We start from the raw sequence: 57,671 nt of genomic DNA on the forward strand, positions 1-57,671 counted from the left end.
GATGATAACTACTTAAAAGGAATGGAAACCATTTATAATTTCCCTGGTGAATTTATGAACAAAACGATTGAGTTTGATGGTTTTTCGTTTAAAGGAGAATCCGTGAATGATCATCAACTCTTTGTACTGCGCTTTGGTGTTATTCATTGCGTAGCAGATTCAGGAGCCTTTGGCATGTTAGTAGAATTTCCAGAAGAAATGGATCTTCAGGATGACGAATGGATTCATGTAAAAGGGAAATTATCCTCCGTTTATTATCAGCCTTTCAAAGCGACAATTCCGTTTCTCTTAGTGGAGGAGTGGAATACGATTGAAGAGCCTGAAGATCCTTATACCTATCGGATGTCCTAGATTTGTGATAGCTATAGAAATCAAAAAATATAAAAAGTGCGGTCCAAAAGTTACGGTGTCAGTCCCAGAACGGGAAATCGAAGAAAGCACTCACTGCTGGGGAATGAATGAAACCGCGAGTTCAACAATCAGCTGATCGACGAGACGTTAACGACGTTTAATATCGATCGTTCGACTGGTATTCGCAGGAATCCCCCTCTTCAACGACGTAAGGAGGGGGAGTTCAAAATAGCCAAACAGTAAGTATCGCGCGCAAGATATTGTCGCCTTATGTGCATGGTGTCCAGGTTCTGCTCAAAGCATTCCAATACGGTTGCCTGCCAATTGAAAAATAGTCGATCTTGTATTCCGATATCTTGTCTAAAGAGTAACAATTTCGGCCATCAAATATAACCGGTCTATTCATCAACTTTTCATATTGATCGAGAGAGAATGTTTTAATCTCGTCCCAATCAGTATTGATAAATACCATATCTGTATCAGTCAGTGTTTCTTCAATAGATGATGCATACTGAATTTTTTCTCCAATCATTTTTTTTGTATTTTCCATTGCTTTTGGATCATAAGCCACAACGGATACACCATTTGCTATTAATTCGTTTATGATCATGATGGACGGTGATTCACGAATATCATCTGTATGGGGCTTAAATGCCAGGCCTAATACAGATGCTCTTTTTCCTTTTAAGCTTCCAAAGTAATTCTTTGCTTTTTCCACTAATACATAGTGTTGACGGCTATTCACTTTCATCACGGCCTTTAAAATGTCCGGTTTCTCTCCTGCTTCTTCACTCATTTTCAGCATTGCATGGGTATCTTTCGGGAAGCAAGAACCTCCGTATCCAATTCCGGCCTTCAGGAATTCACTGCCAATCCGGGAATCAAGCCCCATTCCAACAGCAACCTCTTCAATATCAGCTCCCACTTTTTCACATAAATTAGCGAGTTCATTTATAAAGCTGATTTTCATGGCCAAAAAAGCATTAGAACTGTATTTAATCATTTCTGCGCTATGAAGATCTGTTTTAAAAATAGGTACGTTAAATGGTTTATTTATTTCTTCAATAATGGCTGCAGCTTCCGAACAATCTGAACCGAGAATGATTCGGTCTGCGCAAAAAACATCTCGAATCGCGGAACCTTCTCTTAAAAACTCAGGGTTTGACACCATGGTGATGTTTCGTGTTTTTTGTGCATTTCTTTGTATGGCTTGTTTGATATTCGTATTTGTTCCCACAGGAACAGTGCTTTTCGTTACAACGATTACGTTATTTTTGGTCGTATATTCACCGATCATGGCAGCCGCATTGTTAATATAGGTAAGGTCGATGTCGTCATTTAGCTGTTTTGGTGTCCCTACTGCAATATAAATGATGTCCGCGTCTGATAAGGCTTCTTCGGGGCTGTCTGTAAAAAATAAACGCCGGTTGTTCACATTCTTTTTCAATAACTCATCCAGTCCAGGTTCATAAAAAGGGGAGAGGCCTGTATTTAATTGGTCCATTTTTTCTTTATCAAGATCGTAGCATATAACTTGGTGGCCTATATCTGATAAACAGACACCCGTTACCAGACCCACATGCCCTACGCCTATGATTGTAATGTTGTTCATAATAATTCCTCTCAATGCATAATAGTGCAACGTAGCTGCCTTCTTATTTTATACAAAAAACAATGTACTAAAAATAAGAAATGTTACGTTAATAAATTCCATATGTCAAATGAAAAGGTATAGTTAATCATAAAATTGTATTGACAATGAAAATCAATCTCTTTATAATTCGAAATGTAAATGAAAACGATTATCAAAATACATAAATTAAAAAAAGAAAGATAGGAGACGATTTTATGAAAAAAAGAGAATTAAAAAGAATTTTCGCGAAATTCTTAGTGGTAGGTGCCAGCGCAACGCTTTTAACTGCTTGTAACAGCGGTGGAGACACAAAGGAACCTACAGAAACTACTGAGGAAACAGCGGCAACAGAAGAAGCAGCAGATGATGCAGAAAAAGAAGAAGTAAACTACGCTCAAGTTTTTGAAGAAGCAAAGACTGAACTGGATAAAGCAAAAGAAGGAAAAGAAGTAGATTTCGATAAAGTGACGGATTTATATACTAATAATTTGCAAAGCTTAGTTCAAGAACGGGATGCAGAACTTGAAAGCAAGCACGATGAGCAAATTACAGCAGCACTGCAGGCTGGAAAAGATGGCTCAATGGACAAAGTCGTCGTAAAGCAAATTTTTGATAAATTGATGCAAAAAGTGTTCTATACAACGATGAAGCAGGAATTTAAGGAAGTAGAAGAAAACTGGAAAGATAAAGAAGCAGTCAAAGCGGAAGTTGAAGAAGCAAAAGAATTTTATGCGATCCTTAAATCAACAGTTGAAAAGCGCGATGCTGCGAATGGAACAACAATGGTGGATGTGATTGCCGGTGGATTTGATGAAATCGATAAAGCAGTTGAAGCCGATGATCTGCTCGCATTCCAGCTTGGCAAACAAGTAGTTGATAAAACGTTCATGAAAACGTTCTACTTGGCAACGGGTGCGATTCCAAACGGCTATGCAACAAAAGTGGCAGAAGAAGCGAAAAAAGATGAACAGCTGGCAAAAGTGGAACAAGCAGAAGGATGGGCTTTTTATCAGTCACTTTCAAAATACTTAACAAATCATGCGCCAGAAGATGCTGCTTTTATTGAAAAACAATTTGATTTGCAGACAGATGTCAAAACATTGGATGCCGCTCAAGTAAACAAAGCATTTGTACGCGGATTTGCTCAAACGGCGATTGACGAGTACACAGAAAGCCTTGAATTGTGGGGAGAAGACAAATCGGTTATTACCGCTTTGGAAGGTGCCCTATTTATTGATGTAATCGGACAAGATATTAAAACATCGCTGGGCGAGGAAGCTTACACAAAATTAACAGAAAAAGCACAGCAGTATCTTGAAGCAGCAAAAGCAAAAGATAAAGCAGCAGGCGAACCTATATTGAAAGAAATGGAAGCGACATTGCAAACAGTTATTGAAAAAGCAAAGTAAATCGTCTTTTGCTTGAAAAAACCTTGTTTAGTACACAAGGTTTTTTCCTTTTTTCCTAAAGGATTGATAAGATGGTGAAGAAGCTTTTAATTGAATAAATGACTGAGGTGTTACGCTTGAAAATTATTGTAACAGGCGGGGCTGGATTTATCGGTAGCCATCTGGCCAAAAACCTAATACAAGAAGGCCATGAAGTATACATAATAGATTGTCTTCATCCTTATTACTCTATTGAAAGAAAAAGAAAACATTTAACCAATATTGAATCACATGGTGCTTTTCATTATAGTGACCTTAATTTATTGAATCAGGACGAAACAATGGCTGAATTTATCCGAATCCGGCCGGATGCAATCGTTCATTTAGCTGCCTTGCCCGGAGTGGCTTATTCCATTGAAAAACCGCTTGAGTATGTTGACTTTGATATTAAAGCGACGATCAATGTGTTAGAAGCCGCAGGAAAAGCTGGTGCTTCAAAGATTGTGTTTGCTTCTTCTTCTTCCGTATACGGAAATCAAGAGGGGCCTTTTACAGAGGAAATGGCGGTTGGAAAAGTCATTTCACCTTACGCGGCTTCCAAATTTTCAGCGGAATCTTTTTGCCATGTGTATGAAGATTTGTACGGTTTTCAAATGAATATTTTACGGTTTTTCACGGTTTACGGTCCATGGGGCCGCCCCGATATGGCGATCGGCAAGTTTATTAAGCAGTTAATACGAGGGGAAGAAATCACCGTGTTTGGTGAGGGAAGAGCCCGTGATTTTACCTATATAGAGGATATCATCCATGGTATTTATCTGACTTTGACTGTCCAAACGAATAGTGACATTTTAAATATTGGCTCCGGAAGGCCGATTACGATGGATACGTTATTGCAGGAATTAAAACAGCATTTCCCTGATATGAAAATAAACAAGGAAACGTCTCGCACCGGAGATGTATTAAAAACATGGGCGGATATTAGTAAAGCTAAGCGGCAGCTTGGCTATGAGCCAAAGGTGGATTTTAAAAAGGGGCTCGATGAAACAGTAAAATGGGCAAAAGAGAATGAAGTATTCCTTTAAAACGGTCCTCTCGATTTTAACACTCGCTGGTTTTGCATTTTTAACGATTCATTCCTTCGATGCAAACTATTTAGGAAACAGTATAAAAAAAATCTTTCAGCATCCTGTCCTGCTCGCAGCCGTTCTGATGGTTTATTTTCTTTCCTTTTGCTTAAAAGCAGCGGCATGGAAACTTTATTTAAATGGGAAAGCCCACTTTTCAACCTGTCTAATCGGCATTTTATACAGCTTATTGATCAATCATCTGCTTCCTATCAAAGTCGGAGACCTTGTGAGGGCGAAAATAGCCAGCACAAGAGAGCCCATGCTGAAAGATGATGAAGCCTTTCATTCTGTTGTTGTATTGAGATTGCTGGATATGTTTTGCTTGGTTGGCATAGCGATGATTGGTTTATGGGCTTTGAAGGTTCAATTCCGCTTTCCACTGTGGCTCCTTATGATTAGCAGTTTTATTAGTCTGCTTGTTTTATTCACAGTTCATCATTATGCGCCCATTTTTTTGAACAAGCATATTCAATTGTTCAAAAAAGCGTTCTCTGGGAAAAAGGGGCTTTTCATTATTGCCTGCACCTTTTTAAGCTGGCTGCTCGAAGCCGGAATTCTGTATGGGACAGTGATGATGCTGCAAGGAGATTTGTCTTTTTTGGCATCGGTATTTGCCAATAGTGTAACGATTGCAGGGCAGGTTCTTCAAATCACGCCGGGCGGCATCGGCAATTATGAAAGCTTTCTTGTGTTTGCCTTAACTTTATTTGGTTTTCCGGTCAAGGAAGGCTATACGATCGCTGTTGTAACCCATGCGTTGAAATTTGTGGTTTCTTATATAGCCGGAGCCGTTGTGCTTCTGCTATATCCGATCTCGTTCAACACAATGAAAGAATGGATCAAGGTAAGGAGAGTGAGAGAAAAATGAAAAGTGCATCTAAATTTGAGAAAGTGGCTGCACGCTGTTGGAATTTGTTAAATGAAGGGAAACCCTTTACACCGATTTTTGTTGTTGGAACAATGTTGCTGTATCATCTGATGACTCTCGGATCGATGGACGAAGCGCTGGATCTTTTCAGCGCGTTTATCTACGTGGTTCCTTTGTTAATCTTTTTTTATTTGTTTGATTTTCCACTGTTTTTAAGAAATTATTTATGGGCACCGTTTATCGTTTATTTAATTGTATGGAACAAAGTAGAGGTTGAGCTTCTGTTTTTTGCTGTCGGCCTTTATTTCTTTTTTACCGTGTTTTTTTGGGGGACTTTTTATTATCACCTGCGAATTGGAACTTCATGGTTGAATTTTACCCGCTTTTGGAAGCTTGTCATGAAAAATAGTGATTCGACGAGTGGAAATGCACAGGAACAGCTACCAAAGTTTTTGTTGGTTTTATCAATTTGGGAATGGGTTTTTGATGAAAATCGGATCGGCGGAGAAATTGATATCATGAACTTGGGTTTGTTTTATGGATTTGTTTTACTATTTGCTTACATCCTTCACCGCAATCTTTTTGACTGGAAACCGGTCATGTATGAACGTTACACGAAAGAAGAGTTTCCAGAACCGACGAAAAGCCTTTCTGAAAAAGTGGTGGTGATTGTCATTGATGGAATGAGAAAAGAACGCTTTTATGAAGCCCATACACCGTTTTTGGATTCTTTAAAAGAAAATGGCACGGAATACATGAATATGGAAACCGTCTATCCTGCCAGAACGGTCGTCTGCTTTTCATCGATGTTCACCGGCACATATCCGATGGAACATGGCATTAAGTCCAATATGGTTTGGAAGCTCGGGATCAAGGTTGAAAGTATTTTTGATGCCTTGCGAAAAGTAGGCAAAAAAGGCAGGTTGCTCGGAATTGCCCATTTGGTGGATTCCATGGGAAGTGATGTGGAAACAGTGACTGCTGTGATGCATAACGACAAAGCAGATCCAAACATCATGGAAAGAGCGAAAAAAATTATGAAAGAACAGGACCCGGACTTATTTATCGTCCAGATGATCGCGACGGACCAAACAGGCCACAGCAGAGGCGTATTATATGATGAATATATACAAAAAATACAAGAAGCCGATGCGTTAGTAGAAGACTTTGTTTCCTGGCTGAAGCAGGAAGGCAAAATGAATGATACAACGCTTTTCATTTGTGCGGATCACGGACAGGCAGATGGAATCGGTGGGCATGGCCATTTAGATGAAGGCGAGCGCTTCGTTCCATTCTTTGTACACGGTCCAAATATTGCTAAAGGGAAAAAAGTGGAAGAAAAACAAAGTCTCGTTTCATTAGCGCCAACCTTATCTTATTTATTGGGAGCTCCTTATCCAAGCCATAGCCGTGGAAAAGTATTAATGGACGCCATCGTGCAGAAAGAAGAGAAGAAACCATGAAAAAACAGCAGGTGATTGTTTTTCTGCCAGCGTATAATGAAGAACAGTCAATCAGAGAAGTCATTCAGAGTATTCCGAGACATTTTCACCATCAGGTGGAAGTAAAAGTGCTGGTTATTGATGATGGGTCAAAAGACAACACAGTTAACGTAGCCAAATCAGCAGGAGCCGATTTCATCGTTAGCTTTGAAAAAAACCGCGGTTTAGGGGCAGCGGTGCGGGCGGGGTTACAGGAATGCTTTGACAGAGGAGCGGATATCGGGGTCATGATTGATGCAGACGGCGAATACCCGGCCAGTCAAATTCCGGACCTGTTGCAGCCAATTCTTGCAGGAGAAGCTGATTATACGATGGGTTCCCGTTTTTTAGGGACGATTAAAGGCATGAAGGTTCATCGCCGCCTTGGAAATTATGGATTTACCCTTCTCCAAAGCCTTGTATTGAAAAAGTGGATTTTTGACGGACAATCAGGGATGAGAGCATTCACGCGTCAAGCACTTAAGCATGGAGAAATCATCCATGATTACAATTATGCACAAGTCTTGACTTTTAACCTTGTCAGACAAGGCTTTCGAGTAAAGGAAGTCCCAATTCAATACCGGGTGCGTACAACAGGAGAATCCTTTATTACGTTTAGAGGGTACTTGTTTTCCGTTATACCTGCAATCTGGAAAGAATTAAGGCGACCTGTTCAAAAAGTGAAAATAGATGCCAGCGCCCATAAGGTAGATCTTAAAGGCAGCCGTACATTAAAAGCTCAAAAGCAAAAAACGCATATAATAAATCTAAAATAAAAATTGACTTTTTCAATGATAATCATTATCATTTGTATAGGGGGATTTAATATGAAAAAATGGTTGCTTTCTTGTCTTTTATTCGTCTTTGTTTTGAGTAATTTGAATGTATTATCTGTGGGTGCTTATACATATGGGGACCCCAATGAAGAAGCATTAGCAGAAGCATACAAAGCAATGATGCTTGAATTAAATAAAAATCCAGCTGATTATGCTACGGCAAAAAAGCATTTTGAGACAGTAAAAGAAGAAGTGGATATGCATATGGGGCCGGAACCTGCAAAAATCATTCTTCAAAATCTTGAAGATGAAGATAAAGAACGAGTGATTGAGAATATGGATCAACTACTTGTTTTAAATATGGCTAGACGATTGGAAAACATAGAAAAAAACTTCACAGAATATGATACGAGTAAGCGATTGCTGGCAAAAGCTCATGCAACGTATGAAGCGCTGTCTCCTAAAGTTGAATCACGCAATCCAGAACTGGATAAAGAAGTAAAAGCAGAATTTGATCAAGCTTTAAAGGCTCTAGGAAACCCAGGACTTTTTGGTGTTGGGAAACAAGAAGCGGATTTAGATCAGTTTAATGCGAGCAAGGAAAAGATTTTGACTTCATTACAAAAAGAGTTCGACTTGAAAAGTTTGGAAATTGGACATTTTTCAGAAAGTGCGACAGAAAAAGAGAACGGAAAAAATGAATGGACGGATGTTTCAAATATACGAAATTGGATTCCGCTTTTACTGATTGTTGGACTTCTCATTGCCGTTATTGTTGTGGCAAGACGTAAAAGGAAAAAATGATCGTAGACGTTCATCCTTCATATTTCCTATGTGAGGAGAGGAAAAGGTTTTGGAAGTACAAGCGTTATTAATCATGTTCCGTGAGGTCTTGGAAGCCTTATTGATTGTCGGCATCATCACCACGTATTTAAAACGAATGGACAACAAACAATATACAAAGTACGTATGGCTGGGAGCAGGGCTTGCTGTACTGGCAAGTGCTGGCGTCGCTATGCTGTTCCAAGTTGTTTTTACCGGCTTTACGTCAATGGGCAGCGAAATGTATTTAAAGATCGGCATTATGCTGGTCTCGGCTCTCTTGCTAACCCAGATGGTGTTTTGGATGGCAAGCCATAGCAAAGACTTAAAAGGGGATATGGAAGGGAAAATGAACCGTTTTATCTCAACGGGCAACATCGTTGGCATGGTCATTCATTCCTTTTTAGTCGTCTTACGTGAAGGGGTAGAAACGGTCTTTTTCTTTGCTGCGATTACAGGGGGCAACATCGGTGCTGGGATACAGGGCTGGGGAGCTATAACAGGGGTTATCATTGCGTTTATTGTTTCCTACTTCTTCTTTAAAGGCACGATGAAAGTCACGCTTAAAACGTTCTTTAAAATTACCAGTGCATTTATTATTTTGATTGCCGCTGGTCTTTTGGTGCAAGCCATTTCAATGATGCAAGATTTAAGTATTATCGGAAGTGTTATTCCGCATCTATATGATCTTACTTGGTTCCTTCCAGAGCACTCCATTGATTATGATCACTATTTACGGGATCATGGCGTTGCTCCTATCTTATCAGGAGATATCGGCATTTTTCTGAAGGCGTTATTCGGATATTCCTCTATGCCGTCCATTGAAGAAGTCATCGCTTACATTGGCTATTTTGTAGGGATTTATTTGTTAACGTCAAATAAAGGGATTGAGAAGAAAGAAATATCAAACCAGATCAGCGATATAAAATCCCAAGCATAATAGAAATTCATTTTCTACAAGGAGTACAAGGCATCTGCCTTGTACTTTTTCCTTGTGAAAAAGGTTTTCTTAAGCTCTAACATAAGAAAGGGGTGGCGACATGGCGAAGAAAGAACGTTTTGTTAAACAACTGCACGTGTCAAACAGCGTCGTTATGATGATAAGCATTCTATCTATAGCTTTTTTATTGTGGACCCAGTTAAAGTACATTAATTCTTTTGCTGCTACTTGGGATCAAGTTGATTTTTCGTTGGCTTTGGATCGATATGATTTAATGGCCATGCAGCCACATTTTCCTGGATATCCTTATTTCATCTTAGGGGGGAAATTGGTTCATTCATGGGTAGAAAATCAAACAGCCGCATTAACGGTTTTTAATATTTTGTTTTACTTTAGTGCTTTATTTCCGATGTATCAACTGGCAAGAGAGTACCTTACCCGGTCATCTAGCTTGCTTATGGTCTCTCTGCTGTACTCTTCTAGCTATATGCTGGTTATTGTCAACCAGCCAATGTCGGAAGGGGCTGCAATAGCTTGCTTATGGTGGTATTTTTGGAGCATCGAAAAAGCACTCAAGGAAAACAATCGTACGGCTAAGATTTTACCACTGTTTTTGTTTAGTGTATTGCTTGGGATTCGATTGTCTTACTTGCCATTCGCTGTCGGCCTGCTTTATCTAATTTATAAAAAATGGGCAATGAAAAAGTACACAATGAAACAAATTGTTTTTCATTTAGGTGTAGCCATGCTATTTCAATTCTTCTGGGTAGGGGCTCTTATTTTCTCTGAAGGCAGTTTAAAAGGATTTCTAAAACTTTCCCTTGCCTTTACAAGTGGCCATTTCAATAGTTGGGGCAATACAGCGGTAGCAAGCAGCATACCCTTTTGGGAAAGGGCAAAAACACTTGTGATGGATAACGTAATATGGACCGGGGTCTCTTCTCAATCGCTCTTTTTATTTGTACTATATGTTTTATTGATTGGCTTATATTTCTATCGTTTTAGATGGAGTATTCTAAAACAACATTCCGTCGAGCAGTTAGCTGTCATAATGAGTATTTCTTATTTCTTCTGGGCTCTTTTTGCTCAAAATATTGATAAACCAAGACACATTCTCCCTATAGCCATGTTCCTTCTTTTTTTGTTGTTATTAAACGTGTTAAACAAGTTTAGCCATTCAATTATTTTGATTCTTTTTATGATGCTCTTAATTGGACAATCATTTAACTCCTTTCTCCTACTAAAAGAACAAGCCACTAGGGAGCCAGCCACTTATCAGCTAGCCAGCTACTTAAAAAAGCTTGATGAGCCTGCAGTGGTCTATGCGTGGGAAGAAACCAGGGTATTAGAGTACTTGAATGTTCCTGTCTCCTACAATAAGGTTGAAACGTATCCTATTTTTCTTCATGATCAATCTTATTATACAAACAGCAAAATCTTATTAACCGATAAAGTGTTGAAAGGCTTTGAAACTCAGGAACAAAATCTTACGAACAGAGTTGAAAAAGTAAAAGAATTTAAATCTAATGCGCTTTTTGATCCCGTTTATGATCGCATCATATTGTATGAATGGAAGTAGCTAGGAAAGGAAACTGAACAAATCCGCTTCGTATATTGAAGCGGATTTGTTATTTCTTACCGAATTTAATAAACGTCATTTCATCTTCAATTAATCCGCAGGCCGCACACTGGATTCTCCGTTTTGGCCTGTTGTAAACAGTATGGAAAGGACCTTGTTCATTCGGACCTTCAAGATGATGTCCATTATGATATCCAGAAGCATTCCTTATTATTAATACAATGAAAGTGTGATCAGATTAGACGAATTAAAAGAACGAAAAGTATTTTGGAGGGATATGAGTATTATTATCTCTGTGTTTGTTTTATTTGCTTCAATACAGGGTTTCTACACTACTTTTTCGCTTGATCAAAAAGCCGTTTTTCAGAACGTGACTGGGTATGCCCATTTGGGAGGTGAAGTCACGCATGAAAAGATATAAAAATTATATTGACAACGTTCAAAAAATATAATTTAATAAGCTTAACAAATTAACTAAAACGTTTAAGTTGTTTTAAAGTTAAGGAGGGACACGAATTGTTTCTTGGTATAGATATAGGATCAGGCGGTACAAAGGTTATCTTGCTTAATAAAGAAGGACAACCGGTTGGGTCATCTGAAGTTTCGTATTCATTCGATGTTCCAAAAGAAGGTTGGACTGAACATGATCCAAATGAATGGTGGACAGCGACATTGAAAGCGCTAACCAAACTATTTGAATACAACGATCCCGCCAAAGTGGAAGCTATTGGAGTCACTGGCCAAATGCATAGCAGTGTACTACTGGATTCACAAGGTGCTATTATTCGAAAAGCTATTTTGTGGAACGATCAAAGAACTGAAGTAGAATGCAAAGAAGTTTTAAAACGTATTGGGGAAGATAAATATCGATCATTAACGATGAATACACTTTTTCCAGGGTTTACACTTCCAAAAATCATGTGGCTAAAAAAGAATGAGCCAGAACATTACGAGCGAATATCAACGATTTTCATGCCTAAAGATTTTATCAATTATAAATTAACAGGTGTTGTGGCAACTGATGTTACAGATGCTAGCGGGACAGGAATCTTCGACGTTTATAATCGAAAGTGGAATTCAAGTATAATCGACGAACTTGAACTCAATCCGGAATGGTTTCCTCCCCTATACGAAAGTATAGAGGTGATTGGGGAAGTCAAAAGTGCTGTTGCAAAAGCGACTGGTTTAAAAGAAGGAATACCTGTTATTGCTGGAGCTGCAGACAATGCTGCAGCAGCAATTGGAAACGGCGTCTTTAAGGAAGACAAAGGATTGATTAGTGTAGGTACCTCGGGAGTTGTACTAGTACCTATAAAAAACAGACCTGACAAGGAATTTTTAACAAAAATAAATTCTTCTCTTCATATTTTTTGTCATGCCCTGCCAAATACGTGGTATGCCATGGGTGTTACACTAACTGCCGGTGAATCGCTTAAATGGTTTCGGGATGCATTCGAAATCGAGGACGACTTCCAAAGCTTAATAATGAAAGCAAAGGCAGTAGACCCGGGATCGAGAGGACTCATCTTCACTCCTTACTTATCAGGAGAACGTACCCCACATAATGATTCGAATGCTAGAGGTGTTTTCTACGGCATGAATTTGACCCATCGTAAAGGAGATTTTATCCGTTCAGTGATGGAAGGGGTTTCATTCAGCTTAAAAGATTGTCATGAGCTGATTAAAAACATTGCTACTGTAGATTCCTTTGTAATAACTGGCGGTGCTGTAAAGAGTGATTTGTGGAGTCAGATTTTAGCAGATGTATTAGGAGTGTCGCTAAAAAAATCTGCTCAGTTTGAAGGACCTGCAATAGGCGCAGCAATCTTAGCAGGTATTGGTGTTGATCACTGGAAAACCCCAGATGAAGCAAACAGGAAAGTAGTGAACGAAGACTTGATTAACCCGAACGAAGAGCATTATTATTTATATAAGGAAAGCTTTGCAAAGTATCAAGACTTATACAAAAAGCTATCGACTGAATAATGTGGTCTACAAGTAAAGGGAGTTAGAAAATGGTAAAGAAAAAGAGACCAACGTTATATGATGTGGCAAAAGAGGCTAACGTTTCAATAGCAACTGTATCAAATGTTTTAAATAATAAGGACGAAGCAAGTGAAGAAACAGTTAAGAGGGTCAATGAGGCCATAAAATATCTTGGATATTCTAGAAATGAATCGGCCAGAAGTTTAAAGAGTGGAGATAGTAAGCTAATTGGTTTAATCGTCCCCGATAACAACCCATTCTTTACCGAAATACTGGACGGAATTCATGAAGAATGTGAATATTACGACTGGCAAGTCGTAGTGGCGACTTCTGAGGAAAGCGAAAAAAGACAAAATCAGTTAATAGATTTACTCTCAGCCCAGCAAGTAAGCGGAATCATTCTTGCTCCTGTTTCAAAAACACTTAACTCGGCAAAAATAGCCGGAAAAGCACCTATAGTATTGATAGATCGTGATGTAGAAGATGTTGAGCTGCCTATTATAAAAGCAGATAATATTGATGGAAGTTTTAAAGCAACAAAGACGTTGCTGAAAAACGGTCATAAAAGAATTGGTCTTATACTAGCTTCACCAGGAATTAGTACTACCGTAGAGAGAAGACAAGGCTACATAGACGCATTAAACAGCCAAAATATAAAAGTAGATGATGAACTCATTCAATTTGGCGGCAACTATACAGGGACGAAGGCTCAAATGAATGGGGGCTATCAAGCTGTTATGAATATGATGAAATTACCTTCACCGCCGACCGCTATTTTTGCTACTAACCATCTGTTAATGATGGGAGCGGTGAAAGCGATAAAGGAACTACAGTTTAATATCCCTAGAGATATTAGCTTTATCGGTTTTGATGACCATCCTTGGCAGGAAATAAGCGATCCTCCTTTTACGATCGTCGCTCAACCCGCTTTTGAAATGGGAAGACAGGCTGTTCATGCTTTACACAAATTAAAATCAAGTGAAGAAGTGATCTCAACTTCTTTGCCGCTGCAGCTAATTATTCGCGAATCATGTGGAACGGTAAAATAAGGGTCCACATGATTTTTATCGACTTGAACTTAAACGTTTAAGAAGGGAGAGATGTTAGATGACTGTTCAACCGTTTTTATTAGAAATGAAAGGGATTTCAAAGTTTTTCAATGGAATTAAAGCCATCAGCAATGTCAATTTAAACATCCGTAAAGGAACGGTTCATGCATTAATGGGTGAAAATGGAGCGGGAAAATCAACAACGATGAAGATTTTATCTGGAATCTATAAACCAACTGAAGGAACCATTCTCATGGAGGGGAAAGAAATTTTTCCGAATACACCTAAAGTGGCGTTAGACTATGGAATTGCGATGATTCATCAAGAATTGAGTCCCATTTTTGAAATGACAGTAGCTGAAAATATATTTCTAGGCAGAGAGCCTCTATATTCGAAAGTCCATTTAGTAAACTATCCAAAAATGTATAAAGACACGAAAAAAATGTTTGAAAATCTTGATTTATCGATTAACCCAAAAAAGAAGATGAAAGAATTAAGTGTTTCAGAGATTCAAATGGTCGAAATCGTGAAAGCGGTCTCTTACGATTCGAAAGTGATTATTATGGATGAACCTACATCCTCTCTTGCTGATAAAGAAGTAGAACAACTATTTAGCATTATTAATCGATTGAAAAAAGACGGGAAAGGAATTATTTATATCTCACATAAAATGGATGAAATTTTCCGGATTTCTGATGACATCACCGTTTTTAGAGATGGAGAATACATATCCACAAATCTAGCAAAAGACCTTGATCAAGAAACGTTAATTAAACAAATGGTCGGTCGAGAGCTTACCGATGTCTTTCCTGAGAGAAACCGCTCTGTTAAAGAGGAAATAGCCCTTAGTGTAGAAGGGATTTCCGCACCAGGTTATTTTGAAAATGTCAGTTTTCAAGTGAAGAAAGGAGAGATTTTAGGACTAACTGGTTTAATGGGGGCAGGGCGAACAGAAGTTGCAAAAGCGATATTTGGCATGATTCCTATTGAAAGTGGCTCTATTAAACTTAAAGGTGAACCAATAAACATTAAGGAACCGAAAGATGCGATTAAACATGGAATTGCTTTAGTAACAGAAGATCGAAAAGAAGAAGGACTAGTGCTCCCTATGTCCGTTAAGCAAAACATTACTCTTTCATCATTAAAGAGCGTCTCATCAGGTCCTATGATGAAAAAGAATACTGAAAAGCAAGTAGCAGACGATATGATTAAGAGCCTCAAGATTAAAACGCACCATAGAAATCAGCTTGTAGAAACGCTGAGTGGGGGAAATCAGCAGAAAATTGTCTTAGCTAAATGGCTTTTAACAAATCCAACGATCTTAATTTTAGATGAGCCGACGAGAGGCATCGATATTGGCGCTAAAACAGAGATTTATAAGCTGATGGATCACCTTACGAAAGAAGGATACTCTATTATCATGATTTCATCGGAAATGCCTGAAGTTTTGGGAATGAGCGATCGGATCATTGTACTGAGTGAAGGAAAAGTGATGGGAACACTAAGTCCAAAAGAAGCTACACAAGAAAAAATATTAAGTTTGGCTACAGCCAACAAGGTGGAGGTCTAAAATGAATAGCCAATTATCTACAAACTCCTATAAAGAAACAAAAGAAAATTCCAATGCCAAGTTTAAACACTTGTTATCAGAATATGGAATTCTGCTTGCTTTATTAGGTATGGCGGTCGCATTAACGATTTTAAGCCCTAACTTTTTAACGTCAGCTAATATGTTGAACCTCTTTAAACAAGTATCAATTAACGCCGTTTTAGCTATTGGCATGACTTTTGTTATTTTAACAAAAGGAATCGATTTGTCTGTTGGTTCCATCTTAGCTTTCTCAGGTATTATTACAGCATCTTTAGTTGTAGGAAATGACACAAATCTATTGCTTGGAATTGTTGCCGGTCTTGGAGCAGGATTATTTCTCGGTGCAGTTAATGGCATCATCATTGCCAAATGGAAAGTAACACCTTTTATTGCCACATTAGGAATGATGGCAATTGCAAGGGGGCTTACTTATATCTACAGTGAAGGTCAGCCAATTTCCGGTTTATCAGATGCTTTTCTAGTTATTGGAACAGGCGGCTTTTTAGGAATACCAATTTCAGTTTGGGTTGTTCTAGTTGTCTTTATCATTTGTACTTTATTACTCTATCATACGAAATTTGGTCGATATGTTTATGCAGTCGGTGGTAATGAGAACGCTGCCAGAACATCGGGCTTGAATGTTGATAGGACATTAATGTCTGTTTATTGTATTAGCGGCTTACTTGCGGGTCTTGCTGGTGTTCTTCTAACATCTCGTATTTCATCGGGTTTACCGCAATCGGGGATTTCCTATGAACTAGATGCCATTGCAGCAGTTGTTATTGGTGGAACAAGTTTAATGGGAGGCCGCGGCCGCCTGTGGGGAACATTGGTAGGGGCACTCATTATTGGTGTCTTAAATAATGGATTAGATTTATTGGCGGTATCCTCTTACTGGCAGCAGGTGATTAAAGGAACGATTATTATTATTGCCGTTTTAGTAGATCGTAAGCGAACATGATGAAGGTAAGAGAAGGTATAAACTTTTTTATAAGCTGTGTTATATGACGCTGTTGATCTTTGGTTCCTTTCAGCTCGCTGAAAGGTGTGTGAAACCTCGGTTATACACGATTGAGCCAAAAACCGTTTTATCAACAATATTGTTTAACAAAGCTTTTTTATAAAAATAAAAATTTAGGGGGAAATTTCATGAAAAAGATCAAAAATTCATTTTTAATGCTGGTTATCTTGGCATCTATCGCCATTGTAGCAGCATGCAGCTCTAATCTACAAACAAGTTCAGACAGCAAAAACAGCGGGGAAAAGAAAGATACGGATTCCATTACAATTGGTTTTCAAGTTTATGGCTTACGCGGGGAATTTGCGACAAATTTAACGAACGCAATGAAAGAACAAGCAAAAGAATTAGGTGTAGAACTTGTTGTAATGGATGGAAATTACGATGTTAGCACAGCTATTTCACAATTGAAAAACTTAGAAAGCCAGCAAGTAGACGCGATTATTGTTAACCCAATTGATCAAGAAGCACTAAATAACACTGTTAATGGAATTGTAGACGCAGGTATACCGGTATTAGGCGTAAATGCGTTCTTATCAGCTGAAAAATTGACTTCTTATGTTGGTTCACCAGACGTAGTTGCAGGCGAAACAGAAGCACAAGAAATTGTAGATGCTTTAGGTGGAAAAGGAAATGTCGTTATTTTTGAAGGGCCAATTGGACAAACGGGTCAAACGCAAAGAAAAGAAGGTATTTATAACGTCCTCAATGAAAATCCGGAAATTAAGGTGATTGCCGAACAAACGGCCAACTGGTCAAGAGCAGAAGCGATGACGATCATGGAAAACTGGATTCAAACTCACGGTGATAAAATTGATGGGGTTATCGCTCAAAATGATGAAATGGCCATTGGGGCAATCAATGCATTGCGTGCTCAAAACATGAATGATTTACCAGTCGTTGGAGTGGATGGGGTGAAAGACGCTCTTCAAGCAGTAAAAAAGGATGAAATGATTGCAACGGTTTATCAAAATGCGATTGAACAAGGAAAAACAGTCGTTGAACAAGCAGTGAAAGCTGCAAAAGGTGAAACACTTGAGAAAAAGTATGAAATTCCGTTTGAGCTAGTAACAAAAGAAAACGTAGATGAATACCTCCAAAAATAATGAAAAAGTATTTAAGAAGGAGTAGTTGAATGTGATAAAAGATACAACAAAAACAGACGATTTTACAGATCTTAAAGGTACGATGAAATCAGCAGTGCTTACAAGTGTAAAGAATATCGAATTGCAGGAAATCGACATTCCAACACCAAAAAATGATGAGGTTTTGATTCGTGTAAAAGCGGTGGGCCTCTGTGGATCTGACGTCCATTATTATGAACATGGTAAAATCGGAAACTTTATTGTTGAAAAACCAATTATTTTAGGGCATGAAGCATCCGGAGATATCGTTAAAGTAGGGAAGGCTGTGACGCATCTTAAAGAAGGTCAGCGTGTATCAATCGAACCAGGAGCAACTTGTGGTGAGTGTGTCCATTGTAAAGAAGGGCGTTACAACTTGTGCCCAAGTGTAGAATTCCTTGCTACTCCCCCTTATGATGGAGCTTTCTGTGAATACGTAGCGATGAGAGCTGATTTGGTCTTCCCTATTCCAGACAGTATGAGCTATGAAACAGCTGCACTAGTAGAGCCCTTTTCAGTAGGGGTACATGCGATTCGTCGGGGAGATCTTCAGCCGGGTGAAACAGTAATTATCATGGGAATGGGTCCGATTGGATTAGTAACAGCTGCTGCTGCTAAAGTGGCAGGAGCAAAAATGATTATCGGAGTAGATTTAGAACAAAATCGTTTGGATGTTGCAAAAGAAATGGGTGCTACTCATACTATTAATTTGCGTGAAGAAAATCTAGACGAAAAAGTGAATGAATATACGAATGGTTTTGGGGTAGACTTAGCAATTGAAACAGCGGGCAGTCCTAGTGCAGTTCAAGGAACACTTTCTTCAGTACGAAGAGGTGGAAGAGTAGCTATTGTGGGAATGTCACCTCAAGATGAAGTTCCTATGAGCATTTCTAATATTATCGACAAGGAAGTTGATATTAAAGGTATTTTCCGTTACCACGATACGTATCCAACTGCCATTGAAATGCTTTCATCAGGTGAAATTGATCTTGAAAAAATCATTACAAATGAATATCAATTAGCTGAAGCAGCGGAAGCTTTTGAAAGAGCGATTCATGATAAAACAAACACACTGAAAATCATGATTTATCCAAGCTAATTATAACATTCAATCTTTGGTTTCTCGAAGTTCTATAAATCAGTAAAATATATATCCACCTTTTTGGAGAATGTAGGAATCTACCTCAACAACAAACCAAAAAGGTGGATCTTTTTTTACAATCTAAAGTATATCTTTTTAGTCCTGCCTACTTGATAGGGGTCCTATTACAATACAGAGGTCATCTACTGGCTGCATGAGCAGCCAGCTTTTTTAAACTGTCCATTTTACAGAGCACAGTTGAACTTATATAGAATGCTTTTTTACTGATTTCGCTAGGTAGCCGCCTCTAAACTTTCTTGCTTCGTAAGAAATTAAAAATGCGGAAGGCTCATATTCTTGTATTATCGAAAATACCTCTTTTTCTCTGCTTCGTAATGTTAAGATTTCAAGTTGAAAACGTTGACTGTCTTTTCCTTCACCTACAAATAATGTGACACCAAAACCTTCTTGGCGTAATGTTGAGATGAAATCATCATTTCTATTCGTAATATTTGCGACAATTGTAGTATAACCAATTGCAAGTTTCCCCTCTACATATCCGCCAATGGCAATTCCTAAGGCAAAACCAATCGCATATACAAGCATGGCCCAAATACTTTGCTCACCGGTAAAGATAATGGCTAAACCAAATACATATACTAAAGCTTCTATAAATCCTAAAATGGAAGCAAGGAGCTTTTTTTCCTTTACTAAAAAAATAATACGCAGCGTATAGACCGGTACATAAATCAATTGAAGTAAAAAGATCAATAATATATCCATGGGTGCGCTCCTTCTCACTTATAAGTGAAGAGTTTAGTTACATAAAAACCAAAAAAGCTTACAGAAAAGATGAAGGATTCTTCTGTAAGCCGAGAAAACAATAACCTGTAGCAAGTTTGGTTTATAAATATCCTTTAATGTTTATTTTTGGTATTACTTGCCTCGCTCAGCGTAAGTGATTTCGTTTCAGGAGCCCAAGCGATTGATACAATTGCGCCAATAACAAGTACAGCTGTGAGACAGAGCATTGTATATTGAATCCCTATACTTGCAATCCCCATTGGAAGCAAGAACGTACCAACTGCCGCACCTAATCTACTTGCAGCTGTTGCAAGTCCTACGCCGGAAGAGCGGATTTCTGTTGGAAAGCTCTCGGCAGGAAATACCCCAACCAAGTATTCTGGTTCAAAAAAGATGTCATTTTAGGCGATAACTTGCGCATGTTAGCACCTAGCATAAAAGCTATCTTTCCTCTTCTGGAAGATAGCTTTTATGCTAATTTGATGCCTATAACTAAACTGTCAAGTGCGGCTTCTACAATTTCTGTTGTAATCGAAGTAAGTTGATTAATATCTAGGATTCTTTCGATTTGTGTAAAAAGCCGTTGAATGAGTCTGAAATTACCGCATGTCATTTTAATCATGCTGGCTAATGCTTCACAACTATTAGTCTGTAAATACATTGTTATATTTTTTGAATGAATATGGCTGGACAAGCATATTAGTTATGGCTGCACGCCAATTTTTGAAATGCTCTGTTTCTCGATGTTTTAACTGATCTGCCTGTGTATTATACATTTCAACTAATACGAACTGGCAAGGGACATCTGAGTCTTGTAACACGTCAAAGCGAATAACTCCTGATTCTTTTAAACTGTTTGAGGCATTGATAATGGTTGCTTGCTTGAAAGAAGAAAGATATTCCTCCTTTACGAGAATTGAAACATGTACGATATACAATGATATCTCACCAACTTTATTGATTTGATCCCTCTTTTTATGCGTAAGTTAGATTTTATAGCGTTGCATCACATCTTTACAAAACATAGGGGCTTATTTTTCAAGATTGTTTGTAATTTCTTTTGCAGAAGCGATAACAGTAGGTGCCCAACTTAATACCTTTTCCTTTGAAAAACGGAAGCTTGGACCGCTTACACTAAGAAAGGAAACGAGATTACCTTGTTTGTCTAAAATCGGTGCTGAAATACCGTTTTCATTTTCATCTAATTCTAAAAAGTTCGTTGCAAATCCCTGCTTTCGGATAAGCTCAATTTCTTCATACAGTTCCTCACGTTCCGTAATGGTATGGGGTGTAAACTGTTCAAGCTGCCGATCCAACAAAATGTCTAGCTCACTCTTACTAAGATAGCTTAATAAAAGCTTCCCATTCGATGTTCCATGAAGAGGCATTGTCGAGTTAATATAATCTGCGACACGGATGCTTTGATTAGAAGGATTGATTTGATCAATTGTTAGTACGCCAAATGTTTTTGGTACACTTAGAAGAACAGACTCATGGACTTTCTCAAGCAATTGCTCCATTGTTCTACGCGCTCGACGAATGAGCGGACTGTATTGATCCATCCCGCTTATTAGTTTTGTTGATGCATAACCGAGCTGATAACCTTTTGTAAATGGATCACGCTCTATAAAGTCTTGTCCTTCTAATGTAGCAAGTAAACGCCATACTGTTGTGCGGTTCAAATTTGCTTTAACAGCTAGGTCAGCAGCTAAAACTGGTGTATTACTGTCGGCTATTAGTGTAAGCAATTTCAGTGCACGATCGACCGCTTGAACGGAGGAAACTTCCTGCTTTTTATTCGGTTTCTGGTTAGTTGTATTATTCAAATTATTCATATCAATATTATATCGTAATGCTATATCCTTGTCATTGTCTCCGTAGTTATTACTATCAATTGATTCGTTATTCACCGCTGTAGAAGTTATTTGTAGCGGACTCATATGTTTCAAGTTGATTTTGAATATACTCTTTTTCCTCTGAAGGTGCCATAAGCGCATTTTTAATCGCGTTAAACATTGCTTCGCGTGAATTTACTTTGATTTTTGTTTCATCTTCACATTGCGGATCAATCCAGCAAGCAACAAGTAACGAAATATCCCCTAAAGAATCTTTATCTAAAAGGCCTTCTTTAACCGCATCTAAAACTCCTTGACCAATACCTAATTGTGCAGCTCCGTAAAAGAAACGCTCATATTTTTCATCTTCAATTGTAATTTTATTAATTACGATCGTTGCTGGTTTGATGACATTACCAAGTCCTAGGCAAACAAGAAATGGTACATGACCTTTTGAAGGATTTGCTAATGTTCTAACTGCTTCAGCATGAGAGTTAGATCCTCTTCTTGCAATAATTACGTTTATATGACTTCCATTCGGCGCCTCACCACCAAACGCTTCACCAAATTTCCCATCTAAATTTGTTAATAAATCTTGTGCATCTTTCGTTACTTCAATATTTTGCATATTTTTCAGCTCCTCGATTTTTTCGTATTGTGAACAAAATTTTCTCTTTATGAATTATTTAAAATTATAAAACAGATATTTGCTAGGTGTCAAATGAAAATTTTTAATTCTATTTTTTCGAAATACTAACTTTTTTCTTTGGATAAAGGATGTCATTATGCTTCATATATATAATGGCAATAAAATTGCAGAGAGATATTAATTAAAATAATTTTTTTGAAAATATCGAATTGACAAACCAATAAATTACGAATTATAATTTGCACATGTTTTCAAATAAAGAACAATATGTTCATAATGCGAACTAATATTCAAAAGGGGAACATTCGTTTAAATGCAGGGGAATTTAATAAATTTACAGGAGGTTATAACATGTCAAACGTACAGCTATCAGCAGAAAAACATTTAAACTTCATTAACGGTGAGTGGACCGGCGGCAATTTAAAAACATTTGATGTTATTAATCCAGCAAATGGTAAAGTAATTGCCAAGGTGCCATATAGCGGAAAAGCTGAAACAGATGAAGCAATTGAAGCGGCACATACAGCATTTCAAAGCTGGTCAAAGACCGCAGCAACAGAGCGTGCTCAAGTTTTAAGAAAAGTTGCGGAAATGATGCACGAAAATAAAGAGGAACTCGCAAAAATTATGACACTAGAAATGGGGAAACCACTTGCTGAATCAAGAGGGGAAGTAAATTATGCTGCATCCTTCTTAGAGTGGTATGCCGAGGAAGCAAGGCGTGTATATGGACGTACTGTTCCAGGTAAAAGTGCGAACAACCGTATTCAAGTTGTTAAACAGCCCGTTGGCGTCGTTGCGGCGATTACACCATGGAACTTCCCGGCAGCAATGATTACTCGTAAATTGGGTCCGGCACTTGCGGCAGGATGCACAATTGTCATTAAACCTGCAGAATCTACACCGTTAACAGCAATGAAGTTAATGGAATTTTGTGAAGAAGCAGGCGTGCCAAAAGGTGTTGTCAACTTAGTTACTGGTAACCCAGGAGAAATTGGGGAAGCATTTATGAGTAATCCAAAAGTTCGTAAAGTAACATTTACTGGATCAACAGCAGTCGGAAAACATTTAATTCGACAAAGTGCTGATACAGTGAAAAATATTTCGCTTGAGCTTGGTGGTCATGCACCATTAATTATTTTTGATGATGCAGATATTGAAAAAGCGGTTCAAGGTGCAATTGCTTCAAAATACCGTAATGCAGGTCAAACATGTATTTGCATAAACAGAATCTATGTTCAAACAAATGTGTATGACAAATTCGTATCAGCTTTTACAGAAGCCGTTAGTCAATTAAAAGTAGGAAATGGTCTAGATGAAGGTGTAGACATTGGACCAATGATTAATAAAGCAGGCTATGAAAAGGTTGATAAGCATGTACAGGACGCAGTTAGTAAAGGGGCAGAAGTAGTCATTGGTGGTCAAGGTGAAGTCGTAAATGAAAATGCTTGCTTCTATCAGCCAACAATACTAAAAGACGTAACATCTGAAATGGTCATTATGAGTGAAGAGACATTTGGACCTGTCGCACCCATTCAAAAGTTTGAAACTGAAGAAGAAGTAATTGAGTTTGCCAACAATACTCCATATGGTCTTTCAGCATATTTCTACACAGAAAGCGTAACGCGCGGAACGAAGATTATGGAATCATTAGACTACGGTATTGTTGGATGGAATGATGCCTTACCATCAACCGCACAAGCACCGTTTGGTGGTATGAAAGAAAGCGGTATCGGTCGTGAAGGTGGTATTGAAGGCATTGAGCCGTATTTAGAAACAAAATATGTTTCTTTAGGTCTTTAATTTCTAGCGTTGTTAAAGGATAGTATCAAAAGAGGTAGGAAAACGGCTGAAAAAAAATTGTATGATAGATTCGAAATGTACGCATTGCTCAAAAAGTATCATTGATTCGGATGTAATAAGTATCAGCCAGCAATTAGATGAAAAAATTATCATGTTGCAAGAATATTATATGGGATCTAATCTAAACAAACAGTGAATTTCCCTTCGAGGCTTACAAATTTACTTGATTCTAAAAGTATCACTTATAAGAGTTAATGAATATTACTAACATTTTATTTTAATGAATTCAATTATTTAATAGACTTCGCTTATTTCTGATAAGTGCCATTCTAGCCTAAAAAATTCACAAAATGATAACGGGGGTATATCTCTAAATGAAAATGAAAGCAGCTGTTTTAAGAGAAGTAGGAAAGCCTTTACAAATTGAAACAATTGACTTAGCTCCGCCAAAATCCAACGAGGTTTTGGTTAAAATCGCAGCTTCAGGTGTTTGTCACAGTGATTTGATTGCACAGGAAAGTCCAGGAACACCAAAACCAGTAGTTCTTGGTCATGAAGGAGCCGGTGTAGTAGTTAAAGTTGGGGAAAACGTAAAAAGCGTAAAGCCTGGTGACAAAGTAACATTGAGCTGGATTCCATATTGTGGTGTATGTGTATATTGTACAAATGGACAAGTACATCTTTGTGAATCAGCATTCGGTCCTATGGAGAAGGGTTTCTTACCAGAGGGAACATCACGTTTAAGTAAAGATGGAGAGATGATTTATCATGATTCTGTTTTGTCAACGTTTGCAGAATATGCAGTTGTTGACGAGATGTCATGTGTGAAACTTCCAGATGCAATGCCGCTAGAGCAGGCAGCACTATTAGGTTGTGGTGTTGCGACAGGTTACGGGGCAGTAGTGAATGCGGCAAAAGTTACACCAGGATCATCCGTTGCAGTGTTTGGCTGTGGAGGTGTTGGAATTAATGCGATTCAAGGTGCACGAATTGCAGGCGCAAGTAAAATAATTGCCGTTGATATGAAACCGCAAAACTTAGAAGCTGCGAAAAAATTTGGTGCTACACATGTTGTGAATCCTGCCGATGGAAATTTAGAAGAAGTGGTTAAATCATTAACGGACGGTGTTGGTGTGCAGTTTGCAATTGATGCAACAGGGAATACGAAGGCAACTGCAAGTGCGTGGGATATTACACGAAAAGGTGGAGTAGTCGTTGTTGTAGGATTCTATACTACGAAAGAATTAACAATTAATGCTGAATTGTTTCACCGCCGTGGAAAAACATTAAAAGGAAGCAGCTACGGAGATATTAATCCACTTCGTGACATTCGAAATCTTGCACAGCTTTATTTAGATGGAAAATTAATGCTTGATGAATTAATTTTAAATACACTTCCATTAGAAGATATTAATAAAGCATTTGACGGATTCCATGATTGTTGTGGAGTAAATGTTGGAAGAACAGTTGTTTCATTTCAAGACCATTCAAAGAACGAAGATGAACAAGAGCTTACTGAAACAGTTTAACTAACACATCTTCTTGATTCATGTCGTTCAAATGAATCAAGAAGATCATTTATGCTACTTATGAAAAGTGGATAAATTTATTATATCTATTTATTTTCCTTTCATCATTTGAAAGGGCTTACTTCAAAACGTGAGGTGGATTTTAATGAAAAAATTGACGCCAGTATTTATTATCTCATCAGTAATGACATTGATTTTTATTATATGGGGTGCTTTAGTACCTGGAAATTTAAGTGCAGTAACTAGTACAATTCAAACGTTTTTACAAGGGAATTTTGGTTGGCTTTATTTAACTGCTGCTACAGTATTCTTAGTTTTTTTACTTTATTTAGCTTTTTCTCGTTATGGTCAAATCAGGTTAGGGAAAGACACTGATAGACCTGAATTTAGTACTTTTACATGGTTAGCAATGGTATTTAGTGCAGGTATGGGAATCGGTCTTGTATTCTGGGGGGCTGCAGAACCAATTAGCCACTTCCATAATCCACCGTTTGGGAAAAGTGAATCTGCTGAATCTGCTGCCCTAGCAATGCGTTATTCATTCTTTCATTGGGGATTTCATGCGTGGGCCATTTACGCTATAACAGGATTAGCGATAGCATATTTTGCATTTAGAAAAGGGGCTTCACAAGTACCAAGTGAAATATTACGTCCAATATTGGGCAATAAAGTAGAAGGTGGACTTGGTCGAGCTATCAATATCATCTTCATCATGGCAACTGTTTTTGCTATTTCGGGTCCACTAGGAATGGGTGCAACACAAATTAGTGGAGGTATTTCATATTTAACAGGTATACAAAATAACTTTACAACTCAAGTAATTGTTATCGGAGTTGTTACAGTTCTATTTATCCTATCTGCCCAAACTGGTCTTGAGCGAGGAATTAAATATTTAAGTAATACTAATGTCATACTTGCGATCTTCTTAATGATTTTTGTGTTTTTTGCAGGACCAACAACCTTTATTATGAATGTATTTACATCATCATTTGGTGATTACATTCAAAATTTACCGAATATGAGCTTAAACCAACGTCCATTTGAGCAATCCTCTTGGTTTCAAGACTGGACAGTCTTTTATTGGGCTTGGTGGGTTGCTGCTGCGCCATTTGCTGGTTCCTTTATTGCACGTGTTTCCAAAGGAAGAACAGTACGTGAATTTGTATTAGGCGTGCTTATCGTACCAACAGTTTTCGGAATATTGTGGTTTAGTATATTTGGTGGTACTGCAATTTCTTTAGAAATGTTTGATCATTTTGGGGTAAAAGAAATTATGGACAATCAAGGAGTAGAGGTTGCCTTATTTACTATATTACAGGGATTACCGTTTGGTACAGTAATATCATTCCTAGGAATTATATTAATTGGTACATTCTTTATTACAACTGCAGATTCCGGAACATTCGTCCTAGCTATGCAAAGTAGTAATGGCAATTTAAATCCATCAAATTCCATGAAATTTACTTGGGGTATTCTACAATCATTAACTGCCATTGTTTTGTTATGGTCTGGGGGCTTAGGCGCAATAGTCAGTGCGTTAATCATTATTGGTTTCCCGCTTGTCATCATTTTGTTACTTACAGTTTTCTCTTTATTGAAGTCCTTTAAAAATGAGACAGATGAAAAAAACTTAAATGAAGAAAAAGAAAAAGTTAGTTAATAGCGCAATAATAAACATTGAAAGTACGAAGGTCTCAGATCTTTATACTTTTTATATAAAAAGTTTACAAACAAAATAGATGATAGAGAAAAAGTCTAAAGGGAAAGAGAATTCGCAACGTTAGGAGAAAGAGAATATGTCAAATTTGCGAGAAGAAGCTCTCAACATGCACAAAGAAAAGAAAGGGAAACTAAGTGTTTCTTTAAAGGTCCCAGTACGTGATGCAACAGATTTAAGTCTTGCATATTCTCCTGGTGTAGCGGAGCCTTGCTTAGAAATTCATAAAGATGAGGATAAAGTTTACGATTATACAATGAAGGGGAATCTTGTGGCGGTCGTATCAAATGGAACTGCTGTACTTGGTCTCGGGAATATTGGCCCGAAAGCAGCCATGCCCGTTATGGAAGGAAAAGCAGCATTATTCAAATCATTTGCAGATATCGATGCATTCCCTCTTTGTCTAAATACAGAAGATCCTGATAAAGTGGTCGAAACAGTTCGATTGTTGGAACCCACTTTTGGTGGAGTGAATTTAGAAGACATTGCGGCCCCTCAATGTTTTGAAATAGAAGCTCGTTTAAAAAAGGTTTGTCAAATTCCTGTTTTTCATGATGACCAACATGGAACAGCGATTGTCACGGTTGCTGGGCTAATCAATGCGTTGAAACTAGCAGACAAAAAAATAGAAGAAGTTCGTGTTGTGATAAATGGGGCGGGTGCTGCAGGGGTGGCGATTATTCATCTTCTTCTTCGTATTGGAGTAAAAGAAGTCCTATTATGTGATACAAAAGGAATTATTTATGAAGGTCGTCCTGATGGGATGAACCTATTCAAGGAGAGATTAGCTCGTCTTACGAATAAGGAATTAAAACAAGGGACATTGTCAGAAGCCCTTTTAGGAGCAGATGTGTTTATCGGCGTATCCGCTGCAGGAGCCGTCACGGAAGAGATGGTTCGATCGATGAATCATCATCCGATTGTTTTCGCGATGGCTAATCCTACGCCTGAAATTTTTCCAGATAAGGCGAAAGCAGCCGGTGCATTCGTTGTAGGGACAGGCCGTTCTGATTTCCCGAACCAAGTCAATAATGTTCTTGCATTTCCAGGCATTTTCCGCGGGGCTTTAGATGTTCAGGCAAAAGAAATTAACGAAGAAATGAAGCTTGCCGCCGTTTATGCGATTGCTGAATTAGTCTCTGAAAACCTCCATGCAGATTATGTGATTCCAGATCCATTTGATCGAAGAGTAGCCGCATATGTAGCTGCCGCTGTTGCAAAAGCAGCAATAGAAACGGGTGTTGCCCAAAAGGTTGTTAATCCGGCAGAAATACAAGACCGATTGCTTATGCTCTCTAAGGAAAAAGAATACGCATAAAAAGCAGAGGATATTACCTCATAGCCATCAGGTTAAGCAAAGCGCTGACAAAAAAGACGTTTTACAGAGAAGTTTTGATGTAACCTTCCATTAGAAGTCAATGGGAGGTTTTTTATACTATTTCATCGGCGTTTCCGACTAACGAAAAAACGCCAACGATAACACTTGATAGGTAGATTATTAAAAATGTATAAACATTGAAAAATAGACTATTTGTATCCTGGCTAAACCAACCGAACCGATAAATTCGTGAGTGTTCATTGGTTGGTATCGTAAATAACCTTTCTATTACAATAAATCTAACAAATGAAAAAAGAAGTAACCCCCCAAGTTAAATAGTTCATTTTAAAAATGAATCACTCCTGATTAAAATATAACCATTTTTATGGTGAAATGATAGATCAATTTTAACAGAATAAGTTCGTATATTACTATAATTTATCTAGTAAGGTCTGCTTATTTTGGTTTTTTATAGTATAATAGTAAAAAAGAATCAGGGGGCATATGTTTACATGACAGGGCAAAGAAGTGGGGGAATACGGAAAAAGCGTCGGCTGAAACGGTCGATACGGCTCACGGTAGCAGCATTTTTTTTATTGATTATCGGGGCGCTTATGGTGAATGTGGTGGCGACAAAGCAAGAAGTGAGCAATGTAGAAATTGAGCAGCAGCCGAAACAAATAGTGGAACCGAAAGAGCCTGAAAAAACAGCGATTACGATTAGCGCAGCCGGCGATTTTACGCTTGGTACGGATGAGGCGTTTACATATGAAGGATCATTTCCACATGAGGCAGAAAAAAATGGATTGTCCCACTTTATCGGTGGACTCGGTGGTGTGTTTGAAGAAGATGATCTGTCGACGGTTAATTTAGAAACAACATTAACAGAAGCGACGGAAAAAGCAGTGAAAAAGTTCCGCTTTAAGGGAGATCCAGCGTATGCGCAAATTTTGACGATGGGCGGTATTGAAGCGGTCAACTTGGCGAATAACCACATTTATGATTATTTGCAACAAGGATATGATGATACGATTACGAATCTGGAAAAAGAACAAGTCGGGTATTTTGGCTATGATAATCAATTTGAAACGGAGATTAAAGGCGTAAAAGTCGGTGTGCTCGGCTATGAAGGCTGGCAGGATAGCGCAGAAATCCGTGAACAAGTTGAGGGAGATATTCAGAAGTTGCATAATGATGGCGTGGAAATCATCGTCGTTCATTTTCACTGGGGCGTTGAACGAAGCTATGTGCCGGAAGAGTCGCAAAAAACACTTGCCCGGTTTGCAGTAGACACGGGAGCGGACCTCGTTGTCGGTCATCACCCGCATGTCGTGCAGGGAATTGAAGAGTATAATGACAAGTTTATCGTCTATAGCTTAGGAAACTTCATGTTCGGCGGCAACCGGAACCCAGCTGATAAAGACACATATGTGTTCCAGCAGACGTTTCATTTAGAAGACGGAAAGCTGACGGATGAGAAAGAAGTAAAAGTCGTGCCGTTTTCGATTTCATCCTTAACCGAGCGAAATGACTACCAGCCGACTCGTTTAAATGGCACTGAAAAAGAACGGGTGATGAATAAAATTATTGACGTATCGAACCAGATCAACGGAACGAACGTTGACTGGATGAAATATGAAACAAAACCGTCCAATTAATGGGCGGTTTTTTGTTGCGTACATGTTGAAAGAAAGGGCTCTTAATCTTGGTTCATTTATCTAAGAAATGCGCATATAGATTTCTTTTACCCAGGGAAAAAGCAAGATAAACAATATTTCGAAAAAACAAAAAATTTTTTGAATGTTTTATTCTTTAGGAATAAAGGTATATTAATTGTAACAACTAGGAAAGGACAGAGAAAAATGAAAGAAAAATCAGATAAATTTATTATATCAGCATATAATAGAGCAGTAGAGCTCCAACTTGAAGAAGAATTTATACGAATTTTAGAAAATGAACTCGAGCGACGAGGGATTAAATATAGATTTTACTGCGCACAACGTATGTGATATATGAACCAAGTTTTATTTAGAAAATCCCCAAACTTCTTCAAGGGTATTCCGAAAAAGCTGATCGAGCTGTGGGGTTGGGTCCGGGATGTGGAAACTGACGCTTTTGGCGTACGCTTCAAGCATGATCAATTCTTCTGTCAAAAAAGTATTGATCATGCTGACTTTAGGCTCGAGCTCAAGTTCGTCACCAGCGATTTTTCGTTTAAGTAATGTTTCGATTTCTGTTTTTAACGGTCCGTTCGGTACGATGCGTTCAAGCAGTGTGTGAAATTCGAGCGGTGGGAATTCATTGTACTGCTCAATCCATTTTGCAGCGAAGACCGGTCTGAGCACGTAAAAATATTTTTTGATTTTCACTTGTTCCCCTTGCAAAAATTCACGGAAGTTTTTGTTCGCCATATTCAAGTAATGATACAGGCAGGAAGAGGGAATAAAAGTGACCTCACTCAACGTTTTCATCCGATCAATCGTCGAAAAGGCTTCGTAATACACAATGTTTGACCGCAGCCATTCAAGCAGCGGCGGATTTGATTTGCGGAACAATTTCAATGCTTTCGTCAGCTCCCAGCCGCTTACATCAAGCAAATCGTTGATGGGCAGCTCTATGACGTCACGTTTTTTGCCGACACCGACTGGATCAATGCTTAAATAATAATTGGTTGGATGCACGTAAATAAACCGAACATCATAATCACTGTCTTTCGATGGAAATCCCCACGCCCGACTGCCAGATTCACATGCGTACAATATTTTCACATTGTAATCTTCTTCGATTTTTTTCAGTGCATCAAGGATCGTTTTGTTCATTACGAACACCTCCAATTCACCATTAAAACTCACTTACGATAATCTCTTTTACCTCTTTCATCACATCATCAGGCAGCTTTTCGACAAAGACGGCATTTCGAGCGGCAAGATCAAGCGATTTGATGTGCTGACAAAGAATAGCTCCGGTTGTGTTTGTTCGATCATCTAAATTGACATTGAGAGGAAAGTCAGATTTTGAATTTGATATCGGGCAGACAAGAGAGAGGCTGCTTAATTTATTAAAAAAGTCGTTGCTGACGATGACGGCAGGCCTTCTTCCGCTTTGTTCATGCCCTTTTTGGGGGTGAAAGTCGAGCGTTACAATGTCGCCTTGTCTGGCTTTGTAGGTCATTGTTCTTCACCAATGTTTTTACCTATGTCCAGTTCATCCATTTCATGTTGTACGGTTTTCAAATTATATCCAGAAAATCGTTCTTGAATGCTCATCGGACTGTTCTTTTTCTTCATGAACACTCCTTCTTCTTGCACGATAAATGAAAGGATATCACCAGTATCTGCATTTAGCGCCCGACGTATTTCAATAGGGATTGTAATTTGGCCTTTACTCGTTACTTTTGCTTCGCTCATCTTAATCACTCCTTACTTTTCCTTACTTTACTATATGTGATGATGTGCATTTCGTCAATTCGCAAACAAGAATAGGAATAGTTAAAGTGATGATAAATTTGGGACAGAAGAATAAAAGTAAGTAAAGCGAAATAATAAAAAAGTTATTATCTGAGTTAAATATTGGTTGAATTGCAAATAAAGATTATGGTATTCCATTGATAGCAACATATGTTTTCGACAAAGAGCCATATCTTCATTAAAGACTTTTATCTAAACGTAGTGGGATATGAATTTCGGCAAAAATAAATTACAATAATGTTATAATAATTTGGAAATAGAAAGGATGTGTGTGTATGGAGCAGGAGTCGATGCGGTCGGAGATTTTGTCATGGATTAAGGCGATTGTGCTGGCGGTTGTCGTGACGGCTGCATGTAAGTATTTTTTCTTTGCGGGCGTTGTCGTACACGGGGAGTCGATGTTGCCAACGTTTGAGGATAAAGATAAAGTGATTGTAAGCAAGATGACGCAGATTGAGCGGTTTGATCAGATCGTGTTTCATGCGCCTGATTCCGAAGATAATTACATAAAGCGTGTTATTGGTGTGCCAGGTGATGAAGTCGAAATGAAAGATGATATTTTATATATAAATGGAAAACCGACAGCAGAGCCTTATTTAGATGAAAATAAGAAGAGCCTGATGATCGGACAGAAGTTGACCGCTGATTTTACGTTAGCGGAATTGACGGCTCATGACACGGTGCCGGACGGGTATTTGTTTGTGCTTGGTGATAACCGGACGGTGAGCAAAGATAGCCGGATTTTCGGCTTGATTCGTGAAGATTCGGTGATTGGTGAAGTGCAGCTGCGGTTTTATCCGCTGAGTTCGATTGAGGCTTATTAAAAAAACGTTCCGCGCCAGGGACGTTTTTTTGTTTACATGTTAAATGGATGTTAAGCAATAGAATATTTTATTTTTGTAAAGTTTAAAATAATTTCAATAGGCAGAATTGATGGAATCATATAAAATATTATAATGGGTGGGTATTTTAACCTAGAAAGGAATACGATTTTATGTATATCTCGATTAGATGGAAAATATTAATTCCGATCATTTTTTCGCTCGTTCTTGTGTTTGCAGCGTTCTCGTTTTTTTTAACGAATCAGATGGAAAAGTCGCTCGTACAAAAAGGAGAAGCGGTCGTATCATCAATTCAGTTTGGATTGGAAGATATAATTGTGGCACGTGAGACAGCGGAATCGATACTGGAAAAAGAAATGATTGGCCAGGCGGCGATGACATCGCTTTTGTTTGAGAAAGGAACAACGTATGAGGAGCTTGTTGCACTTGCTAAGAAATCTGGTCTTGATGAGTTCTGGATTACAGATGAAAAGGGGAATACGGTTTTAACAAATATGGCCCCGTCTGTTGAGTTTAATTTCGGAAGCGATCCGGATGGACAGGCATATGAATTTATGAAACTTTTGACGGGTGATGAAACAGTCGTGACGCAAAAAGCTGCGGTGCGTTCGCTCGATGACAAGTTTTATAAATTTGTCGGGGTAACAGGCTGGGATGATTTGCGCATTGTGCAGGTTGGACGCGATGGAGCGATGCTGACGGAGCTTGATCAGCACATTGGCGTTGTGCCGATGATCGATAGTTTGAAAAATGAATTAAGTGACGAAGTGAAATACGCCGCTGTTTTATCAGCTTCAGGTGACGTGGTGGCGTCCACGAATGAATCGGTGTCACTGGGAACAGGCTTAACGGATGGAAAACAGTGGAAGGGCACTATTGATGGAAAAAGTGTTATGTATTTTGGGAAGTCGCTATCTGACGGGCAAATGCTTGTCGTGGCGCTATCCAATGAAGTCATGCAAACGGTGCAATGGTATACAGGTTTGGCGGCATTGATCAGTGTGATGCTTGTTATTTTTATTACATATTTTTTTGTGAGACGATTGATGAAGCCTCTCGACGTGATGAGGGGATCGCTTGAAGAAATCAGTAATGGGAAAGGTGATTTAACGGCACGTCTTCACGTATCAGGAAATGATGAAATCGGCAAGCTTGCATCTGCATTTAACAAAACAATTTCTGAAATACAAGCTATTATCGTTGGGGTGAAACAAACAGCGTCGCATGTGGTGGAGTCAACGATGTCATTGTCGGCATTGACGACGGCGACGACAGATGAAACAGTGTTTATGTTGGAATCGGTGCGGCATATTGAATCGGGCGCGTCGACACAGACGGCGATGACTGCTGACTGCGTACAGACGACAACGGCTCTGGCGCACAGGCTTCAGGACATAACGGAAGCGTCAGGAGAATTATTCGGCCAGTCAGAGAAAACGAAAGAAGCGGCTGAAACAGGCCAAGGCATCATTATAGAGGCAATCGGGCAAATGAACATCATTGATGAATCCGTTCATGCTTTGTCGGCAACAATTGACGTTCTTCAGTCAAATACAGTGGAAATTGGCTCATTTCTGTCCACGATTTCCGCCATATCCTCTCAAACAAATTTGCTGGCGCTGAACGCTGCGATTGAAGCAGCACGTGCCGGTGAACATGGACGAGGATTTTCCATTGTCGCTGCTGAAGTTCGAAAGCTTGCAGAACAGACAGACGATGCGACGGGGCAAATTCAGTCATTAATTAGTCGAATACAAGAGGAAGTAGAGAAGTCCACAAAACGGATGACTGAAAGTAGCGAGTATGTGGGAAAGGGAAAAATAATTACAGAAGAAGCGGGAAAATCATTCATGAATGTGCTTGAAGAAATTCGTGGCATGGCGGTAAAATTGAAGGCAATCACGACTGCGACAGATGAAGTAGCAGCCGGTACGGAAGAGGTGAACGCTGCAAATGAAACGATTGCAGGCGCATCCAATGAAGCACAAAGCCACATTGAAGACATTGCTGAAAAATGCACGGTGCAAAGTGAACGGATGACCGAGATGGGTACGAGTATTCATGAACTGCGTGAAAGCTCCGAACAACTCCACAGCAGTGTCCATCATTTTAAAACAGACTAACCTAACCGATCGTTTATGAGCAAATTAGTGGAAAATGTGTAGAGGAATAGCGTTGCGATTAAAATGTGACAGTACGTGTGATATACTTGCTACTCATAAACAAGAGAAAAGAGGCAAATCATGCTCACATTTGAAGAAAAAAAAGCGATTATTGAGACATTCCCGCAGTTGACGGCAAAAGATGTTTCGATGAAGCGCATCAATTACCATTTTGAAGACAGTTTGTATGAAAAAACAGTCGTCGTCCATCATCTGCATCCGAACGGAAATGGATTCGTTTTCGTCGCCGATTTGCCAGGCTATGAGGTAAATGATAAAGGACTTGTCAACATTCGTGAGGCAAGTGAAGCGGAGCTGCGCGCAGCGATTGCGGATTCAATTCGCTATCTTTCGGATAAACCGGAAGATGAAGTCATCGAACAAGTACCACTTTCCGAAGAGCAGGAATGGCGGAATCGAGACGGGCAAACGCTTCTCCTTGTAAACGAAGATTTATTGTGGAATGTATACACAGGACTGAATTTAGAAGAAAGTTTTGAATCATTTAAAGAGGCGGAACGGTATTTGTTAGAAGAAGGGTTCCGCCTGTATACGAAATAAATAAAGAGCCGCTCCTAAGAGGAGACGGCTTATTTTATGTGGTAATACTCTTTGATGAAGTGCATAAATTCATGAAGTCCCGGCTCGTCTCGCAAATTGGCGAGCATGCCGCGCAGGACGGGAAGGCGCGGTGATTCGCTTTTTAATTCTTGCTCAATGACATCGAGTGAGATTAAAATATCTTCGTCTTTCCAATCAATTTTCAACCCGGCGAGCCAGTCGAGGATCGTTTCGTCATTCAGTTTGTCTTTAAACAGCTCATTCATGACAGCCGGATCAATGATAGGGCGAGCGGCTCTTTTTCTGAAGCCTGCTTCCATATCGTCTGCACTGTGTAAGAGAAATATAGCAAATTGGTGATAATCGATTTCGGCTTTGTCGATCATCATGACATGAATAAACGACTGCTGAATGCCTTGCAGCGCAATGGACAAATCCCAGAAATACGGTTTGATTATGTCACCGTAAATGGACATGAGCCGTTTTCGATAAAACCGATGCGTTTCCAGCCGCATTTTGAAAATAAATGCTTCAATTTCATCGTTAAACGGAATGGCATTTTCCCGTGCTTGCATAATGAGAAATTCCTTATGCTGATGGATTTCGCGCACCTGACATTCGATTTGCTTCACAAATTTGTCCCGTGGTGTTAAATCCTCCTCTTCAATGGCGATCAATTTATCGTACATTAACTGAAAATAATAATGCAAAATGGCAAGCAGGAGTGCTTCTTTTGATTTGAAATGCAAATAAAAGGCGCCTTTTGATATGCCGCATGTGGTCGCAATTTCTTGAACGGAGGTCGCGCTGAATCCTTTTTCTGCAAATAATTTTATCGCTTGTTCAATGATGTATTTTTCTTTTTCGTTCATGGTAGGTCACCTCATTGGTCTATTATGACCTAATGGTCACCTTATTGAAACAATTATTTTATTGACGGTTGACCAATCGGTCATATATATTTATAAAAAAGGGTGACCAATTGGTCAAAAAGGAGATTTTTCATGAATGGCTTGATTCATTTCGTCTTAAAAAACAAATTCGCTGTTTGGCTGATGACGATTATTATCACCGCTGCGGGTTTGTACTCCGGGCTATCGATGAAGCTCGAGACAATCCCAAATATTACGCCGCCGATTGTGACGGTCATGACGGTGTATCCAGGTGCGACACCCGAAGAAGTGGCGGATAGTGTATCGGAACCAATTGAAAAACAGCTGCAAAATTTAAATGGCGTGAAAGTCGTCAGTTCGACGTCGTATCAAAACGCGTCGTCTGTTCAAGTGGAATATACATTCTCGACAGATATGGAAAAAGCGGAGCAGGAAGCAAAAGAAGCACTCGCTGATGTGGATTTTCCGGAAAATGTACAGGAGCCGGACGTTTCCCGCTTGAGCATTAACGCATTTCCGGTCATGGCGCTCAGTATTTCCGATGAAAGCCTGACACTGAGAGAACTGACGACAACGGTGGAGGAAGAGATTTTACTGGAAATTGAAGGGGTGGAAGGGGTTGCATCGGTTCAAATTTCCGGTCAGCAGGTGGAAGAAGCGACGCTTGTCTTCAACCAAGAAAAATTGGCGCAGCTTCAATTAGATGAGGAAACGGTTAAGCAAATGATTCAGGCGTCTAATATGAAGGCACCGCTCGGATTATTTACGTTTGGCAATACAGAAAAATCGGTGATGGTTGACGGTAATATCTCGACGCTGGAAGATTTGAAAAATATGCAAATCGGTCCAGTGAAGCTGTCTGACCTTGCAGATATCGAACTTGTCGGAAAAGCAGAATCGATTTCGCGAACGAACGGTCAAGAATCGATCGGTTTGCAAATTGTGAAGTCAGCCGACGCGAATACGGTAGATGTTGTGAACGCTGTGAAAGAGAAGGTCACAGAATTTGAAGCGGATATAGATGGACTGACGGTTACATCGACATTTGACCAAGGTGCGCCAATTGAAGAGTCGGTGAAGACGATGTTAAGTAAAGCATTATTTGGTGCGTTGTTTGCTGTTATTATTATTATGCTGTTTTTACGTGATGTGCGTTCGACGGTTATCTCGGTTATTTCGATTCCAATGTCGATTTTGATTGCGCTCATTTTGCTGAAGCAGATGGATATTACGTTAAATGTAATGACGCTCGGTGCGATGACGGTGGCGATTGGCCGTGTTATTGATGATTCGATTGTTGTTGTGGAAAATATTTATAGAAGGTTGTCACTTGAAGGAGAAGCATTGAGGGGCAAGGAACTCATCCGGGAAGCAACGAAAGAAATGTTTGTGCCGATTATGTCTTCTACTGTTGTGACGATCGCGGTATTTTTGCCGCTCGGCCTCGTTGAAGGGACAGTCGGGGAGTTGTTCTTGCCATTTGCGTTAACGGTTGTGTTTGCGCTTTTGGCATCGCTTTTGGTGGCGGTAACGATTGTGCCGATGCTGGCGCATACGATGTTTAAGCGTGGGGTAAAAGCGAAGACGCATGAAGAAAAGCCGGGAAAAATGGCAGCATGGTATAAATCGGTGTTGAACTGGACGTTGAATCATAAAATCATTACGTTTTTAGCGGCGATTTTGCTTCTGGCGGGAAGTTTTTTGCTCGTGCCGAAAATAGGCGTCAGCTTTTTGCCAGGTGAAGAAGAGAAAATGGTCATTATGACATATTCACCGGAACCGGGCCAGACACTTGAAGAAGTGACGGATATTTCAACGGATGCAGAAAGCTATTTCATGGACATTGAGGATGTCGAGACGGTTCAGTATTCAGTCGGTAGTGAAAATCCGATGAATCCCGGTCAAACGAACAGTGCGATGTTTTATGTGATGTATGACGCAGAAACAGAGAATTTTAGTGAGAAAAAAGAAGATGCCATCGCTGATTTGCAGGCGAGTGTTGATAAAGGCGAATGGGCGTCGCAAGACTTTTCTGCAAGCGCCGGCAGCAACGTGATTGCAGTGAATGTATACGGCGAAACGATTGAAGACATTGAGCCGGTTGTCGGTGAAATTGAAGCGATTATGAACGACAGCGACTCATTTAAAAAGGTTGAAACGGGGCTAGCTGATTCGTATGAAGAGTATACACTCGTTGCCGATCAAGAAAAACTGGCCGCAGCAGGTTTAACAGCGGGTCAAATTGCGATGGAACTAAGTCCTATGCGAGAACGTCCCGTATTGACGACCGTTGAAAAAGATGGCGAGGATGTCAATGTGTATTTGGATGTACCAGTTGAGACGTATGAAACGATTGAAGATTTAACAGGGAAAGAAGTGACATCACCGCTCGGCACGTCCGTTGCGATTAATGATGTGATGACGGTAGAAGAAGGCAAGACGTCTGATACAGTATCACGCCGTGATGGAAAAGTGTTCGTTGATGTAAGCGGTGAGCTAGAAGGCGATGATGTGTCGGCCGCGTCAGCTGATTTGCAGGCGGAACTTGATGCGCTTGATTTGCCATCTGGTGTAGACGTATCAATGGGTGGTGTGACGCAAGATATTAATGAATCCTTTACGCAGCTTGGTTTGGCGATGTTGGCCGCTGTCGCGATTGTGTATCTCGTTCTTGTGATCACATTTGGCGGCGGACTTGCACCGCTGGCAATTTTGTTCTCCCTTCCGTTTACAGTCATCGGTGCACTTGTAGCATTGTTGATTGCGGGTGAAACGATTAGTATTTCGTCCATGATCGGCGCCTTGATGCTAATAGGAATTGTCGTGACAAACGCGATTGTATTGATTGACCGGGTCATTCGTAAAGAAAAAGAAGGATTGCCTGTGCGCGAGGCGTTGCTTGAAGCAGGGGCGACACGATTGCGGCCGATCTTGATGACGGCGCTCGCTACTATCGGTGCCCTGTTCCCACTCGCTTTAGGACTTGAAGGTGGCGGATTGATTTCAAAAGGATTAGGTGTCACGGTCATCGGTGGATTGACGAGTTCGACGTTACTAACGCTCGTTATTGTCCCGATTGTGTATGAAGCGTTGTCGAAATGGATGAGGAAAAAAGCATAATTTGAGTGATAGGCAGTCTTCTATTAGGGAGACTGCCTGTTTTTTGTGGCGTTGTGTGCGAATCTGGAAAAATAGGTGCGATTTCAAGGAAGGATAGAGTGGCATGGCACATAAAAAAGGATGCCCCGGGTTAAAATGGGGCATCCTTTTTATGATGAATGGCGGTCTTTTGATTTGCCGATTCGTTCTTGTACTTCGCCTTTGATTTTGTCTTTTTTACCGTCTGCTTGAAGGCGGGCATTGTTTACTGCGTTTCCAACTTGATCTTTCACTTCGCCTTTTGCTTTGTTGAAGGCACCTTTGATTTTGTCACCGAGTCCCTTTTTATCGAGAGCCATGTTACTAAACATCTCCTTTTAGTGTTGTGTAGTAGATGTTTACCCGGCTCAAAATCAATTAAACATGATCATCATTTTCAACGATAGCATAGCGGTCGGTTTCTTTTTCAGAAAATCGGTTATACCGATGTTTGTAAAGGGCAAACAAGTATTGAATCAATACTTTGATTAGCGCGTATGTTGGCAGCCCGATGAGTACCCCCACGACGCCATATAAATGAGCAGCTGTCAGCAAGACGAAAATGATCGTAACCGGATGAATTTGCAGTGATTTCCCCATAATTTGCGGAGAAATAAATTTTCCTTCAAGCAGCTGTACGATCGTCCAGACGATGGCGAGCTTGAGTACCATAAATGGCGATGTGACGATGGCAATGATGATTGCCGGTGTAATCGCAATGACTGGTCCGAGATAGGGCACGACGCTTGTAACGCTGGCGATCGCTGCAAGTAGCAGAGCATAATCTAGGCCGATGATTAAAAATCCGATGTACATCATGATTCCAATGCAAAGACTGACAAGCATTTGTCCTTGGATGTAGGAACGAAGCTGTTCATCCATTTCAATGAGCATCGCACCGGTACGTCCGCGCATTTTTGGCGGCAATACGTGCAGGAAGCCGTTGTACAATTTAGTACCATCTTTCAATAAATAAAACAAAATGAATGGAACGGTGACGAGCGAGACGATGAAATTAGTAAGCGTGGCAATTAAGCCTGTGACGCTGTCTAACGTTTGACCAGCGATATCGGAAAAGTTCTGCGTCAGCGAACCAAGAAACTCTTCAGCGTTCGTCTGCATGTTTTTTGAAATTTCCATATATTGTGTTTCGAACGGTGAATTGCGTGCCCACATGTCAATGTCCATACCGAGCTGGCGAGCATATCCAGGGAATGATGCGATTAAGGCTTCTGTTTGATCGCGTAAAAAAGGAAGAATTGTTAACAAGAGTATCGTAATCAAGCCAGATAAAACGACGAACACAATTAAAATGCCCCATCCGCGTTTTATTTTATACCGCTGTAATGCATTGACGAGCGGGCTTAATAAATAGTAGCCGACGATTGATAAAATAACTGGCAGGGCCACCGTCCCAATGAAACCGCTCAGCGGGTCAAAAATAAATGATATGTTGGAAAAAACCATAATAATGAGCCCGATTAAGAGCACAATACTTAAAACGAAAATCGAGGTGCGTCCGCCTAAAAAACGGACGAGCGGTGGCCGTTGCGGCTCGTTTTCTTTCATGACGCCAACTCCTCATACTGTCTTTTCTTAATTATAACGCACTGGCCAAAAAAACACGCATTTTCCGCTTTTCTGAAAACACTATTTTTTAAGATAGTCATAAATTCTCTCTTATAATGAAGAAAAAGGGAGGTCATCGCATGCACATTGTACTTATTATTGCTGGCGCGGTGCTTGTTGCATTCGCTTTCAATTTCTTTTTAATTCCACATGAAATTTTGAGCAGTGGCTTAAGCGGTATTGCGATTATGCTCGGTATTATAACGCCGCTCAACACTGGCGTGCTGAACTTGCTACTCAATTTTCCGCTTCTTATTCTCGGTGTCATGAAACTAGGTAAACGGTTCATTGCCTATACGATTTTGTCCGTCGTCACATTATCAATTGGGCTCTATGTTGTGCCTGTCATCAAGCTTTCAACCGAACCAATTTTGTCCTCCTTATTTGGCGGCGTACTGACCGGTATAGGGGCAGGCATCACATTCCGCGCATCAGCGTCATCGGGCGGATTGGATATTATTGCGATGCTATTAGCACGAAAAAGAGACTTTCCACTCGGTTTACTATTGTCGATGATGAACGCCGTGATCGTCGTGTTTGCTGGGTTTTTGTTCAGCTGGGACACGGCATTGAACACACTGATTGGGATATATGCGACCGGAAAAGTCGTTGATATGATTCATACGAAACATATTAAACTAACGCTCAACATTGTCACTTCTAAAGGAGATGAAATATGTGAAAGGTTGCTTGCAAGTTTGTACCGGGGCATTACCGTGATGGATGCGAAAGGGGCGTACTCCGGGGAAAAACGGATGGTGCTCATGACAGTTATTACGCGTTATCAACTAAATGATGTAAAGCAAATCATTCACGATGTGGACCCGACTGCATTTGTAAATATAACGCAAACCGTCGAAGTAGTCGGATTGTTTCACCGAGAATAAGAAAAAGCCGACCCAGAGTGGATCGGCTTCGTTTTGATTACAGAATGTCTGTGACTTCACGGTCGATCAAACTTGCTTTTTTTACGGAAAGAAACGGGCCGGTTGTCGAAATGAACGCGCCTGATGCAATGATCGCATCCATTGCCTGCTGAATAGCCACGGCATTGACTGGTTCGATCGGTGCATCAATCGTGACGCTCGCGCTTCCGCCCTCTGATGTGTTGAATTGGAGCTGCAATGTTTTGGCCATAAGAAAAGCCCTCCTTTTTTAGTTAGTTAATGATAGAAGTGTCACTGCGTTCGACTGATGAAAGCGGCAAAGATGAAAGTGTAGCAATTGCTGCGGCCGCTGCTTGGAACTGATCCGCTGTTGAGACTGGATCGACGTTTGAATACGACTTCGTTTTAAATACTGCTTTGCCAGATTCATCAATCCCGTTATCAAACACGAGACGAAGCGTCGATTTGTTTAATATTGACTGAGCCATGTTGTATCCCCCTCCTTTCATTTGTTATGTACAGCGAAAATTTGAAAATCGATACTCTCATTTGAAAAAAGTTTGTTTGGTAGAAAAAACGTCGCGTTGTCTGCCTAAAGAAACGTACGAACTATTTGAAGCGGGCACATATTTGAAACATGTTACGGTTTCATTTTGTCCGGAAGGGTCTGGATGGATTGGATGACGCCATCGAGTTTCGTTTCGATCCGGTACAGTAAGTAAAACGTGACTGCGATCGGGAATCCGACGTCTTGGATAAGCGGCAAAATCATGTCCATAGTGGCATTCCTCCTTTCTCCTTGTTATATACAGTGAATGCGTAAAAATCGAAACTACATTGGCGGCACTTCTTTTCATCTTGGTCGATGACGACGATTCGCCGCACGTTAAGAGGACTTGAGAAACAGGGATTACTGCTTACGGACAACTTTAGCGTAATGGCATTTGACCGAACGAAATGGTATACGATTGATTACGAGATGATAGAATCGATGATGAGCCCATTTGATCATGTTAACGGGGAGAAAGCGTCTGATCAGACAGACGATATGACCACATTGGCTACACCTATAACAGAGAGTAACAAACAAAAGACTTCAACAGGAGATTATTCTTTATCGGAACGCGAAATGTTTGAGAAATCACTTGGGAATGAACGTGTCGCAGAAGCGGTGGAACTCGCCCGGGCAAAAGGTATTACGACATGGGCATACATACGCGCCATTTTACGCAATTGGGAGAAAGAGAATGTCAAATCGAAAAAACCAGCCCGGAAAGAGATGCTCCCAGACTGGTTTAAAAAAGAAGAGACAGTCGTTGAATGTGACGATGAATTTGAAAAAGACCGCGTATCATTTTTAGCAGAGCTCTGTGGCGTCAAGCAATAAGTCGATGGCACGTCTTATTTGAGAGACCTTTGTGCTTCATCTACAAGAATGATGGCGAGTAGTCAGAAATAGCAGCGAGCGATCAGAAATCGAGGAGAATGGTCAGAAAGGAGAAAATATATCTGCATTATTAAATGTAAAGCCCCAACTTCTTAATAGAAGTCAGGGCTTGAATGATTGAAGCAAAAAGACAAATTCTTTTTATCCCGCATTAACGGGCAGTAAGACCCCCACTTCAAGTTTTCGAAAAGAAAAGAAGGATAAGTGGGGGATGAAGAAAACTCCCCCTACTGAATGAAGTTTCACTTTATCCTATTATTATTCCGTTTTTTCTTCAGTAGTGCCATCTTCCGTTTCTTCTTCTACTTGATCTTCTTGCTGTTCATCGTCGACACCCGTATCTTGATCTTCTCCCTCAGCGCAGCCCGTCAATCCCCCAAGTGTTAAAGTAGCGGCCATTCCACCAACTAGAAATTTTTTCTTCCAATTAGAATCCATGAATAACTCCTCCTATATAAACGGATTTGATGAAACATGCACTCCCTTTACAAAGTAAAAGAAGCGAAAGGTAAAGCATAGTGACTATAACACGAATTAAAATGGAAAAGTCTGAATTTACAAAAAATTAACATTAAGTAATAGATTTTTTATATAAACTTTGTAATGATGTGGTACTATTTACAAAGTTTATTAGAATTCATTGAACAGGAACCAGAGTATTCCAGATTAAGTAAATCTGTGTTTTTCTGAAAAATAAGGGTACATATATGGCATACTACTAATCAAACTCGAACTACGGGGATAAGGAGATGCAATCGTGAAAACACAATTAATGAAAATGCTGGATGCGCGGAAAGAGGAAATGATTCAAATACGCCGCTATTTACATGAAAACCCCGAGCTATCGTTTCAAGAACAAAAAACGGCTCAATTCATCGTGGACTTTTACAAAGGAAAAGATATGAACGTTCAAACGAATGTTGGAAATGGCCTTGGCATCATCGTCACCATTCATGGTGGCAAACCGGGGAAAACGATTGGTCTCCGGGCTGATTTTGATGCACTGCCGATTTTTGAAGAAACGGATGTGCCGTTTAAATCGAAAAATGAAGGCGTCATGCATGCATGTGGACACGATGGGCATACGGCATACATGTTAGTGCTGGCCGATTGCCTCATTCAGTTAAAATCGTCAATTGCAGGTTCGATCAAAATTATTCATCAGCATGCGGAAGAAACACCGCCAGGCGGCGCAAAAAGCATTGTTGATTCCGGTGTACTTGATGATCTGGACTCGATTTACGGTATTCACTTGTTTCCGACTGAACCGGCGGGTGTGGTCGGCTACCGGAGCGGCTATGCGATGGCCGGCAGATCGTATTTTAAACTCGTCATTCAAGGCACAGGCGGCCACGGATCTTCTCCTCATATGGCCAATGATGCTATTATCGCAGGCGCTCATTTTGTCACTGCTGTTCAAACGGTCGTCAGCCGCCGGTTAAATCCGTTTGAAGCAGGTGTCGTAACGATCGGTTCTTTCGACGGAAAAGGAACGTTCAATGTGATCAAAGACAGCGTGGAGCTTGAAGGAGATGTGCGCTACATGAACGGTGATACACAGCAGCTAATCGATAAAGAAATTCATCGCATTACAAGCGGAATCGAAGTGGAATTTGGCGTCAAATGCGAGTTGACGTATACATCTGATTACCCGCCGCTTTACAATGATCCGCAAGTGACTGAAACGGTTGTGGCCAGCCTACAAAGCATGAATGATCCGGATATTCAGAAAGTGATGGAATTTCCGATGATTTCGGCATCAGAAGACTTTGCTTACTACGCTGAAAAAATTCCAGGCACCTTCTTTTTCATAGGCTGTAGACCAAAAGGAGTTGAAACACCGTATTTTAACCATCATCCGAAATTTGATATTGATGAAGACGCTCTCCTCGTCGCTGCGAAATCAGTCGGCCAAGTCGTTTGTGATTATTTTAAAGTCGATTAATTCATCTATCAGCATAAAAAAATCTCCTTGGGACATTCCAAGGAGATGCTACCTATCACATGCGGCGATTTTCCACCGTTTTCAGCCGGTTTTGCTGATCGGGGACGCCCGCGATAGCTTCGAGTTTTTTATTTTTTTCCACTTGAATCTGTTTGACATTTTTTTCGAACACTTCATCGTAATTTTCTTCTTTTTCGCTCATTCAACTCACTCCTTTGAAATCAATTCACGTTAGTTTTTCCAGGAGTTTGCGATTGTATCCGCGATGTTTTTACCATTGGTGATGCAAGCCCCAATGCCGACACCGTAATACGAACAGCCGGCGAGTAGCACATTAGGGAAAAGATCCGCCATTTTTTGTGATAAAGACGAGACGGCCTGACTATGCTTCAAATGGTAATTAGGCATTAAATCTGTCCATCGTGTCACGTTAACAGAATGCGGTTTTTCGATTATGCCAAGACTGTTCTGAATATCAGACAGCGCCGCTTTCGTTAATTCCTCTTCATTCATTTGTTTCAACGCTTCATAATTTGGATTTGAGCTTTTGTAAAATAACCGGACTAATAATTGGTGATGTTGAGACGTATGCGCCCATTTTCGACTCGTCCATGTACAGGCATCGCACATTAAGTCGCTGCCTTCTGTGACGATAAATCCGGTCCCGTCAGCGGGGAGGCGGTCATCGGAAATATCAAATCCGATATAGACGCTCGCCAGCGATGAATTAGTCAGATCATTGAAATCCGCATCGAGCTCCGGCGCTTTCAACATGCGCTGTGCTGCGTCATGCGGAGTGCTCAACACGACAAAATCAGCTTGAATGTTTTCGTCGTTATCAAATGAAAGTTCATACGCATCGCCCGTTTTTTCAATGTGGGTGATACGGACCCCTTTTAACACACGTGCATTACCGGAACGTTCCTCAAGACGGTCAATAAGTGTTGAAAGGCCGTTTTTAAAGGAAATAAACTTTTTGTTACCAGCAGATTGAAAGGTTTTTTTGTTCTCGGAAAATCCTTTAATAATGCTGCCATATTTATTTTTGTAATCAAGTAAATAGGGCAGTGTGGATTTCATCGTCAGCGTATCCAGTTTCCCTGAATACACACCGGATAAAATCGGAGAAATTTGTTTTTCGACGATTTCTTCACCTAAAAAATACTCCAAAAATGAGCCGACAGAACTGTCGATTGTAAAGTTATTTTCCGTTTTTTCAAAGTCAAGCATCGCTTCCTGCTTGCCTTTCTCTGAAATTAATGTGCTGCTAAAAAGCGACTCGACACTTGTCGGAATGCCGAAAATGGTGTCTTTAGGAACTTTATGCAGCATATTGTCGGTGTATATATAGGATGTACCCGTTTCGTTATAGACGAGTTCATCAAGCAAATCAAGTTCCTCGATGAGCGGCATCACACCTTCGTTTCGAGCGACAATCGAATCGGCGCCTGCTTCCATAATAAATTCATCGTTTCTCACCGTGCGGATTTTGCCGCCGAGTTCCTCGTTTTGTTCAACGAGAATGACCTGTAGATTTAGTTGTTGTTTTTGTAAATAATACAAGGCGGACAAGCCCGTGATGCCGCCTCCGATAATGACAGCTGTTTTCATAAATGTTCACTCCTCGCCATTATAATAGCATTTTTTCAACAGCTGTCTGCAGGTCAATTTCGACATTTCCTTTAATTGCGCGGCTGATCATGCATGATTTTTCCGCTTTTTCCATCAGTTTATACGCAAGCTGGACATCTTTTTCTGTCGCCTCCGCTTTTAATACGATAGTTGGCCGGTGAATAATTTTTTTATACGTAATTATGCCGTTCGTCACATCGACAATGCCTTCTGATTCCATTGTGAGGGAAACCTTTTCGAGCTTATTGCGCTCTAGCATCGCAGCAAGCGTAATAATGTAGCACGTTGCGGCCGCTCCGAGCAGCATCTCATCAGGATTCGTGCCGACGCCCGGACCATCCATTTCAGGCGGGATGGACACGTCTGTTTTTAAATTCTTTGCTTCAATTGTCCCGACATCATTCCGGGCACCAGGCCAGTCCGCTTTTAAATGAAAGATATGTTCCGCCATTTAATCCTCTCCTTCCGTTCAGTGTAACTGATTTTGCTGAAAATAACGCCAATCCTGCTCTTGCTTTCCTTTTCACGTTATCTTTACCTTATAGAAGAAATTTGACGAGTGGTCAGAAATAGTAATGAACGGTCAGAAGAGGCAGCAGTCATTGCATCGAAAAAAGTGCTGCCGGATTCGTTTGATGAATGAAATGTATAAAACACAGTTATTAATGCACTGTACGATTATCACCTAAAATTTTATAATATTCTTACAATTAGAAAGGGGGATAATCGTGTGAAAAAGTCATTAGTCGGTGTGGTTGTCTTTACCCTCGTTCTCAGTCTCGTTGGCTCATTTGCCAGTGCGGCTACGTTCAGAGATGTTCCGGAATCGAATCGTTTCTATGAAGAAATTGATCTGTTATCGAATCTTGAGATTATTTCGGGATTTACAGACGGTACATTCAGGCCGGAAGAAAATGTGACGCGTGCACAAGCAGCCATTTTAATCGGAAAAACATTTGACCTTGACGGTACAAAGAGAACAACATCGTTTTCAGACGTTCACTTATCTAATACAGCGTCAGGCTACATTGAGTCTGCTGTTGAAGAAGGAATTCTGTCCGGGTTTCCAGATGGTACGTATAGACCAAATCAAACCGTCACACGTGCGCAATTAGCGATCATCCTCGGTCGTGCATTTGACATCACAGAAGCGGTGGACATTCACTTTCCGGATATATCGAAAACGTCTGCTGCGTATCCATATATTGAAAATGTGGTAGCGGCGGGAATTGCATATGGATACGAGGACGGTTACTACAGACCGAATAGGGCTGTCACAAGGGAACAGTTTGCGGCATTTCTTGCACGTGCCTACGTTTATACGCCTGAGGCTCCTGAAGAAGCAGCCCTTTCTTCGTTTTTCCTAAAGAACGGTCAAACGGCTTCATTTAGAGGAGAGGGCAATGAGTATGCAACGTACACGACGCGTACAGTATGGCACAATAATAAACATGTAACGGTGTATGAGGACAATGGCGGCACAGTCGTGGCACGGACGTTTCGGATAGAAGATGATCGGATTGTCGTTGTGCGTGAAGAAGCGGAATCATACGAAGATTACACGCCAACTGTGAGTGAATTACAAGCGCTTGAGCCGCTCTATACGTATTTACAGCTTCCGCTTGAGAACGGTGCTTCGTTTGACGGCTGGACTGTCATCGATGATTCGGCTGTTCTATCAACTCCGCTTCGAACATTTAACCGTGTAATCGTCATCGAGAAAATGAATGAACATGGAGATGTGAGCCGTAAGTATTTTGTAAAAGGATATGGCGAAGTGAAGGCCGAATATGAAATGGAGGCAGATGGTGAAACAATTGTGATTACATCTGAGATTGAACAGATAGAATGATCTGACATATATATTGAAATGATTATAACAGTTCATTTAAGACTAAAAATAGTCTTCATTCCTGTTAAAGGACAGAGGGCTATTTTTAATATGGATGATAGAGAAGGTAGGGGAATGAAAACAGAAAAAGATAAAATGTTAAGTGGCGAACTGTATTATGCAGCGGATCCGGAATTAGTAAAAGAACAGATAAATGCCCGAAGAATAACGAGGTTATATTAATGAAACAGTAGAAACAGAAGACCGAAAACGCACAGAACTATTAAAAGAACTCTTTGGATCAGTGGGAGAAAATAGTTATATAGAGCCTGTTTTCCGTTGTGATTACGGCTACAATATTCATGTTGGCCAAAATTTTTATGCAAACTTTGATTGTGTATTTTTGGATGTATGTGAAATTCGAATAGGGGATAACTGCCTTATTGCTCCGGGCGTACACATCTATACAGCCAAGCATCCAGTCAATTAATAAATCGACCATGGAACCAATCCCCGAATCATTATCAACTGTTTTTGAGCTTTTTTGCATAAAAAAACCGATTCTCTTTTTTTATTGTTGAGAACCGGTTGATGGTGGATCACTATGATTAATTCGGCTATATAAAATCACACTCTTCATCTTTTATGACCAAACTTTTTTTGTTCCATGAAAATTCCGTATTCTTGTGCTTTGACAATTTTTTCACCATAAGCGTTTATTGCTTTTTTCACTACTTTAATAAAGTTCATGTTCATTCTCCTATTCTAAAATTATTTATTTTGTTCGATGACAACGCCGCATTGCTGTGCTTTTAAAAGTCCATACTCCTGCGCTTTGACAAGGTGTTTTCCGTAAGCATTCATCGCTGTTTTCACTGTTTGAATGAAGTTCATGTCCGTTCCCCTCTTCCTATTTGGTATGACTTAATTATCGGTCATAAAGTACTTTTTATCAAAGTGAATGTAAACGGCAACAATCCGGGTGTAAACGATAACATTGGCAATGAAAGCGAATAACATGAGCCTTTTTCTCACTAATTCATTCTTTTTCTTCAATTATCGTTATTTTCCATATTAATTAACTTATACAAACGAAATTTTGTTTAATTTAGTCGATTAGGGAGTAAAAATGATTGGCTTGTTGTGTTAAAATATATAAAAAAAGGAAAATGGACGAGGTGGTTTAACAATGATTTTTGCGTGAATCAATTTAAATGCGTTGTGCTTTGTAATTTTAAAATGTCATATATTCATTTAAAAGGATTGAAAGCGCTTTTATATTTTGATAATCTTTGTTAATAAAGAACATGAATTTCTTATCAAGTTCGCCATCATATTTCAGAAAATTAAAAAAGTAATTTTTAAAATGGATAAATGGAGGCAGATAAACTTGAATGAAATTTTAATTGTTGAAGACGATATGGATACACAGAAGATTATATCGATGAATTTATCTCTTGAAGGCTTTGGCTATACGATTGCCGGAACGGGAATGGAAGCTGGGAAAATTTATTTAAAGAATGGATAGAGGGAGGCAGATAAACGTGGATGAAATTTTAATTGTTGAAGACGATATGGATATACAGAAGATTATATCGATGAATTTATCTCTCGAAGGGTTTGGCTATACGATTGCCGGAACGGGAATGGAAGCGATTAAACAGGTTCGGGAAAATGAACCCGATCTTATTCTTTTAGACATCGAATTACCTGATATGAACGGAATTGATTTATGTCAGCAGCTGCGTGAAATGACGGCTGTCCCCATTTTATATGTAACCTGTAATAATGAGGACAGAGAAAAAATTTTAGCTTTTGCGATGGGGGGCGATGATTATATTGAAAAGCCCTTTAATTCGAGGGTTTTAATCGCCCGCATTAAAGCCCACTTAAGAAGAAATTCGATCAACCACAATCAAAATGCTTCTAAGAAGCGCATTTCTTTTGACGATATTGTCATCGATCTGTCTGCCCGGGAAGTAACACGGAATGGAAAAGTCATTGAATTAACAGCGAAAGAATTTGAACTGCTCACCTTTTTTGCTCAAAATCCAAATCAAGTATTCTCAGCGGAGCAGCTATTAGATCAAATTTGGGGATATGATTCGTTTAGTGAGAAGAGTACGATTATCGTCCATATTTCAAATTTGAGGAAGAAGATTGAAGATTATCCAGTAAACCCTTCCTACATCGTTACAATGAGGGGGGTAGGCTACAAGTTTGTTCAAACGTCCATTTAAATTTAGGAAATCTTATTATTTTAAAATTTTACTATTTACAACGATGATCTCTTTTATTCCGTTTGTGATGATCGCAGCATACAGTATGTACCAAGGAAGCAATTTATCGAATCAAATTATGAAAGATCATATAGCGGATACAAAAAAAGAAGTTATTTCTCAAAAACAGTTATATCTTCAAAAAGAAACGCAAAATTTGAATACGGATTTGCACAATCTTGAAAATACGTTAAGATTAATTCAAAAACAAGCAGAAACCATTTATAGTCAGCCTAATCTAGCTCTTACAAATGAACTGAATTTGACAAAAGGGAAAGAAGGCTATTTGTGGGAAACATTTGAAGATAAATATGAAAAAACAAATGTTTTTATTAGTTCTTTATCAAGTGGTTCGCCTGAGGCTACAATCAATGACTTGGAAATAGCCAAGCAGCTTGAACCATTGTTTGTTCAAACGATGAAAAATGAATCCATGATCAATGCCGTTTACTTAGCGCTGCCGACTTCTTCTTGGTTATATTATCCTTTTCTTGATGTAGAAGCAGCCATTGCGGAGAAGACATTTTCACCGGATCTGCGTTTTCAAGATTATGAATTTTATACAGTATCTTTAAATCCGGAGCGTAAAGTGAAATGGACGACACCTTATATATGGTCGGCTAAACCGATTGGCGATGTAACGAAACAGGACTGGCTCATATCTGTCGGAGCACCTGTTTATTTATCTACAGGCGATTTTAAAGGGATGGTCGGTTTAGATGTGCCAATTGAAAACATCACAAACAAATTAATGAATGTTGAATTCAGTGAACCAAACGCCTTTGCCTTTTTAATCGATGAGAAAGGGAATTTTATCTCGGGACAAACGAAGGCAGACGGGATCAAGGAAAACGAGTCCATTATGAAGAGTGCGTTAAAAAATAAAGAAGGCATCCTGCCAATCACGTATTCGAATTCGGATGCTTATCTGTTATCTTCGTCATTAAATAATGGATGGAGTCTCAACTTTATCATTTCAGAGTCGGATATTGTAGAACCTATTGTCAAAAGTACAAAGGCACAGACAAATAAGCATATGCTTCTTTTTTTATCTCATCTTTTCGTATTTTTAATTTTCGGAATTGCCATTCTACTATATATGACGTATCGATTTTCACGAACGATCACCCAGCCTATTGATCAGTTAACGAATGCACTAAGAGAGAGTGCTGACGGTAATTTTGTGAAAGAACTTCATATTAAGCAAGAAGATGAAATTGGCAACTTAGCAGTAGCGTTTAACTTTATGAACCGAAAAATTCAAGAATTAGTTGGCGAATTAAACTTAAAAGCCCATCAATTAGAAGATAAAGTGTTAGAGCGGACGGAAGAGCTGGAAAGTGCGAATGAACGGTTAGTGAATACGAACCAACAACTTCAAGAATCAGAGAAACGACGAAAAGAATTTATGTCACAGATTTCTCACGATTTAAAAACGCCATTAACGTCTGTCAGGGAATACACGGAAATTTTAGTGAATCATCCAGAACTTCCTTACGTGCAAAAAAAAGAAATTATGAATTCCATCTTGCTGCGCAGCAACCATATTATCCAATTAATTAATGACTTATTTGAAATGAATACGGATGATGATGGAGATTACGTCAAAGAAGTCATTCCATTTGATTTCTTAATAGAACAATCGTTAGACATGATCGCGATCCGATCAGAAGGATGCGATGTAGAAATTGCGAAAGACTATGAAATAGGTTCACACTTCATTTTTGCTGACCCTAAAAAAATGAATCGCGTATTTATTAATATATTGGAGAATGCCGTTAAATATTCCAAACCAAAGAATAAAGAAAAAATAAAAATCGATATTTCCGCATATCAACAAGATAAAAATCTGATCATTACGTTCAAAGATTATGGAATCGGTATATCAGAAAATAATAAAGAAAAAATCTTTCTTCCGTTCTTTCGAGAAAAAAGGACAAAAACCGAAAAAATTAAAGGAAATGGATTGGGTTTGTCGATCGTGCAAAAAATTATTGCCGCACACGAAGGTCAAATTTTAGTAGAAAGCAAAGTAAGCGTAGGAACAACGATTACGATTGTACTTCCGTTAGTTGAAATATCGGACTTTTAACAACCTGGGCGGATACTACTTAGTAGTGTCCGTTCTTTTGTTGTATATGGATGTCAATATTACTTCATCTAGGCGACAGAAAGTATGCAATGATTAATTGAATATTTATTATATTTAGAATTTATGGAAAGTTTATTGTTAGTTAATATAGACTTTAGGATAACTTTATAAATAAATAAGGAGTGAAAGAAATGAGTGCAGAAACAGCATGGTTAGAAGAATTGACGTATTTAAATGATAAGCCAGGTGTGAAGCTCATTAAAGCTGGAACGTATAAAAAGAAGGAACTAAATGACATCCTCGGTATCCCGAATCTTGAAAGCCAAATTATCGACGTTCCGGTTTGCACAGATAAACATGCTCTACAAATGGGCTATTTCTCGATGCAGCCTTCAGAAGACTTTGAATTTACGTACACATTCTTGGAAATCAAAATTGTGTTCAGAGGAAAAATCATTGTTCGTGATGATCAAGGGAAAAAATATGTAGCTGAAGAAGGCGACGTATTCGTTTTCAGCCCAACAACAACGGTTATCTTTGACGGTGAAAGTGACGGAGACGCTTTTTATACAGCACATCGCCTGCCTGAACCTTCATTTGTATAACATAACGATTAGGAGGCGGAACATTGGAAGTCATTTATGTAAATAAAAGCAACCGGCATACGTTTCTCGCAGAAAATGAACCAAGTGTGATCGCCTTAGGCTTTTTTGATGGAGTTCATTTAGGTCATCAACAAGTTATCAAAGAAGCTAAAAAAATAGCAGATGAAAAGCAACTGCAGCTCGCCTGTATGAGCTTTTTCCCGCACCCTAAAGAAGTGCTTAAGAGAGACAAGAAAAAAATGCAATATTTAATGCCAATGATCGTCAAACAACGAATTTTGAAAAAGCTAGGTGTGAAAAAATTTTACATCGTGCAATTTGATCAAGACTTTGCTTCCTTAACACCTGAGCAATTTGTCCGAAAATATCTTATTGACTTTGGCGTAAAGTATGCAGTAGCAGGATTTGACTTTAATTATGGCCAATTCGGAAAAGGAAATATGGATCGAATAAAAGAGGACTCGAAAGGCTTGATTGAAGGAATAAAAGTAGAAAAAGTGGAGTTTGGTGGAGAAAAAATCAGCTCTACTTTAATAAGAAAGTTAATTTCTTCAGGGAAAATGGATATTGTCCACCGCTATTTAGGTGAGCATTACCATATACAAGGAAAGATATTTTCCACTAAAAATAGTGTTGAAGTCGTAGCGAGCCCTTATTATCTTCTTCCTCCCCCAGGAGTGTATGAAGTGAGTATTACGAACGGGGATGAAATAGACAACCAAGTCGTATTAGTAACACAGGAAACGCCTAAAATTATCTTTTCTGCTCATAACAATCGTTTATTAGTAGATCAAGAAGACATTCACATTGGGTGGATCAAACGTTTATCACCTGGAATGTTTACGATTTTGGAGGAACAGCCTTCCTTATCCCAGGAAGCGTAACATGTTGAATAAACCGGTTATACTACCGGATTTATTATAGAAAAAATAAAAAATGAAAATGATGGAGGTACAAAAATGAGTGCAGAAACAGCATGGTTAGAAGAATTGACGTATTTAAACGATAAGCCAGGTGTCAAGCTCATTAAAGCTGGAACGTATAAAAAGAAGGAACTAAATGACATCCTTGGTATTCCAAATCTTGAAAGTCAAATTATCGACGTTCCGGTTTGCACAGATAAACATGCTCTACAAATGGGCTATTTCTCGATGCAGCCTTCAGAAGACTTTGAATTTACGTACACATTCTTGGAAATCAAAATTGTGTTCAGAGGAAAAATTATTGTTCGCGACGATCAAGGGAAAAAGTATGTAGCTGAAGAAGGCGACGTATTTGTTTTCAGCCCAACAACAACTGTTATCTTTGACGGTGAAAGTGACGGAGACGCTTTTTATACAGCACATCGCCTGCCTGAATCTTCATTTTTGTAATACAAAAAAGTGAAGAAAGTGATAGATGTCGTTTTTATAGAAACTGAATTTTCGAAATAATAAAAACTAAACGTATAGGAGTGTTAAACATGAGCCAATCTACAACAGAATCAACAAACTACAACTATTTAAGTAAAGAACCGAGCATTCAAATTATTAAAGCAGGTACTTTCCAGAAGAAAGAATTGAATGATATTCTAGGGATTCCGGCACTAAAAAGCCAAATCATTGATGTTCCGGTTACGTCAAAAGAAAATGCGATTACGATGGGTTACTTCGATATGCAGCCTGGTGAAGAATTTGAATTCGTGTATGAATTTTTAGAAGTGAAATTCGTCATTAAAGGTAAATTTGTCTTGCGTGATAGAGAAGGAAACAAATATGTAGCAGAAGCAGGAGATGTTGTCATCTTCACTCCGAATAAACCGGTCATTTTTGATGCTGAAAGTGATGGAGAAGCTTTTTACACGGCTCACCGTATCCCTGAAAAACCATTTTTGTAAAACTGACATAATCGTTTGTTCTATATGAATAGGCAGTAAGAAAAAAATAAAATTATTGGAGTGTTAAACATGAGCAGAGCAGAAACTAAAGATAATTATACGTACTTAAGTCAAAAACCAGGCTTACAATTAATTAAAGTTGGAAGCTATGACATGAAAGAATTGAATACAATATTAGGGATTCCAGAAGTGAAAAGCCAAATTCTTGATATTCCGATTACTGCAAACGAAAATGCAGCAACAGTAGGATTATACGCAATGCAAGAAGCTGACAAAGGTTTCGATTTTAAATATGATTTCTTAGAAATGAAAACAGTTGTCACTGGGAAATTTGTTTTAAGTGATGATCAAGGAAACAGCTTTACAGCAGAAGCAGGCGATGTTGTTATCATCAACCCTGGCACAACGGTTACATTCCATGGTGAGAGCGATGGTACAGCGGTTTATGTAGCACATAGATTGCCAGAACCTACATTTGCATAATTGATCGTTTAACTAGATTTTAAAGTCAAATCATAAATGTTCCCGTTTGCACAAATGAAAGCGCTGTGAAAACGGACCAATGGGGGATGGGAACGCAGACGAAGATCGTTACTTTCTGTGGGCCTCCCCCGCTGAATAAAGTTTCATATTATTTATTAGATTTAGCCCTTATATATTCTAATTTTTCGCAAAGCAAAAGGGGGGTTATTGAACAATGCATACGGTCAATACCATGAGTTATCAAGATTTTGATTTTGAGGTGAATGGTCAAAAAGCGTTATTAGAAGATATTTTCCCAGGTTTCAACGAATACGACCGCATTGGTGTCGTCGTAAGAGAAGTTGGCGGTGGGATAGGGGCAAGTGCCTTGCTGATGTCAGCGCTTACACGTTTTTATGACTTCTTTCGCCCGAATCTTGGCACCGAGCCAGGTCAGCAGTTTATTTATCCGGAATTCTTTGTCTTCCATGTTGGCAAAAAACATATGTCACATTATTGGATGGACATTTGGCCGCCGCATAAAGAAGTGTTGATCGAAGAGGACGATCCGGAACAAATTTTGGAGGCGATTAATGATCGTGGCATTACCCGTCTGCTCGTTGAAGACATCAATCCTTCACATCCTATTTTTTTAAGAGAAACGTTCAACGCTGCCAAACATCGTATCGTCAGCGCTTTGGCATATTCTCCGACGGGCCGCGTTGAAAACAGTGATGTGAAAATCACAAGTTGTGAAGCTGCTGAAAAAAATGTTGTTGGCTCTATCCGGATTTCAGAAGAGCTTTCGAAAGAAGCACTGGATCAGTTGGAGGAAAGACGCGAATCACTTAAAGTGAACGGTCGTGTTACGGAAACATACCGACAAATTGGCGTTGTAGAAGCATTGCATATGCTTACCGAGAACACGGAACCAGGTGAAACGACACGCAGCTACTTTGCCTTACTTGAGATGGAAGAAGAGATGGAAGTGTAATTGTTGATCGTGTCTCTGAATAACGAAGAGTGATAAGCAACTCTCTCAATATAAATTTTTAATCTATAATTACAGAATATTATGAATAATAAATATATATTTAATTCATTTAAATAAAAAACATCTGAGGAGTGGAGAATGATGACAGTTAATAACACAACAATCGATAACACAAAAGTAGCAACAGAAGGAGTTATGCAAGTTCCAAGCTGGTGGACATGCCCGCCAGGATATGAAGAATTGCAAGCAAAGGCACATGAGCTTGGGAAAAATGAGCTGCTTCCAAGAGCTGCTATCTCGGATCAAGAAAGTCGTTATCCTCGTGAAAGTTTAACGAAAATTGCAGAAGCAGGATTTGGAGCAGCTACTCTACCGACTGAGCTTGGCGGTGTTGGCAAGGGGCTTACTGGTTTTGCTGTATTAGCTGAAAGTTTTGCTCAATATTGTGCTTCTTCAA

General features: G+C 39.5%; 59 protein-coding genes and 2 pseudogenes (1 of these 61 running past the window's edge). 40 read left to right on the forward strand and 21 right to left on the reverse strand.

The window, feature by feature from the left end; genetic code table 11:
- Positions 1–351: TIGR03943 family putative permease subunit (locus AWH49_RS00620; protein WP_063964319.1), on the forward strand; the 351-nt coding region annotated here is incomplete at its 5' end.
- Positions 352–619: 268 nt separating this feature from the next.
- Here AWH49_RS00620 and AWH49_RS00625 read toward each other — a convergent pair.
- The gene (locus AWH49_RS00625; protein WP_063964320.1) at positions 620–1,963 is read right to left on the reverse strand and encodes a UDP-glucose dehydrogenase family protein; all 1,344 of its coding nucleotides are present in this window, start codon (positions 1,961–1,963) and stop codon (positions 620–622) included.
- Positions 1,964–2,199: 236 nt separating this feature from the next.
- On the opposite strand from AWH49_RS00625, the gene AWH49_RS00630 reads away from it, so the two are divergent.
- The 8 genes from AWH49_RS00630 (at position 2,200) to AWH49_RS00665 (ending at position 10,968) form a co-directional block, all read left to right on the forward strand.
- Positions 2,200–3,393: a hypothetical protein gene (locus AWH49_RS00630; protein WP_063964321.1), complete on the forward strand. Its 1,194-nt coding sequence runs from the start codon at positions 2,200–2,202 to the stop codon at positions 3,391–3,393.
- A 116-nt stretch (positions 3,394–3,509) separates the two neighbouring features.
- Complete coding sequence (locus AWH49_RS00635) at positions 3,510–4,457, forward strand: GDP-mannose 4,6-dehydratase (RefSeq protein WP_082862615.1); 948 nt, start codon at positions 3,510–3,512, stop codon at positions 4,455–4,457.
- Complete coding sequence (locus AWH49_RS00640) at positions 4,441–5,370, forward strand: lysylphosphatidylglycerol synthase transmembrane domain-containing protein (protein WP_063964323.1); 930 nt, start codon at positions 4,441–4,443, stop codon at positions 5,368–5,370. The genes AWH49_RS00635 and AWH49_RS00640 overlap by 17 nt, the downstream gene beginning before the upstream one ends.
- On the forward strand, positions 5,367–6,833 hold the full coding sequence (locus AWH49_RS00645; protein ID WP_063964324.1) for an alkaline phosphatase family protein: 1,467 nt from the start codon (positions 5,367–5,369) through the stop codon (positions 6,831–6,833). Before AWH49_RS00640 ends, AWH49_RS00645 begins: the two co-directional genes overlap by 4 nt.
- Positions 6,830–7,627: a glycosyltransferase family 2 protein gene (locus tag AWH49_RS00650; protein ID WP_063964325.1), complete on the forward strand. Its 798-nt coding sequence runs from the start codon at positions 6,830–6,832 to the stop codon at positions 7,625–7,627. Before AWH49_RS00645 ends, AWH49_RS00650 begins: the two co-directional genes overlap by 4 nt.
- Positions 7,628–7,678: 51 nt before the next feature.
- Complete coding sequence (locus AWH49_RS00655) at positions 7,679–8,431, forward strand: hypothetical protein (protein ID WP_063964326.1); 753 nt, start codon at positions 7,679–7,681, stop codon at positions 8,429–8,431.
- 49 nt (positions 8,432–8,480) lie between these two features.
- Positions 8,481–9,389, forward strand: a complete 909-nt coding sequence (locus AWH49_RS00660) for an FTR1 family iron permease (protein WP_063964327.1) — start codon at positions 8,481–8,483, stop codon at positions 9,387–9,389.
- A 100-nt stretch (positions 9,390–9,489) separates the two neighbouring features.
- On the forward strand, positions 9,490–10,968 hold the full coding sequence (locus AWH49_RS00665; protein WP_082862616.1) for a hypothetical protein: 1,479 nt from the start codon (positions 9,490–9,492) through the stop codon (positions 10,966–10,968).
- A gap of 49 nt (positions 10,969–11,017) precedes the next feature.
- Here the strand turns inward: AWH49_RS00665 and AWH49_RS20565 are convergent.
- Positions 11,018–11,119 (reverse strand): annotated as a pseudogene (locus AWH49_RS20565) (DNA alkylation repair protein); the annotation flags it as partial.
- A gap of 365 nt (positions 11,120–11,484) precedes the next feature.
- Here AWH49_RS20565 and xylB point away from each other — a divergent pair.
- The 6 genes from xylB (at position 11,485) to AWH49_RS00695 (ending at position 18,835) form a co-directional block, all read left to right on the forward strand.
- Positions 11,485–12,954 carry a xylulokinase gene (gene xylB, locus AWH49_RS00670; RefSeq protein ID WP_063964328.1) on the forward strand — a complete coding sequence of 490 codons (1,470 nt, stop codon included), beginning with the start codon at positions 11,485–11,487 and terminating at the stop codon, positions 12,952–12,954.
- A 29-nt stretch (positions 12,955–12,983) separates the two neighbouring features.
- Positions 12,984–14,003, forward strand: a complete 1,020-nt coding sequence (locus AWH49_RS00675; RefSeq protein ID WP_034286498.1) for a substrate-binding domain-containing protein — start codon at positions 12,984–12,986, stop codon at positions 14,001–14,003.
- Between the two features lie 58 nt (positions 14,004–14,061).
- Entirely contained in the window at positions 14,062–15,573 is a 1,512-nt protein-coding gene (locus AWH49_RS00680) for a sugar ABC transporter ATP-binding protein (protein ID WP_082862617.1), read from the forward strand.
- A 1-nt stretch (position 15,574) separates the two neighbouring features.
- Positions 15,575–16,555 carry an ABC transporter permease gene (locus tag AWH49_RS00685; protein ID WP_063964329.1) on the forward strand — a complete coding sequence of 327 codons (981 nt, stop codon included), beginning with the start codon at positions 15,575–15,577 and terminating at the stop codon, positions 16,553–16,555.
- A 188-nt stretch (positions 16,556–16,743) separates the two neighbouring features.
- Positions 16,744–17,718: a substrate-binding domain-containing protein gene (locus AWH49_RS00690; protein WP_063964330.1), complete on the forward strand. Its 975-nt coding sequence runs from the start codon at positions 16,744–16,746 to the stop codon at positions 17,716–17,718.
- 31 nt (positions 17,719–17,749) lie between these two features.
- Positions 17,750–18,835, forward strand: coding sequence for an NAD(P)-dependent alcohol dehydrogenase (locus AWH49_RS00695; RefSeq protein WP_280512805.1), 1,086 nt, complete (start codon positions 17,750–17,752; stop codon positions 18,833–18,835).
- Positions 18,836–19,081: 246 nt separating this feature from the next.
- On the opposite strand, the gene AWH49_RS00700 is transcribed toward AWH49_RS00695, so the two are convergent.
- The 5 genes from AWH49_RS00700 to AWH49_RS00720 all read right to left on the reverse strand — a co-directional run bounded on the left by AWH49_RS00700 (position 19,082) and on the right by AWH49_RS00720 (position 22,084).
- Positions 19,082–19,600: a DUF2179 domain-containing protein gene (locus tag AWH49_RS00700; protein ID WP_018394409.1), complete on the reverse strand. Its 519-nt coding sequence runs from the start codon at positions 19,598–19,600 to the stop codon at positions 19,082–19,084.
- Positions 19,601–19,734: 134 nt separating this feature from the next.
- The gene (locus tag AWH49_RS00705; protein ID WP_063964331.1) at positions 19,735–19,995 is read right to left on the reverse strand and encodes an MFS transporter; all 261 of its coding nucleotides are present in this window, start codon (positions 19,993–19,995) and stop codon (positions 19,735–19,737) included.
- A 270-nt stretch (positions 19,996–20,265) separates the two neighbouring features.
- The gene (locus AWH49_RS00710) at positions 20,266–20,559 is read right to left on the reverse strand and encodes a putative quinol monooxygenase (RefSeq protein WP_157723647.1); all 294 of its coding nucleotides are present in this window, start codon (positions 20,557–20,559) and stop codon (positions 20,266–20,268) included.
- 93 nt (positions 20,560–20,652) lie between these two features.
- The gene (locus AWH49_RS00715) at positions 20,653–21,456 is read right to left on the reverse strand and encodes an IclR family transcriptional regulator (RefSeq protein WP_063964333.1); all 804 of its coding nucleotides are present in this window, start codon (positions 21,454–21,456) and stop codon (positions 20,653–20,655) included.
- A gap of 67 nt (positions 21,457–21,523) precedes the next feature.
- Complete coding sequence (locus AWH49_RS00720) at positions 21,524–22,084, reverse strand: formaldehyde-activating enzyme (RefSeq protein WP_063964334.1); 561 nt, start codon at positions 22,082–22,084, stop codon at positions 21,524–21,526.
- Between the two features lie 372 nt (positions 22,085–22,456).
- Between AWH49_RS00720 and AWH49_RS00725 the strand changes: the two genes are divergently transcribed.
- The 6 genes from AWH49_RS00725 (at position 22,457) to sda (ending at position 30,481) form a co-directional block, all read left to right on the forward strand.
- The gene (locus AWH49_RS00725; protein WP_063964335.1) at positions 22,457–23,908 is read left to right on the forward strand and encodes an NAD-dependent succinate-semialdehyde dehydrogenase; all 1,452 of its coding nucleotides are present in this window, start codon (positions 22,457–22,459) and stop codon (positions 23,906–23,908) included.
- A gap of 374 nt (positions 23,909–24,282) precedes the next feature.
- Positions 24,283–25,437: a Zn-dependent alcohol dehydrogenase gene (locus tag AWH49_RS00730; protein WP_063964336.1), complete on the forward strand. Its 1,155-nt coding sequence runs from the start codon at positions 24,283–24,285 to the stop codon at positions 25,435–25,437.
- A gap of 145 nt (positions 25,438–25,582) precedes the next feature.
- Entirely contained in the window at positions 25,583–27,097 is a 1,515-nt protein-coding gene (locus tag AWH49_RS00735; protein ID WP_063964337.1) for a BCCT family transporter, read from the forward strand.
- A 136-nt stretch (positions 27,098–27,233) separates the two neighbouring features.
- Positions 27,234–28,472, forward strand: a complete 1,239-nt coding sequence (locus AWH49_RS00740; RefSeq protein ID WP_063964338.1) for an NAD(P)-dependent malic enzyme — start codon at positions 27,234–27,236, stop codon at positions 28,470–28,472.
- Between the two features lie 512 nt (positions 28,473–28,984).
- Positions 28,985–30,130, forward strand: a complete 1,146-nt coding sequence (locus tag AWH49_RS00745; protein ID WP_063964339.1) for a CapA family protein — start codon at positions 28,985–28,987, stop codon at positions 30,128–30,130.
- A 204-nt stretch (positions 30,131–30,334) separates the two neighbouring features.
- Positions 30,335–30,481 carry a sporulation histidine kinase inhibitor Sda gene (sda, locus tag AWH49_RS21150; RefSeq protein WP_018394399.1) on the forward strand — a complete coding sequence of 49 codons (147 nt, stop codon included), beginning with the start codon at positions 30,335–30,337 and terminating at the stop codon, positions 30,479–30,481.
- 15 nt (positions 30,482–30,496) lie between these two features.
- Here the strand turns inward: sda and AWH49_RS00755 are convergent, their stop codons facing one another.
- The 3 genes from AWH49_RS00755 to AWH49_RS00765 are packed head-to-tail and all read right to left on the reverse strand — an operon-like array spanning position 30,497 to position 31,879.
- Entirely contained in the window at positions 30,497–31,291 is a 795-nt protein-coding gene (locus AWH49_RS00755) for a nucleotidyltransferase domain-containing protein (protein WP_063964340.1), read from the reverse strand.
- 22 nt (positions 31,292–31,313) lie between these two features.
- On the reverse strand, positions 31,314–31,643 hold the full coding sequence (locus AWH49_RS00760) for a type II toxin-antitoxin system PemK/MazF family toxin (RefSeq protein ID WP_063964341.1): 330 nt from the start codon (positions 31,641–31,643) through the stop codon (positions 31,314–31,316).
- Positions 31,640–31,879 carry an AbrB/MazE/SpoVT family DNA-binding domain-containing protein gene (locus AWH49_RS00765; RefSeq protein ID WP_063964342.1) on the reverse strand — a complete coding sequence of 80 codons (240 nt, stop codon included), beginning with the start codon at positions 31,877–31,879 and terminating at the stop codon, positions 31,640–31,642. The genes AWH49_RS00760 and AWH49_RS00765 overlap by 4 nt, the downstream gene beginning before the upstream one ends.
- 335 nt (positions 31,880–32,214) lie before the next feature.
- Here AWH49_RS00765 and lepB point away from each other — a divergent pair, with 335 nt between their 5' ends.
- The 3 genes from lepB to AWH49_RS00780 all read left to right on the forward strand — a co-directional run bounded on the left by lepB (position 32,215) and on the right by AWH49_RS00780 (position 35,504).
- On the forward strand, positions 32,215–32,763 hold the full coding sequence (gene lepB / locus AWH49_RS00770) for a signal peptidase I (protein ID WP_063964343.1): 549 nt from the start codon (positions 32,215–32,217) through the stop codon (positions 32,761–32,763).
- A gap of 170 nt (positions 32,764–32,933) precedes the next feature.
- Entirely contained in the window at positions 32,934–34,904 is a 1,971-nt protein-coding gene (locus AWH49_RS00775) for a methyl-accepting chemotaxis protein (protein ID WP_063964344.1), read from the forward strand.
- 120 nt (positions 34,905–35,024) lie between these two features.
- A complete protein-coding gene (locus AWH49_RS00780) occupies positions 35,025–35,504 on the forward strand; it encodes a hypothetical protein (protein WP_063964345.1) in 480 nt (159 codons plus the stop codon).
- A 29-nt stretch (positions 35,505–35,533) separates the two neighbouring features.
- Here AWH49_RS00780 and AWH49_RS00785 read toward each other — a convergent pair whose 3' ends face one another.
- Entirely contained in the window at positions 35,534–36,376 is an 843-nt protein-coding gene (locus AWH49_RS00785; protein ID WP_063964346.1) for a TetR/AcrR family transcriptional regulator, read from the reverse strand.
- Between the two features lie 132 nt (positions 36,377–36,508).
- Between AWH49_RS00785 and AWH49_RS00790 the strand changes: the two genes are divergently transcribed.
- A complete protein-coding gene (locus tag AWH49_RS00790; RefSeq protein ID WP_063964347.1) occupies positions 36,509–39,517 on the forward strand; it encodes an efflux RND transporter permease subunit in 3,009 nt (1,002 codons plus the stop codon).
- 149 nt (positions 39,518–39,666) lie between these two features.
- Here AWH49_RS00790 and AWH49_RS00795 read toward each other — a convergent pair whose 3' ends face one another.
- A complete protein-coding gene (locus AWH49_RS00795; RefSeq protein ID WP_034286482.1) occupies positions 39,667–39,855 on the reverse strand; it encodes a CsbD family protein in 189 nt (62 codons plus the stop codon).
- Between the two features lie 58 nt (positions 39,856–39,913).
- Positions 39,914–41,104, reverse strand: coding sequence for an AI-2E family transporter (locus AWH49_RS00800; protein ID WP_063964348.1), 1,191 nt, complete (start codon positions 41,102–41,104; stop codon positions 39,914–39,916).
- Between the two features lie 140 nt (positions 41,105–41,244).
- On the opposite strand from AWH49_RS00800, the gene AWH49_RS00805 reads away from it, so the two are divergent.
- Positions 41,245–42,051 carry a YitT family protein gene (locus tag AWH49_RS00805; RefSeq protein ID WP_034286480.1) on the forward strand — a complete coding sequence of 269 codons (807 nt, stop codon included), beginning with the start codon at positions 41,245–41,247 and terminating at the stop codon, positions 42,049–42,051.
- 37 nt (positions 42,052–42,088) lie between these two features.
- Here the strand turns inward: AWH49_RS00805 and AWH49_RS00810 are convergent, their stop codons facing one another.
- From AWH49_RS00810 to AWH49_RS00820, 3 genes are all read right to left on the reverse strand, one after another.
- Positions 42,089–42,301, reverse strand: a complete 213-nt coding sequence (locus AWH49_RS00810) for a DUF2922 domain-containing protein (RefSeq protein WP_018394387.1) — start codon at positions 42,299–42,301, stop codon at positions 42,089–42,091.
- Between the two features lie 22 nt (positions 42,302–42,323).
- The gene (locus AWH49_RS00815) at positions 42,324–42,539 is read right to left on the reverse strand and encodes a DUF1659 domain-containing protein (RefSeq protein ID WP_018394386.1); all 216 of its coding nucleotides are present in this window, start codon (positions 42,537–42,539) and stop codon (positions 42,324–42,326) included.
- Between the two features lie 152 nt (positions 42,540–42,691).
- Positions 42,692–42,829 carry a YvrJ family protein gene (locus AWH49_RS00820; RefSeq protein ID WP_034286478.1) on the reverse strand — a complete coding sequence of 46 codons (138 nt, stop codon included), beginning with the start codon at positions 42,827–42,829 and terminating at the stop codon, positions 42,692–42,694.
- 87 nt (positions 42,830–42,916) lie between these two features.
- On the opposite strand from AWH49_RS00820, the gene AWH49_RS00825 reads away from it, so the two are divergent.
- A complete protein-coding gene (locus AWH49_RS00825) occupies positions 42,917–43,438 on the forward strand; it encodes a DnaD domain protein (RefSeq protein ID WP_063964349.1) in 522 nt (173 codons plus the stop codon).
- Between the two features lie 318 nt (positions 43,439–43,756).
- Here AWH49_RS00825 and AWH49_RS00830 read toward each other — a convergent pair whose 3' ends face one another.
- Positions 43,757–43,936, reverse strand: a complete 180-nt coding sequence (locus AWH49_RS00830) for a hypothetical protein (RefSeq protein ID WP_018394383.1) — start codon at positions 43,934–43,936, stop codon at positions 43,757–43,759.
- 319 nt (positions 43,937–44,255) lie between these two features.
- Between AWH49_RS00830 and AWH49_RS00835 the strand changes: the two genes are divergently transcribed.
- Positions 44,256–45,443: an amidohydrolase gene (locus AWH49_RS00835; protein WP_063964350.1), complete on the forward strand. Its 1,188-nt coding sequence runs from the start codon at positions 44,256–44,258 to the stop codon at positions 45,441–45,443.
- A gap of 55 nt (positions 45,444–45,498) precedes the next feature.
- Here AWH49_RS00835 and AWH49_RS19800 read toward each other — a convergent pair whose 3' ends face one another.
- The 3 genes from AWH49_RS19800 to AWH49_RS00845 are packed head-to-tail and all read right to left on the reverse strand — an operon-like array spanning position 45,499 to position 47,526.
- Positions 45,499–45,645 carry a hypothetical protein gene (locus AWH49_RS19800; RefSeq protein WP_157723648.1) on the reverse strand — a complete coding sequence of 49 codons (147 nt, stop codon included), beginning with the start codon at positions 45,643–45,645 and terminating at the stop codon, positions 45,499–45,501.
- 29 nt (positions 45,646–45,674) lie between these two features.
- On the reverse strand, positions 45,675–47,054 hold the full coding sequence (locus tag AWH49_RS00840) for a protoporphyrinogen oxidase (RefSeq protein WP_063964351.1): 1,380 nt from the start codon (positions 47,052–47,054) through the stop codon (positions 45,675–45,677).
- Between the two features lie 19 nt (positions 47,055–47,073).
- Entirely contained in the window at positions 47,074–47,526 is a 453-nt protein-coding gene (locus AWH49_RS00845; protein ID WP_063964352.1) for an OsmC family protein, read from the reverse strand.
- Between the two features lie 279 nt (positions 47,527–47,805).
- On the opposite strand from AWH49_RS00845, the gene AWH49_RS00850 reads away from it, so the two are divergent.
- Both AWH49_RS00850 and AWH49_RS00855 read left to right on the forward strand, forming a co-directional pair.
- Positions 47,806–48,927, forward strand: coding sequence for an S-layer homology domain-containing protein (locus AWH49_RS00850; protein ID WP_063964353.1), 1,122 nt, complete (start codon positions 47,806–47,808; stop codon positions 48,925–48,927).
- A gap of 114 nt (positions 48,928–49,041) precedes the next feature.
- Positions 49,042–49,393 (forward strand): annotated as a pseudogene (locus tag AWH49_RS00855) (sugar O-acetyltransferase); the annotation flags it as partial.
- A 284-nt stretch (positions 49,394–49,677) separates the two neighbouring features.
- On the opposite strand, the gene AWH49_RS20910 reads toward AWH49_RS00855, so the two are convergent.
- Positions 49,678–49,800: a hypothetical protein gene (locus AWH49_RS20910; protein ID WP_018394375.1), complete on the reverse strand. Its 123-nt coding sequence runs from the start codon at positions 49,798–49,800 to the stop codon at positions 49,678–49,680.
- A 496-nt stretch (positions 49,801–50,296) separates the two neighbouring features.
- Here AWH49_RS20910 and AWH49_RS19805 point away from each other — a divergent pair, with 496 nt between their 5' ends.
- The 10 genes from AWH49_RS19805 to AWH49_RS00900 form a co-directional block, all read left to right on the forward strand.
- Positions 50,297–50,434: a hypothetical protein gene (locus AWH49_RS19805; RefSeq protein ID WP_211268368.1), complete on the forward strand. Its 138-nt coding sequence runs from the start codon at positions 50,297–50,299 to the stop codon at positions 50,432–50,434.
- Between the two features lie 16 nt (positions 50,435–50,450).
- Positions 50,451–51,146 carry a response regulator transcription factor gene (locus tag AWH49_RS00860; protein ID WP_082862619.1) on the forward strand — a complete coding sequence of 232 codons (696 nt, stop codon included), beginning with the start codon at positions 50,451–50,453 and terminating at the stop codon, positions 51,144–51,146.
- Positions 51,127–53,277: a HAMP domain-containing histidine kinase gene (locus tag AWH49_RS00865; RefSeq protein WP_063964355.1), complete on the forward strand. Its 2,151-nt coding sequence runs from the start codon at positions 51,127–51,129 to the stop codon at positions 53,275–53,277. Before AWH49_RS00860 ends, AWH49_RS00865 begins: the two co-directional genes overlap by 20 nt.
- Positions 53,278–53,468: 191 nt before the next feature.
- Positions 53,469–53,882, forward strand: a complete 414-nt coding sequence (locus AWH49_RS00870; protein ID WP_018394371.1) for a cupin domain-containing protein — start codon at positions 53,469–53,471, stop codon at positions 53,880–53,882.
- A 23-nt stretch (positions 53,883–53,905) separates the two neighbouring features.
- Positions 53,906–54,766 (forward strand): FAD synthetase family protein, encoded by an 861-nt coding sequence (locus AWH49_RS00875; protein WP_063964356.1) that lies wholly within the window; start codon positions 53,906–53,908, stop codon positions 54,764–54,766.
- Between the two features lie 45 nt (positions 54,767–54,811).
- Complete coding sequence (locus AWH49_RS00880; RefSeq protein ID WP_269765890.1) at positions 54,812–55,255, forward strand: cupin domain-containing protein; 444 nt, start codon at positions 54,812–54,814, stop codon at positions 55,253–55,255.
- An 89-nt stretch (positions 55,256–55,344) separates the two neighbouring features.
- Entirely contained in the window at positions 55,345–55,758 is a 414-nt protein-coding gene (locus AWH49_RS00885; protein ID WP_018394368.1) for a cupin domain-containing protein, read from the forward strand.
- A 69-nt stretch (positions 55,759–55,827) separates the two neighbouring features.
- Positions 55,828–56,241 carry a cupin domain-containing protein gene (locus AWH49_RS00890; protein WP_063964357.1) on the forward strand — a complete coding sequence of 138 codons (414 nt, stop codon included), beginning with the start codon at positions 55,828–55,830 and terminating at the stop codon, positions 56,239–56,241.
- Positions 56,242–56,455: 214 nt separating this feature from the next.
- Positions 56,456–57,214 carry a hypothetical protein gene (locus AWH49_RS00895; protein WP_063964358.1) on the forward strand — a complete coding sequence of 253 codons (759 nt, stop codon included), beginning with the start codon at positions 56,456–56,458 and terminating at the stop codon, positions 57,212–57,214.
- 141 nt (positions 57,215–57,355) lie between these two features.
- Positions 57,356–57,671 carry the 5' portion of an acyl-CoA dehydrogenase family protein gene (locus AWH49_RS00900; protein ID WP_063964359.1) on the forward strand. It continues 923 nt past the right edge of the window, so only the first 316 of its 1,239 coding nucleotides appear in the window; it begins with the start codon at positions 57,356–57,358; the stop codon falls past the right edge of the window.

The organism is Domibacillus aminovorans, assembly GCF_001643235.1.
Lineage (GTDB): Bacteria > Bacillota > Bacilli > Bacillales > Domibacillaceae > Domibacillus > Domibacillus aminovorans.

Coding starts and splice junctions, on each gene's coding strand:
- AWH49_RS00685 (WP_063964329.1), top strand. CDS start 15,575: ATGAATAGCCAATTATCTACAAACTCCTATAAAGAAACAAAAGAAAAT.
- AWH49_RS00820 (WP_034286478.1), bottom strand. CDS start 42,829: ATGGACATGATTTTGCCGCTTATCCAAGACGTCGGATTCCCGATCGCA.
- AWH49_RS00655 (WP_063964326.1), top strand. CDS start 7,679: ATGAAAAAATGGTTGCTTTCTTGTCTTTTATTCGTCTTTGTTTTGAGT.
- AWH49_RS00745 (WP_063964339.1), top strand. CDS start 28,985: ATGACAGGGCAAAGAAGTGGGGGAATACGGAAAAAGCGTCGGCTGAAA.
- AWH49_RS00645 (WP_063964324.1), top strand. CDS start 5,367: ATGAAAAGTGCATCTAAATTTGAGAAAGTGGCTGCACGCTGTTGGAAT.
- lepB (WP_063964343.1), top strand. CDS start 32,215: ATGGAGCAGGAGTCGATGCGGTCGGAGATTTTGTCATGGATTAAGGCG.
- AWH49_RS00665 (WP_082862616.1), top strand. CDS start 9,490: ATGGCGAAGAAAGAACGTTTTGTTAAACAACTGCACGTGTCAAACAGC.
- AWH49_RS20910 (WP_018394375.1), bottom strand. CDS start 49,800: ATGAACTTCATTCAAACAGTGAAAACAGCGATGAATGCTTACGGAAAA.
- AWH49_RS00775 (WP_063964344.1), top strand. CDS start 32,934: ATGTATATCTCGATTAGATGGAAAATATTAATTCCGATCATTTTTTCG.
- AWH49_RS00690 (WP_063964330.1), top strand. CDS start 16,744: ATGAAAAAGATCAAAAATTCATTTTTAATGCTGGTTATCTTGGCATCT.
- AWH49_RS00830 (WP_018394383.1), bottom strand. CDS start 43,936: ATGGATTCTAATTGGAAGAAAAAATTTCTAGTTGGTGGAATGGCCGCT.
- sda (WP_018394399.1), top strand. CDS start 30,335: ATGAAAGAAAAATCAGATAAATTTATTATATCAGCATATAATAGAGCA.
- AWH49_RS00700 (WP_018394409.1), bottom strand. CDS start 19,600: ATGGATATATTATTGATCTTTTTACTTCAATTGATTTATGTACCGGTC.
- AWH49_RS00840 (WP_063964351.1), bottom strand. CDS start 47,054: ATGAAAACAGCTGTCATTATCGGAGGCGGCATCACGGGCTTGTCCGCC.
- AWH49_RS00845 (WP_063964352.1), bottom strand. CDS start 47,526: ATGGCGGAACATATCTTTCATTTAAAAGCGGACTGGCCTGGTGCCCGG.
- AWH49_RS00810 (WP_018394387.1), bottom strand. CDS start 42,301: ATGGCCAAAACATTGCAGCTCCAATTCAACACATCAGAGGGCGGAAGC.
- AWH49_RS00675 (WP_034286498.1), top strand. CDS start 12,984: ATGGTAAAGAAAAAGAGACCAACGTTATATGATGTGGCAAAAGAGGCT.
- AWH49_RS00805 (WP_034286480.1), top strand. CDS start 41,245: ATGCACATTGTACTTATTATTGCTGGCGCGGTGCTTGTTGCATTCGCT.
- AWH49_RS00780 (WP_063964345.1), top strand. CDS start 35,025: ATGCTCACATTTGAAGAAAAAAAAGCGATTATTGAGACATTCCCGCAG.
- AWH49_RS00730 (WP_063964336.1), top strand. CDS start 24,283: ATGAAAATGAAAGCAGCTGTTTTAAGAGAAGTAGGAAAGCCTTTACAA.
- AWH49_RS00785 (WP_063964346.1), bottom strand. CDS start 36,376: ATGAACGAAAAAGAAAAATACATCATTGAACAAGCGATAAAATTATTT.
- AWH49_RS00725 (WP_063964335.1), top strand. CDS start 22,457: ATGTCAAACGTACAGCTATCAGCAGAAAAACATTTAAACTTCATTAAC.
- AWH49_RS00715 (WP_063964333.1), bottom strand. CDS start 21,456: ATGAATAATTTGAATAATACAACTAACCAGAAACCGAATAAAAAGCAG.
- AWH49_RS00870 (WP_018394371.1), top strand. CDS start 53,469: ATGAGTGCAGAAACAGCATGGTTAGAAGAATTGACGTATTTAAATGAT.
- AWH49_RS00885 (WP_018394368.1), top strand. CDS start 55,345: ATGAGCCAATCTACAACAGAATCAACAAACTACAACTATTTAAGTAAA.
- AWH49_RS00625 (WP_063964320.1), bottom strand. CDS start 1,963: ATGAACAACATTACAATCATAGGCGTAGGGCATGTGGGTCTGGTAACG.
- AWH49_RS00825 (WP_063964349.1), top strand. CDS start 42,917: ATGACGACGATTCGCCGCACGTTAAGAGGACTTGAGAAACAGGGATTA.
- AWH49_RS00650 (WP_063964325.1), top strand. CDS start 6,830: ATGAAAAAACAGCAGGTGATTGTTTTTCTGCCAGCGTATAATGAAGAA.
- AWH49_RS00800 (WP_063964348.1), bottom strand. CDS start 41,104: ATGAAAGAAAACGAGCCGCAACGGCCACCGCTCGTCCGTTTTTTAGGC.
- AWH49_RS00795 (WP_034286482.1), bottom strand. CDS start 39,855: ATGGCTCTCGATAAAAAGGGACTCGGTGACAAAATCAAAGGTGCCTTC.
- AWH49_RS00755 (WP_063964340.1), bottom strand. CDS start 31,291: ATGAACAAAACGATCCTTGATGCACTGAAAAAAATCGAAGAAGATTAC.
- AWH49_RS00720 (WP_063964334.1), bottom strand. CDS start 22,084: ATGCAAAATATTGAAGTAACGAAAGATGCACAAGATTTATTAACAAAT.
- AWH49_RS00630 (WP_063964321.1), top strand. CDS start 2,200: ATGAAAAAAAGAGAATTAAAAAGAATTTTCGCGAAATTCTTAGTGGTA.
- AWH49_RS00735 (WP_063964337.1), top strand. CDS start 25,583: ATGAAAAAATTGACGCCAGTATTTATTATCTCATCAGTAATGACATTG.
- AWH49_RS00895 (WP_063964358.1), top strand. CDS start 56,456: ATGCATACGGTCAATACCATGAGTTATCAAGATTTTGATTTTGAGGTG.
- AWH49_RS00760 (WP_063964341.1), bottom strand. CDS start 31,643: ATGACCTACAAAGCCAGACAAGGCGACATTGTAACGCTCGACTTTCAC.
- AWH49_RS19800 (WP_157723648.1), bottom strand. CDS start 45,645: ATGAGCGAAAAAGAAGAAAATTACGATGAAGTGTTCGAAAAAAATGTC.
- AWH49_RS00790 (WP_063964347.1), top strand. CDS start 36,509: ATGAATGGCTTGATTCATTTCGTCTTAAAAAACAAATTCGCTGTTTGG.
- AWH49_RS00890 (WP_063964357.1), top strand. CDS start 55,828: ATGAGCAGAGCAGAAACTAAAGATAATTATACGTACTTAAGTCAAAAA.
- AWH49_RS00680 (WP_082862617.1), top strand. CDS start 14,062: ATGACTGTTCAACCGTTTTTATTAGAAATGAAAGGGATTTCAAAGTTT.
- AWH49_RS00740 (WP_063964338.1), top strand. CDS start 27,234: ATGTCAAATTTGCGAGAAGAAGCTCTCAACATGCACAAAGAAAAGAAA.
- AWH49_RS00765 (WP_063964342.1), bottom strand. CDS start 31,879: ATGAGCGAAGCAAAAGTAACGAGTAAAGGCCAAATTACAATCCCTATT.
- AWH49_RS00640 (WP_063964323.1), top strand. CDS start 4,441: ATGAAGTATTCCTTTAAAACGGTCCTCTCGATTTTAACACTCGCTGGT.
- AWH49_RS00815 (WP_018394386.1), bottom strand. CDS start 42,539: ATGGCTCAGTCAATATTAAACAAATCGACGCTTCGTCTCGTGTTTGAT.